The 57039-nt window shown below is 29.1% G+C and carries 62 protein-coding genes, 2 tRNA genes, 1 rRNA gene and 1 other RNA gene (1 of these 66 only partly in view); 45 read left to right on the forward strand and 21 right to left on the reverse strand.

The genetic code is table 11. The features are described 5' to 3' along the window. Window positions 1-16: 16 nt before the first annotated feature. Complete coding sequence (locus tag ACTT9Y_RS00005) at window positions 17-1216, forward strand: glycosyltransferase (protein WP_440932463.1); 1200 nt, start codon at window positions 17-19, stop codon at window positions 1214-1216. Between the two features lie 4 nt (window positions 1217-1220). On the opposite strand, the gene ACTT9Y_RS00010 is transcribed toward ACTT9Y_RS00005, so the two are convergent. Beyond that, window positions 1221-2012, reverse strand: coding sequence for a class I SAM-dependent methyltransferase (locus tag ACTT9Y_RS00010; protein ID WP_440932464.1), 792 nt, complete (start codon window positions 2010-2012; stop codon window positions 1221-1223). A gap of 69 nt (window positions 2013-2081) precedes the next feature. Here ACTT9Y_RS00010 and ACTT9Y_RS00015 point away from each other — a divergent pair, with 69 nt between their 5' ends. The 9 genes from ACTT9Y_RS00015 (at window position 2082) to ACTT9Y_RS00055 (ending at window position 7905) form a co-directional block, all read left to right on the forward strand. Next, complete coding sequence (locus tag ACTT9Y_RS00015; RefSeq protein ID WP_440932465.1) at window positions 2082-3077, forward strand: NAD-dependent epimerase/dehydratase family protein; 996 nt, start codon at window positions 2082-2084, stop codon at window positions 3075-3077. A gap of 54 nt (window positions 3078-3131) precedes the next feature. After that, a 5S ribosomal RNA gene (gene rrf / locus ACTT9Y_RS00020) occupies window positions 3132-3246 on the forward strand. 9 nt (window positions 3247-3255) lie between these two features. Continuing rightward, a complete protein-coding gene (locus ACTT9Y_RS00025) occupies window positions 3256-4137 on the forward strand; it encodes an NAD-dependent epimerase/dehydratase family protein (protein ID WP_440932466.1) in 882 nt (293 codons plus the stop codon). A gap of 2 nt (window positions 4138-4139) precedes the next feature. Further along, a complete protein-coding gene (gene ykgO / locus ACTT9Y_RS00030; protein WP_008545413.1) occupies window positions 4140-4265 on the forward strand; it encodes a type B 50S ribosomal protein L36 in 126 nt (41 codons plus the stop codon). A gap of 4 nt (window positions 4266-4269) precedes the next feature. Further along, window positions 4270-4380: an aa3-type cytochrome c oxidase subunit IV gene (locus ACTT9Y_RS00035; protein ID WP_075484395.1), complete on the forward strand. Its 111-nt coding sequence runs from the start codon at window positions 4270-4272 to the stop codon at window positions 4378-4380. A gap of 19 nt (window positions 4381-4399) precedes the next feature. Continuing rightward, complete coding sequence (locus ACTT9Y_RS00040) at window positions 4400-5488, forward strand: NAD(P) transhydrogenase subunit alpha (protein WP_440932467.1); 1089 nt, start codon at window positions 4400-4402, stop codon at window positions 5486-5488. 6 nt (window positions 5489-5494) lie between these two features. After that, entirely contained in the window at window positions 5495-5803 is a 309-nt protein-coding gene (locus ACTT9Y_RS00045) for a proton-translocating transhydrogenase family protein (RefSeq protein WP_440932468.1), read from the forward strand. Window positions 5804-5806: 3 nt separating this feature from the next. After that, on the forward strand, window positions 5807-7201 hold the full coding sequence (locus ACTT9Y_RS00050) for an NAD(P)(+) transhydrogenase (Re/Si-specific) subunit beta (RefSeq protein ID WP_440932469.1): 1395 nt from the start codon (window positions 5807-5809) through the stop codon (window positions 7199-7201). Window positions 7202-7206: 5 nt separating this feature from the next. Beyond that, complete coding sequence (locus tag ACTT9Y_RS00055) at window positions 7207-7905, forward strand: transaldolase family protein (RefSeq protein ID WP_440932470.1); 699 nt, start codon at window positions 7207-7209, stop codon at window positions 7903-7905. A gap of 6 nt (window positions 7906-7911) precedes the next feature. Here the strand turns inward: ACTT9Y_RS00055 and ACTT9Y_RS00060 are convergent. From ACTT9Y_RS00060 to tkt, 11 genes are all read right to left on the reverse strand, one after another. Then, window positions 7912-7988, reverse strand: a tRNA-Met gene (locus ACTT9Y_RS00060). Between the two features lie 6 nt (window positions 7989-7994). Further along, on the reverse strand, window positions 7995-8189 hold the full coding sequence (gene rpsU, locus ACTT9Y_RS00065; RefSeq protein ID WP_075484443.1) for a 30S ribosomal protein S21: 195 nt from the start codon (window positions 8187-8189) through the stop codon (window positions 7995-7997). Between the two features lie 63 nt (window positions 8190-8252). After that, complete coding sequence (locus ACTT9Y_RS00070; RefSeq protein WP_440932471.1) at window positions 8253-8834, reverse strand: cell cycle transcriptional regulator TrcR; 582 nt, start codon at window positions 8832-8834, stop codon at window positions 8253-8255. Beyond that, window positions 8835-9065, reverse strand: coding sequence for a 50S ribosomal protein L31 (gene rpmE, locus ACTT9Y_RS00075; RefSeq protein ID WP_145596160.1), 231 nt, complete (start codon window positions 9063-9065; stop codon window positions 8835-8837). A gap of 35 nt (window positions 9066-9100) precedes the next feature. Beyond that, window positions 9101-9841, reverse strand: a complete 741-nt coding sequence (locus ACTT9Y_RS00080) for an inositol monophosphatase family protein (RefSeq protein WP_440932472.1) — start codon at window positions 9839-9841, stop codon at window positions 9101-9103. A 1-nt stretch (window position 9842) separates the two neighbouring features. Beyond that, window positions 9843-10403, reverse strand: coding sequence for an elongation factor P (gene efp / locus ACTT9Y_RS00085; RefSeq protein ID WP_440932473.1), 561 nt, complete (start codon window positions 10401-10403; stop codon window positions 9843-9845). Beyond that, window positions 10400-11014 (reverse strand): thiamine phosphate synthase, encoded by a 615-nt coding sequence (gene thiE / locus ACTT9Y_RS00090; RefSeq protein ID WP_440932474.1) that lies wholly within the window; start codon window positions 11012-11014, stop codon window positions 10400-10402. The genes efp and thiE overlap by 4 nt, the downstream gene beginning before the upstream one ends. Beyond that, a complete protein-coding gene (locus tag ACTT9Y_RS00095; RefSeq protein WP_440932475.1) occupies window positions 11001-12011 on the reverse strand; it encodes a class I fructose-bisphosphate aldolase in 1011 nt (336 codons plus the stop codon). Before ACTT9Y_RS00095 ends, thiE begins: the two co-directional genes overlap by 14 nt. Before the next feature lies 1 nt (window position 12012). Then, window positions 12013-13191 carry a phosphoglycerate kinase gene (locus tag ACTT9Y_RS00100; protein WP_440932476.1) on the reverse strand — a complete coding sequence of 393 codons (1179 nt, stop codon included), beginning with the start codon at window positions 13189-13191 and terminating at the stop codon, window positions 12013-12015. After that, window positions 13191-14198, reverse strand: a complete 1008-nt coding sequence (gene gap, locus ACTT9Y_RS00105; RefSeq protein WP_440932477.1) for a type I glyceraldehyde-3-phosphate dehydrogenase — start codon at window positions 14196-14198, stop codon at window positions 13191-13193. Before gap ends, ACTT9Y_RS00100 begins: the two co-directional genes overlap by 1 nt. Window position 14199: 1 nt before the next feature. Next, on the reverse strand, window positions 14200-16158 hold the full coding sequence (gene tkt, locus ACTT9Y_RS00110; protein WP_440932478.1) for a transketolase: 1959 nt from the start codon (window positions 16156-16158) through the stop codon (window positions 14200-14202). A gap of 53 nt (window positions 16159-16211) precedes the next feature. On the opposite strand from tkt, the gene ACTT9Y_RS00115 reads away from it, so the two are divergent. The 18 genes from ACTT9Y_RS00115 to ACTT9Y_RS00200 all read left to right on the forward strand — a co-directional run bounded on the left by ACTT9Y_RS00115 (window position 16212) and on the right by ACTT9Y_RS00200 (window position 32046). Beyond that, window positions 16212-16535, forward strand: coding sequence for a 5-formyltetrahydrofolate cyclo-ligase (locus ACTT9Y_RS00115; RefSeq protein WP_440932479.1), 324 nt, complete (start codon window positions 16212-16214; stop codon window positions 16533-16535). Next, the gene (gene zapA / locus ACTT9Y_RS00120) at window positions 16523-16969 is read left to right on the forward strand and encodes a cell division protein ZapA (protein WP_440932480.1); all 447 of its coding nucleotides are present in this window, start codon (window positions 16523-16525) and stop codon (window positions 16967-16969) included. The genes ACTT9Y_RS00115 and zapA overlap by 13 nt, the downstream gene beginning before the upstream one ends. Window positions 16970-16973: 4 nt before the next feature. Further along, window positions 16974-17519 (forward strand): 5-formyltetrahydrofolate cyclo-ligase, encoded by a 546-nt coding sequence (locus ACTT9Y_RS00125; protein ID WP_440932481.1) that lies wholly within the window; start codon window positions 16974-16976, stop codon window positions 17517-17519. Then, on the forward strand, window positions 17516-18319 hold the full coding sequence (locus ACTT9Y_RS00130; RefSeq protein ID WP_440932482.1) for a TIGR00282 family metallophosphoesterase: 804 nt from the start codon (window positions 17516-17518) through the stop codon (window positions 18317-18319). The genes ACTT9Y_RS00125 and ACTT9Y_RS00130 overlap by 4 nt, the downstream gene beginning before the upstream one ends. Before the next feature lie 5 nt (window positions 18320-18324). Next, window positions 18325-19050, forward strand: coding sequence for a YebC/PmpR family DNA-binding transcriptional regulator (locus tag ACTT9Y_RS00135; RefSeq protein WP_440932483.1), 726 nt, complete (start codon window positions 18325-18327; stop codon window positions 19048-19050). Next, complete coding sequence (locus ACTT9Y_RS00140) at window positions 19050-19544, forward strand: crossover junction endodeoxyribonuclease (protein ID WP_440932484.1); 495 nt, start codon at window positions 19050-19052, stop codon at window positions 19542-19544. Before ACTT9Y_RS00135 ends, ACTT9Y_RS00140 begins: the two co-directional genes overlap by 1 nt. A gap of 53 nt (window positions 19545-19597) precedes the next feature. Next, a complete protein-coding gene (tolQ, locus tag ACTT9Y_RS00145; protein ID WP_440932485.1) occupies window positions 19598-20272 on the forward strand; it encodes a protein TolQ in 675 nt (224 codons plus the stop codon). A gap of 3 nt (window positions 20273-20275) precedes the next feature. After that, window positions 20276-20692 carry a protein TolR gene (tolR, locus tag ACTT9Y_RS00150; protein ID WP_023854310.1) on the forward strand — a complete coding sequence of 139 codons (417 nt, stop codon included), beginning with the start codon at window positions 20276-20278 and terminating at the stop codon, window positions 20690-20692. 5 nt (window positions 20693-20697) lie between these two features. Further along, window positions 20698-21561, forward strand: coding sequence for a cell envelope biogenesis protein TolA (locus ACTT9Y_RS00155; RefSeq protein WP_440932486.1), 864 nt, complete (start codon window positions 20698-20700; stop codon window positions 21559-21561). 9 nt (window positions 21562-21570) lie between these two features. After that, window positions 21571-22911 carry a Tol-Pal system beta propeller repeat protein TolB gene (gene tolB, locus ACTT9Y_RS00160; protein WP_440932487.1) on the forward strand — a complete coding sequence of 447 codons (1341 nt, stop codon included), beginning with the start codon at window positions 21571-21573 and terminating at the stop codon, window positions 22909-22911. Between the two features lie 97 nt (window positions 22912-23008). Continuing rightward, complete coding sequence (gene pal / locus ACTT9Y_RS00165) at window positions 23009-23500, forward strand: peptidoglycan-associated lipoprotein Pal (RefSeq protein WP_440932488.1); 492 nt, start codon at window positions 23009-23011, stop codon at window positions 23498-23500. Between the two features lie 86 nt (window positions 23501-23586). Further along, window positions 23587-24591 (forward strand): tol-pal system protein YbgF, encoded by a 1005-nt coding sequence (ybgF, locus tag ACTT9Y_RS00170; protein WP_440932489.1) that lies wholly within the window; start codon window positions 23587-23589, stop codon window positions 24589-24591. Further along, window positions 24551-25579 carry a tRNA lysidine(34) synthetase TilS gene (tilS, locus tag ACTT9Y_RS00175; protein WP_440932490.1) on the forward strand — a complete coding sequence of 343 codons (1029 nt, stop codon included), beginning with the start codon at window positions 24551-24553 and terminating at the stop codon, window positions 25577-25579. Before ybgF ends, tilS begins: the two co-directional genes overlap by 41 nt. Window positions 25580-25642: 63 nt before the next feature. Then, window positions 25643-27550 (forward strand): ATP-dependent zinc metalloprotease FtsH, encoded by a 1908-nt coding sequence (ftsH, locus tag ACTT9Y_RS00180; protein WP_440932491.1) that lies wholly within the window; start codon window positions 25643-25645, stop codon window positions 27548-27550. A 6-nt stretch (window positions 27551-27556) separates the two neighbouring features. Continuing rightward, a complete protein-coding gene (folP, locus tag ACTT9Y_RS00185; RefSeq protein ID WP_440932492.1) occupies window positions 27557-28609 on the forward strand; it encodes a dihydropteroate synthase in 1053 nt (350 codons plus the stop codon). Beyond that, the gene (gene glmM, locus ACTT9Y_RS00190) at window positions 28609-29940 is read left to right on the forward strand and encodes a phosphoglucosamine mutase (RefSeq protein ID WP_440932493.1); all 1332 of its coding nucleotides are present in this window, start codon (window positions 28609-28611) and stop codon (window positions 29938-29940) included. Before folP ends, glmM begins: the two co-directional genes overlap by 1 nt. A 1-nt stretch (window position 29941) precedes the next feature. Next, window positions 29942-30754 (forward strand): bifunctional hydroxymethylpyrimidine kinase/phosphomethylpyrimidine kinase, encoded by an 813-nt coding sequence (thiD, locus tag ACTT9Y_RS00195; protein ID WP_440932494.1) that lies wholly within the window; start codon window positions 29942-29944, stop codon window positions 30752-30754. Continuing rightward, window positions 30754-32046: an adenylosuccinate synthase gene (locus ACTT9Y_RS00200; RefSeq protein WP_440932495.1), complete on the forward strand. Its 1293-nt coding sequence runs from the start codon at window positions 30754-30756 to the stop codon at window positions 32044-32046. Before thiD ends, ACTT9Y_RS00200 begins: the two co-directional genes overlap by 1 nt. Here ACTT9Y_RS00200 and rpoH read toward each other — a convergent pair. Continuing rightward, window positions 32043-32936, reverse strand: a complete 894-nt coding sequence (rpoH, locus tag ACTT9Y_RS00205) for an RNA polymerase sigma factor RpoH (protein WP_440932496.1) — start codon at window positions 32934-32936, stop codon at window positions 32043-32045. The two genes, ACTT9Y_RS00200 and rpoH, sit on opposite strands and share 4 nt — an antisense overlap. A gap of 41 nt (window positions 32937-32977) precedes the next feature. Next, complete coding sequence (locus ACTT9Y_RS00210) at window positions 32978-33958, reverse strand: RluA family pseudouridine synthase (RefSeq protein WP_440932497.1); 981 nt, start codon at window positions 33956-33958, stop codon at window positions 32978-32980. A 23-nt stretch (window positions 33959-33981) separates the two neighbouring features. Between ACTT9Y_RS00210 and ACTT9Y_RS00215 the strand changes: the two genes are divergently transcribed. Then, window positions 33982-34058: transfer RNA gene (locus tag ACTT9Y_RS00215), tRNA-Arg, on the forward strand. 2 nt (window positions 34059-34060) lie between these two features. Here ACTT9Y_RS00215 and ACTT9Y_RS00220 read toward each other — a convergent pair. Genes ACTT9Y_RS00220 through ACTT9Y_RS00230 form a run of 3 tightly spaced genes read right to left on the reverse strand, consistent with a single transcriptional unit; the run spans window position 34061 to window position 36509 of the window. Further along, on the reverse strand, window positions 34061-34852 hold the full coding sequence (locus ACTT9Y_RS00220) for an ABC transporter permease (RefSeq protein ID WP_440932498.1): 792 nt from the start codon (window positions 34850-34852) through the stop codon (window positions 34061-34063). A gap of 2 nt (window positions 34853-34854) precedes the next feature. Next, complete coding sequence (locus tag ACTT9Y_RS00225; RefSeq protein ID WP_440932499.1) at window positions 34855-35577, reverse strand: ABC transporter ATP-binding protein; 723 nt, start codon at window positions 35575-35577, stop codon at window positions 34855-34857. Beyond that, window positions 35577-36509: an L-threonylcarbamoyladenylate synthase gene (locus ACTT9Y_RS00230; protein ID WP_440932500.1), complete on the reverse strand. Its 933-nt coding sequence runs from the start codon at window positions 36507-36509 to the stop codon at window positions 35577-35579. Before ACTT9Y_RS00230 ends, ACTT9Y_RS00225 begins: the two co-directional genes overlap by 1 nt. A 20-nt stretch (window positions 36510-36529) precedes the next feature. Here ACTT9Y_RS00230 and ACTT9Y_RS00235 point away from each other — a divergent pair, with 20 nt between their 5' ends. From ACTT9Y_RS00235 to dxs, 3 genes are read left to right on the forward strand one after another with little or no spacing between them, the layout of a single operon-like run. Next, complete coding sequence (locus tag ACTT9Y_RS00235) at window positions 36530-36778, forward strand: exonuclease VII small subunit (protein WP_440932501.1); 249 nt, start codon at window positions 36530-36532, stop codon at window positions 36776-36778. After that, window positions 36762-37634 (forward strand): polyprenyl synthetase family protein, encoded by an 873-nt coding sequence (locus ACTT9Y_RS00240; protein WP_440932502.1) that lies wholly within the window; start codon window positions 36762-36764, stop codon window positions 37632-37634. Before ACTT9Y_RS00235 ends, ACTT9Y_RS00240 begins: the two co-directional genes overlap by 17 nt. Continuing rightward, window positions 37631-39547 carry a 1-deoxy-D-xylulose-5-phosphate synthase gene (gene dxs, locus ACTT9Y_RS00245; protein ID WP_440932503.1) on the forward strand — a complete coding sequence of 639 codons (1917 nt, stop codon included), beginning with the start codon at window positions 37631-37633 and terminating at the stop codon, window positions 39545-39547. Before ACTT9Y_RS00240 ends, dxs begins: the two co-directional genes overlap by 4 nt. 6 nt (window positions 39548-39553) lie before the next feature. Here dxs and aroC read toward each other — a convergent pair whose 3' ends face one another. Then, window positions 39554-40636 (reverse strand): chorismate synthase, encoded by a 1083-nt coding sequence (aroC, locus tag ACTT9Y_RS00250; protein WP_440932504.1) that lies wholly within the window; start codon window positions 40634-40636, stop codon window positions 39554-39556. A gap of 33 nt (window positions 40637-40669) precedes the next feature. Between aroC and pdxH the strand changes: the two genes are divergently transcribed. Further along, entirely contained in the window at window positions 40670-41296 is a 627-nt protein-coding gene (gene pdxH / locus ACTT9Y_RS00255; RefSeq protein ID WP_440932505.1) for a pyridoxamine 5'-phosphate oxidase, read from the forward strand. On the opposite strand, the gene ACTT9Y_RS00260 is transcribed toward pdxH, so the two are convergent. After that, on the reverse strand, window positions 41293-42306 hold the full coding sequence (locus tag ACTT9Y_RS00260) for a polyprenyl synthetase family protein (protein WP_440932506.1): 1014 nt from the start codon (window positions 42304-42306) through the stop codon (window positions 41293-41295). The two genes, pdxH and ACTT9Y_RS00260, sit on opposite strands and share 4 nt — an antisense overlap. 114 nt (window positions 42307-42420) lie before the next feature. Here ACTT9Y_RS00260 and ACTT9Y_RS00265 point away from each other — a divergent pair, with 114 nt between their 5' ends. The 4 genes from ACTT9Y_RS00265 to ppdK are packed head-to-tail and all read left to right on the forward strand — an operon-like array spanning window position 42421 to window position 48824. Further along, window positions 42421-43227, forward strand: coding sequence for a S49 family peptidase (locus ACTT9Y_RS00265; protein WP_440932507.1), 807 nt, complete (start codon window positions 42421-42423; stop codon window positions 43225-43227). Further along, complete coding sequence (locus tag ACTT9Y_RS00270; protein WP_440932826.1) at window positions 43217-44098, forward strand: glycine--tRNA ligase subunit alpha; 882 nt, start codon at window positions 43217-43219, stop codon at window positions 44096-44098. Before ACTT9Y_RS00265 ends, ACTT9Y_RS00270 begins: the two co-directional genes overlap by 11 nt. Continuing rightward, entirely contained in the window at window positions 44098-46164 is a 2067-nt protein-coding gene (glyS, locus tag ACTT9Y_RS00275) for a glycine--tRNA ligase subunit beta (protein ID WP_440932508.1), read from the forward strand. Before ACTT9Y_RS00270 ends, glyS begins: the two co-directional genes overlap by 1 nt. Beyond that, on the forward strand, window positions 46164-48824 hold the full coding sequence (gene ppdK, locus ACTT9Y_RS00280) for a pyruvate, phosphate dikinase (RefSeq protein WP_440932509.1): 2661 nt from the start codon (window positions 46164-46166) through the stop codon (window positions 48822-48824). The genes glyS and ppdK overlap by 1 nt, the downstream gene beginning before the upstream one ends. Before the next feature lie 5 nt (window positions 48825-48829). Here the strand turns inward: ppdK and ssrA are convergent. Beyond that, window positions 48830-49126, reverse strand: a transfer-messenger RNA (tmRNA) gene (ssrA, locus tag ACTT9Y_RS00285). Window positions 49127-49232: 106 nt separating this feature from the next. On the opposite strand from ssrA, the gene ACTT9Y_RS00290 reads away from it, so the two are divergent. The 4 genes from ACTT9Y_RS00290 to thyX all read left to right on the forward strand — a co-directional run bounded on the left by ACTT9Y_RS00290 (window position 49233) and on the right by thyX (window position 53514). Then, window positions 49233-50423, forward strand: coding sequence for a hypothetical protein (locus ACTT9Y_RS00290; protein WP_440932510.1), 1191 nt, complete (start codon window positions 49233-49235; stop codon window positions 50421-50423). A gap of 6 nt (window positions 50424-50429) precedes the next feature. Continuing rightward, window positions 50430-51710 carry an FAD-binding oxidoreductase gene (locus ACTT9Y_RS00295; RefSeq protein WP_440932511.1) on the forward strand — a complete coding sequence of 427 codons (1281 nt, stop codon included), beginning with the start codon at window positions 50430-50432 and terminating at the stop codon, window positions 51708-51710. A gap of 2 nt (window positions 51711-51712) precedes the next feature. After that, on the forward strand, window positions 51713-52441 hold the full coding sequence (locus ACTT9Y_RS00300; RefSeq protein WP_440932512.1) for an SDR family NAD(P)-dependent oxidoreductase: 729 nt from the start codon (window positions 51713-51715) through the stop codon (window positions 52439-52441). A gap of 125 nt (window positions 52442-52566) precedes the next feature. Then, complete coding sequence (gene thyX, locus ACTT9Y_RS00305; protein WP_440932513.1) at window positions 52567-53514, forward strand: FAD-dependent thymidylate synthase; 948 nt, start codon at window positions 52567-52569, stop codon at window positions 53512-53514. Here the strand turns inward: thyX and ACTT9Y_RS00310 are convergent. Beyond that, window positions 53495-54370 carry an Mrp/NBP35 family ATP-binding protein gene (locus tag ACTT9Y_RS00310; protein WP_440932514.1) on the reverse strand — a complete coding sequence of 292 codons (876 nt, stop codon included), beginning with the start codon at window positions 54368-54370 and terminating at the stop codon, window positions 53495-53497. The genes thyX and ACTT9Y_RS00310 overlap by 20 nt on opposite strands. Between ACTT9Y_RS00310 and hflK the strand changes: the two genes are divergently transcribed. The 4 genes in view from hflK to ACTT9Y_RS00330 are tightly spaced (at most 7 nt apart) and all read left to right on the forward strand, a layout consistent with a single transcriptional unit that may run on beyond the window. Beyond that, entirely contained in the window at window positions 54371-55471 is a 1101-nt protein-coding gene (gene hflK / locus ACTT9Y_RS00315; protein WP_075535910.1) for an FtsH protease activity modulator HflK, read from the forward strand. 1 nt (window position 55472) lies between these two features. Then, window positions 55473-56345: a protease modulator HflC gene (hflC, locus tag ACTT9Y_RS00320; protein ID WP_440643411.1), complete on the forward strand. Its 873-nt coding sequence runs from the start codon at window positions 55473-55475 to the stop codon at window positions 56343-56345. A 7-nt stretch (window positions 56346-56352) separates the two neighbouring features. Next, window positions 56353-56538, forward strand: a complete 186-nt coding sequence (locus tag ACTT9Y_RS00325; protein WP_075484568.1) for a DUF2065 domain-containing protein — start codon at window positions 56353-56355, stop codon at window positions 56536-56538. A gap of 1 nt (window position 56539) precedes the next feature. Then, on the forward strand, window positions 56540-57039 hold the beginning of the coding sequence (locus tag ACTT9Y_RS00330) for a Do family serine endopeptidase (protein WP_440932515.1). 916 nt of this gene lie beyond the right edge of the window; 500 of the gene's 1416 nt are visible here — the first part of the coding sequence; the start codon lies at window positions 56540-56542; its stop codon lies off the right edge, out of view.

Genomic DNA, 57039 nt, shown 5'->3' on the forward strand with positions numbered 1-57039 from the left:
CGCTAATACTTAATCTATGAAAAAACTATTAATAATTGAAACCTACTATGAGGGTCATTATTTAACTGGATACATAAAATATATTTTAAGGTCTTTAAAAAATAAAGATTTTGAAATTACTTTGCTTACTTCAAAAAAGACTATCAAGTATGGAAAAGGAGCAATTCAAATACTAAATGAGGAAAAAGTAAAATTTAAAATTATCTCAGAAGATTTTGATAATTATCCTTTTTTTCTCAAAGGAAATTTATATTTTCAACAAGTAATTAATTACAATAGATTAATAAATTTTTACAAAAAAAATTTATATGATAATTTTGATTTAATTTGTTTCACTTCTCTACAGAGATTTTTAATTCCTCTATGCTTATTTGGTAATCCTTTTAATAATATTCCAATTATTGGCATTTTTCTTGGTGCTAAATTTCATTTAAAATATTTTAAGATTTTCCAGCAAGGTAGTTTTGATTTAATTTACAAAATTTTATTTAAAATTCTTTTAAAAAAACCTTTTATAAAAAGTGTTATATTAAATGATCATTTACTTGAAAAATTTATAAAAAAATATTACGAAAATTTAAGTAAAAAAATTTTATTCTTACATGATCCAAAAGAAACTCGATTTAAATTAAATAAAGTAAAAGTTAGAAAATCTTTAAATTTATCAAAGAAATCGAAATATATTCTTTTATATGGTGCTTTGATTGATTCAAAAGGTTTAGAAGAACTTTTTCAAATTATTAAATCAAACTATATAGGTAAAAATATAAGGCTAATAATCGCTGGAAAGCAGTTTTCATCTACTAAAACTTTTTTAAAATCTACTGAGGTCAAAAAATTAATTTATGAAAAAAAGATAATAATATTTAGTGGCTGGCAGAATGAACAAATGGAGGCAAAATTATTCACTGCAACAGATGTTATTTGGATAGCGTATAAAAATTATTCTTATCCAAGTGGCGTTTTATATCAAGCAGCTAGCTTCGGTTTACCAGTAATTCTATCAAACGATGGTTTGATAAATCAATTAAATAAAAAATATAAATTTGGGATATCAATAAATATTTTTAATATCAATGAGTCAGCTAAAAAAATTAATAAAATAATGAATATCAAAAACTACAGTAATTTCTCTAAAAATATAAAAATATTTTATAATCTTACAAAACCAAATAACTGGGTAAATGGTTTTTTAAAATTAATAAGAAATATTTAAGTTTTTAAATTTTTTTTAATTCAAGCATAAGGTGTTCGCCAATATTCTTCTTTAGCTCATTAAAAATTTTTGTTGGCATAAATTGAAAATGTTTAATTTTAATATATTTATTTCTTTTATAAGGTGAGATTTGATATTTAAATATAAAATCTTGGTATTGATTTAAGATTTTAAATTTTTTTTTAATTAATTCTTGAATTTCTTCTGAGCCAACCCGATAGACAACAGGACAACCCTTTTGTCTTTCATATCTGTAATTTGTTATATTTAATAAATAATTTTTGTAAGAATTTTTAGCGTAAAGCATAATTTTAATATCAGTATTTTTGTTGGATATTTTATGTATGCTCTCAAAAGCTTTTTTCATATTTTTTGTATGATGAATAACTCCAAATGAGTAAATTAGGTCTAACTTTATATTATTTTTTTTTAAGTATTTGATAATATTATTCAAATTTTCACAATTATCTTTTATAAACTTTGGATTTTTTTTGTTTAACTTGTATGCATTAACTCTTGCATTACAGATATTTATTGATTTCTGTGACAAGTCTATGCCAATATAATTAGCGCCATTACTTATGAATTCAATTGCATCAGTTCCAATTCCACATCCGATTTCAAGAACGTTCTTACCTTTATATTTTTTAAAGTTTGCAAATTTTGGAATATGATTTTCTACAAAATATTTTTTTTTTCTAACTTCATTAAAATATTCTAAACTTAGGAACTTTTTTGATGAATGATTTATGTTACAAGGTTTTTTATTCCAATATTTCTCAATTTTCTTTAACATTATATCTTTAGTATTTTACTTAAAATAAAAATCAATTGAAATGTTTTTAAAAACTGTTAATTAGAACGGATGTCAAAATACTTAGTTTGTGGAGCTGGTGGTTTTATTGGGGGTTATTTAGTAAAATCATTAATAGATGAGGGCCATCATGTTGTTTGTGCGGATATTAAACCGATTGAATATTGGTTCCAAAGTTTTGAAGTTTGTAAAAATTTTTCTTTAGATTTAAAAGAAATTGAAAACTGTGAAAAAATAATTGAAGGTGTGGATTATGTTTACAACATGGCTTGTAACATGGGTGGAATGGGTTTTATTGAAAACAATAAAGCTGAATGTATGCTTTCTGTATTAATAAATACTAACATGCTAAGAGCTTGTAGAAAATTCAATGTGAAAAAATATTTTTTTTCTTCAAGCGCTTGTGTATATAACGGTCAAAAGCAAATCGAAACGTTTGTTCCAGGTTTAAAAGAAAGTGATGCCTATCCTGCAGAACCTGAAGATGGATATGGATGGGAAAAATTATTTAGTGAAAGAATGTGTAGACATTTTACTGAAGATTTTGGTTTGGAGACAAGATGTATTAGGTATCATAATGTTTATGGACCATTGGGAACCTTCGATGGTGGTAGAGAAAAAGCTCCTGCAGCAATATGTAGAAAAGTGGCTAGTGCTAAAATAAATAACGAAAAATCAATTGAAGTTTGGGGAGATGGAGAGCAAACTAGAAGCTTTATGTTTATTGATGATTGTATTTATGGAACAAAAAAAATTTTTAATTCTGATTTTAGAGACGTTTACAATCTTGGAAGCAGTGAACAGGTATCTATTAATCAAATGATTGATATGGTTGAAAAAATTGCTGAGTACAAAGTAGAGAGAGAATATCTATTAGATAAACCTAAAGGTGTTAGAGGAAGATCAAGTGATAACACAAAAATTATAAATGATTTCAAATGGGAGCCAAATATAAAATTGTACAGTGGTTTAGAAAAAACATTTTCTTGGATATATCAGAGTTTAAAAAGCCCCGAAAATACTCAAAAATTTACATCATCATATTAAAAATAATTTTCACAAAGTCTTTACTTTTAGAGTTTTAAAATGTACAACGGCTCGCCTGGTGATTATTGCGAAAGTGTAATACCCGATCCCATTTCGAACTCGGAAGTCAAGCCTTTCAGCGCCGATGGTACTTTGTCTTAAGACATGGAAGAGTAGGACGTTGCCAGGCTATCTAAAAATGAAAAATTTCATAGTTGTAACAGGTGGAGCAGGATTTGTTGGTTCAAACTTAATCGAATTTTTAATAAAAAAAACAAAATATGAAATTATTAGTTTAGATAATTACTCATCAGGTTCAAAAAAAAATCATATAAAAAATAAAAGAGTAAAATATATTAAAGGAGATACATCAAATATTAGAAAAATTTTAAATAAACAAAAAAACAAGATAAATTCCATTTTTCATTTTGGTGAGTTTGCAAGAATTTTTCAAAGTTTTAAAAAATTTGATGAATGTTATTACTCTAATTCAATAGGCTCTAAAGCAGTTTTTAAATTTTGTTTAGATAATAATATTAAAATAATTTATTCAGCAACCTCAGCAAGCCTAGGAAATAAAGGAAATGATAAAAATTTATCTCCATACGCATTTACTAAATCTAAAAATTTAGAATTATTAGAAAATTTAAAAAAATGGTTTGATTTTAAATTCGAAGTTGTCTTTTTTTATAATGTTTATGGTCCCCGTCAAATTAAAACTGGAGAAATGGCAACAGTTATAGGAATATTTGAGCACCAGTTTTTAAATCAAAAGCCATTAACTGTAGTTAAACCAGGGAGCCAAACAAGAAGATTTACCCATATTTATGACACTGTTAAAACTTGTTATGATGCTTTTAAAGCAGATAAATGTAAATATTACAGCATAAGCAATAAAAAATCACACTCTATTCTAAACGTAGCCAGAATGTTTAAAAAAAAGATTGTATTTTTAAAATCAAGACCAGGGGAGCGATATGCCTCAGCATTGACTAAAATTTCACATAATAATGAAATAATTCAAAAATATGGAAAATTACAATTGAAAGATTATATAAGTTCCTTTATTAAGTCCCACTAATTATGAAAATTAAAAGTTCATTAAAATCTATTAAAAAAAGAGACTTAAACTCTAAATTAGTTAGAAGAAGAGGTAGAGTTTATGTTATTAACAAAACGAACCCAAAATTTAAAGCAAGACAGAAATAATTTTATGGATAATGAAAACCATAAAAATACTTGGAATAATTTTACAAAATTTGTTTTGTGGGGAACTGTTGCTGTGATCTCAGTTTTAGTTTTAATGGCAATATTTCTTTTATAATAACTTAATTTGTTTTTTTATGAATTTAGCCTCAATTTCAGAAAATAGAGATATTGAAAAGCGAATAGCAATTACCCCAGAAATTGCAAAAAAATATATCAGTTTAGGATTTAATTTAACATTACCAAATAATTATGGAACTAATTTAGGTTTTAATGACGAAGATTACAAAAATCTAGGAGTTAATTTTTTAGATAATGAAGATGAAATAATTAAAAATTCTCAAGTTGTTGTTCAATTAGGATTACCTGTAGAGGAAAAATTATCATTGTTTAAAGAAAATCAAACTTTAATTGGTTCATTAAACTTTTTTGTAAACAAAGAAAAATTAGAGAATTTAAAGTCAAAGAAAATAAATTGTTTTTCTTTAGAGTTACTGCCTAGAATTACAAGAGCACAATCTATGGATATCTTATCATCTCAAGCTAACCTTGCTGGATACAAAGCTGTTGTAGAAGCTTTCCAGGTTTATGAAAGAGCAATTCCGATGATGATGACTGCAGCTGGAACAGTTCCTGCAGCAAAAGTATTAGTAGTTGGAGCTGGAGTTGCTGGGTTACAAGCTATTGCAACTGCTAAAAGAATGGGAGCAGTAGTATTTGCAACAGATGTAAGAATGGCCTCAAAAGAGCAAGTTGAGAGTTTGGGTGGTAAATTTCTTACAGTAGAAGGATCTGAAAATTTAGAAACCGAAGGCGGTTATGCAAAAGAAGCATCAGATGAATTTAAAAAAAAGCAAGAAGAATTACTTTCAGAAACATTGAAAAAAATTGATATAATAATTTGTACTGCTTTAATTCCAGGCAGAGAAGCTCCAAAGATAATTAAAGAGGAGATGTTTAAAAATTTACAATCAGGTTCAGTAATTTATGATTTAGCAGCAGTTCAAGGAGGAAATACTGTTTTTACGGAAGTTGATAAAATTGTGGAAAAAAATAATGTTAAAATTTTGGGTGAAGCAAATATATTAAATAAATTACCCGTATCAGCTTCTAATTTATATGCCAAAAATGTATTTAATTTTATCTCTAATTTATATGATAAAGAAAATAAGAAATTGAATATTAATTTAGAAGATGAAATAATTGAAAAAACACTTATTAAGTAATATTTTATGGAAATAGATCCTTTTATATTCAGATTAAGTATATTTATATTGTCAATATTTGTTGGCTACTACGTTGTATGGAGTGTAACACCCTCTTTACACACTCCTTTAATGTCAGTTACGAATGCAATTTCTTCAGTAATCATTGTAGGTGCGATAATTGCAGCTTTATCTGGAAGTGATGGAGTAGTTTTTTCATCCTCTAGCATATATGGATTTTTAGCAATTACTTTAGCAGCTGTTAATATTTTTGGTGGATTTTTAGTCACCCAAAGAATGTTAGCAATGTATAAAAAAAAGAAAAAGGATAAATAATTAATGTCTGCAAATTTATCTGCAATTTTATATTTAATATCTGGCGTATTATTTATTTTAGCTTTAAGAGGTTTGTCATCTCCTGAAACTTCTAGGCAGGGAAATTTATTTGGAATCATTGGAATGGTTATTGCTGTATCGGTCACATTTCTGTCTGTTGGTAATTTTAGCTCTGGATTTGTTTATGTTTTGATATTTTTAGCTATAGGCGGTGGCATTGGAGCATTTATAGCATATCGTATTCCAATGACTGCAATGCCAGAATTGGTTGCAGGCTTTCACAGTTTGGTTGGTCTAGCAGCAGTATTTGTTGCTATCTCAGCATTTATAAATCCTGCAGCTTTTAATCTTGGAACACCTGGAAATATAAAGCTTGCAAGTTTAATTGAAATGGCGATAGGAGCAGCAGTTGGTGCGATTACTTTCTCTGGCTCTGTTATAGCTTTTTTAAAATTACAAGGAATAATGTCAGGTGCACCCATAACCTTTAAAGGTCAGCACTTATTAAACGCTTTATTACTAATATTAATTGTAATATTAACAATTTACCTTTGTTCAACTCAATCATCTAATTTATTTTGGATTTTAATAGCAGTTTCTTTTTTAATTGGTTTTCTGATAATTATTCCAATTGGTGGTGCAGATATGCCAGTTGTAATTTCAATGTTAAATTCTTATTCAGGCTGGGCCGCTGCTGGAATTGGATTTACTTTAGAAAACACAGCTCTAATTATTACAGGAGCATTGGTTGGATCATCTGGTGCAATACTTTCATATATAATGTGTAAAGGAATGAATAGATCATTTTTTAATGTTATTTTAGGTGGTTTTGGAGCTACAGAACAAACTTCTGGAAGTCAAAACAAAGAACAAAGACCAGTAAAAAGTGGTAATGCAGACGACGCAGCTTTTTTAATGAAAAATGCGTCTTCAGTTATAATTGTTCCAGGTTATGGAATGGCAGTGGCACAAGCACAGCACGCTTTAAGAGAAATGGTGGATACATTAAAAAAGAACGATATAAAAGTATCATATGCTATTCATCCAGTCGCTGGACGTATGCCAGGTCATATGAATGTTTTGTTAGCTGAAGCAAATGTTCCATATGATGAAGTATTTGAATTGGAAGAAATAAATAATGATTTTGCAAATGCAGATGTTGCATTTGTGATTGGTGCAAATGATGTTACTAATCCCGTAGCAAAAACAGATCCTCAAAGTCCGATTTATGGAATGCCAGTCCTAGACGTGGAAAAATGTAAGTCTGTATTATTTGTAAAAAGAAGTTTATCTCCCGGATATGCAGGAATAGACAATGATTTATTCTATAAAGAAAATACTTTAATGCTTTTTGCAGATGCAAAAAAAATGACAGAGGATATTACAAAAAATTTGTAGATCTTATGAATATAAAGATTTTTTGTGATATCGCAGATGTCTCTTTAATTAAAAAATTTAATAAAAAAAAAATTGTTAAAGGGTTTACAACTAATCCAAGCCTTATGAGAAAAGCTGGTGCAAAAGACTATAAGTCATATTCTAAACAAATACTTAAGTTTTGCAAAAACAAACCAATTTCTTTTGAAGTGTTTGCTGATGATCAAAAATCTATGATTGATCAAGGAAAAAAAATAAATACCTGGGGTAAAAATATATATGTTAAAGTTCCAGTGGTTAACTCAAAAAATAAGTTTACAGGAAATGTAATTAAAAAGCTTAATAATAAAAATATTAAGTTGAATATAACGGCAGTATACACAGCTAAACAAACTGCAAAAATACTTAAAGTAATAAATAAAAAAACAAAAGTGATAATATCAATTTTTGCTGGAAGAGCAGGAGATGCTGGAAAAGATCCAATCCCTGAATTTGTCAAAAGTATAAAATTAGCAAAAAATTATAAAAATGTAGAAATCTTATGGGCTAGTGTGAGAGAACCGTATAATTATTTGCAAGCTAAACAATTGGGCTGCCATATAATTACTATTCCTCCAGCTGTAATTGAGAAAATAGAAAAATTTGGAAAATCATTCAATCAGTTAACTATAGAAACAGTTAAGGCTTTCCTTGTTGATAGCAAGAAGTCTAATTTTAAAATATAATTAAATTGGTTGCGGGGGACGGATTTGAACCGCCGACCTTCAGGTTATGAGCCTGACGAGCTACCAGACTGCTCCACCCCGCGGTATTTTTAAATTCTATTTTTGAGTTTATTTAATTTCTTAACTCTTTTTATATTTTCTTGAAGTATTCTCTTTTTCTTTTCTGATGGTTTTTCATAAGTATTCTTTAATTTAATAACTTTAAAGAAACCATCTCTTTGAAGTTTTCGTTTTAAAACCCTCAAAGCTTGTTCAACATTATTATCTTTAACTTCTATTTTAATAACAACCTCCAAAAAAGCGCTTAGATAACACTTTTATAAATTTATGTCTATTAATTTTATTCATTATACAGATGCCTGGTTTGATTTGTTTTGTTTTTCTTTTTCTTTTTTTTCTCTTTTTATTCTTCTTTCAGCTTTTTCAATAGCCTCAACCAAATCTTTTTGAGTGAATAGATTTAAAGCAACAGGATCTTTTGGGTTTAAATTATTATAATTCCAATAACTTTTATTTCTAATTGATGTTACAGAATTTTTAGTGATGCCAACTAACTTGGCTATTTGGGAGTCTTTTAATATATTGTGTTGTTTAATTAACCATAAAGCAGAGTCGGGTTTATCTTGCCTTTTTGATAAAGGAATATATTTCTTTATTTTTTTTTCATTATTTGAAATTTCAATATCATTACTTTTAATATTTAATGGTCTATTTTCGTCTTTTGAAGATAGTTCAATTTCCTCTCTTGAAAGTTGACCAGATATAATGGGATTATATGCTTTAATACCCTTTGCCACTTCACCATCTGCTATACCTTGTATTTCAACTACGTGTAATTTACAAAAATCTGCGATTTGCTTAAAAGTTAATGTAGTATTTTCTACTAACCATACAGCAGTTGCCATTGGCATTAAGGGTGCGTTTGACATTTAGCTATTTTTTTCTGATTTAAAGTTTTGGAATTTTTTATTAAATTTACTTATTCTACCTTTATCCATTAATTTTTGTTTTCCACCAGTCCAGGCTGCATGAGATTTAGGGTCTATTTCTAATTTTAATATATCCCCCTCAGCACCCCAAGTTGATTTAGTTTCAAATTGAGTGCCATCAGTCATTTCAACTTTTATAGTGTGGTAGTTTGGATGTATGTCTTTTTTCATATCGAGACTTATAGCAAAAGAAACTTAGAACACAATTAAAAGTTCTTTAAATTTTCAAGCATTTTATCATTAATTGCACCACTTGATGCTCTAATATCTATATTATTATGATCGAATTTATCTAAATCATTAACTATCCCACCTGCCTCCTTTACTAACAAGGCTCCTGCTGCTACGTCCCAAATATTAATTTTATTATGAAAAAAGCCATCTAATCTACCTGAAGCTACATAAGCTAAATCTAATGCTGCACAACCACTATATCTCATATTCAAATTGCTAAATTTGACTCCTTCATGATTACTAGAAAACAAACATTCATTTATTAAGTTTTTATTTGATACTCGTAATCTTTGATTATTTAGATAAGCTCCTTTATTTTTTTCTGCATAAAACATTTCATCTTTAATAGGATCATAAATTAAACCACTAATTATCTCTTTTTTTGATTCATGAGCTAAAGAAATTGCAAAATGAGGAATGCCATGTAAAAAATTTGTTGTACCATCTATTGGGTCAATAATCCAAATATTATCTTTATCGTCATTTTCAATTGAACCAACCTCTTCTGATAAAAAAGAATAATTTTTTTTGATTTTAGAAAGTTCTTCAATTAGAATTTTTTCTACTTGTCTGTCAGTTTTTGTAACAAAATCTCGAGGTCCTTTTTTAGATACTTGTAGTTTTTCAACTTCTCCAAAATCTCTTATCACAGACTTCGAGGCTTTCTCAGCTGCTTTGATCATAATATTTAAATTTGAAGATATAGAGATCATTTTAGATTTTTTTTAAGTATTCTAAATTTCTAGTATCAACTACGATTTCATCACCTGCTTCAATGAATGGAGGAACTTGTATGTTTAAACCATTATCAAGAGTTGCTGGTTTATAAGATGATGACACAGTTTGTCCTTTGAGCGCTGCATCAGTAGTTTTAATTTTACAATTTACTTGGTTAGGTAATTCAATTGATAAAGGGTTTTCATTATAAAAACTTACAGAAACTTTTAAGTTTTCAGTTAAAAGTTTACCCTTATCACCTATAGTTTCTTTTTTTATTTCTATTTGTTCAAATGTTTTTGGATTAATAAAAAAATAATTAGTTTCATCGCTATAAAGATAATTGAAAGTAGTTTCCTCCAACGATGCTTTTTCTACTGTTTCACTTGATCTAAATCTTTCATTTAACTTTGTATTTTTGTTTAAACTTTTCATTTCAACTTGAGCAAACGCTCCACCTTTTCCTGGTTTTACATGTTGGGTTTTTAAAACTTGCCATAAGTCATTTTTATATTCTAAGAGCATTCCAACTCTTATTTCTCCAGCATTAATTTTCATTTTAATCTTTCTATAGCTTGTAACGGTTTATATTTTTTATTTTTCCAAATGTAGCCTGAGATAGCTAAAAAATTCGCATTATTCAATAATAGATTTTTATAATTAACAGCATTAATTCCGCCAATAGCTACTGTTGGTATTTTTGTAAATTTTTTAACTTTATTTAAAATCTTTACAGATGCTACATGCGTAGTTTTTTTAGTTTTAGATTGATTAAAAGCACCAAAGGCAAGGTAATCAGCTTTAGCTTTAATTGCTTTTTTTGCTAAATTCATAGAATTATGACAAGTAATTCCTATAATTTTTTTACCAAGTATTTTTTTTGCTACATTAATACTCATATCTTTTTGACCTAGATGGCAACCATCTGCGTCTAATTTTAAAGCAAGTGAAGGATCATCGTTAATTATAAATTTTACATTATTTCTTTTGCAAATATTTTTAATTTTTTTTCCAATTATAATTTTCTTTTTAATAGAATAATTTTTAAGTCTAAGTTGAAAAAAACTTACTTTTTTTGTTTTTAGAACTAATTCAAGATTGTTATAGAAAGAATTGACTATTTTGTTGGGAGAAATGAGATAAATAAATTTTTTTTTATTTATTTTCAAGTTCGCTAGACCATTTTCCTTGAGCAGCTAAAGTGCACATTTTAACTCTGTGGTTGAAAGTAGTTTGAGTTGCATCTACATCTTTAATATCACTAGACCAAACTTTTAAAGCACTTTGTTGAAGAGCTCTTCCATATGAATAGGTCATTATAAAATTTGTATTATTATTTTTATTTATTAAATTTAAATTTTCTGTAGCTTCAATTTCAGATTGCCCTCCAGATAAAAAAGCTATCCCAGGAACTTCGTTGGGTACAGAATTTTTAATGCATTCTAACGTTTTGAGAGAAACTTCTTCATTAGAGATTTTATTTTTTGATAGGCTGCCAGACAAAATCATATTTGGTTTTAATATTATTCCTGAGAGATCAACTTTGTGTAAAATTAGTTCCTCAAAACACTTTTTAATTACTTCTGATGTTTTATTTAAACAAACTTCAGCAGAATGATTTCCATCCATCAATACTTCAGGTTCTACAATTGGAACCATTCCACTTTCTTGAACTAGCGCAGAGTACCTAGCAAGCGCATGAGCATTACTATTAATTGCGATTTTGCTTGGAAATTTTTCACTAATAGAATAAACGCCTCTCCATTTTGTAAATCTTGCTCCAAGATCATAATATTTTTTCAATCTATCTCGAAGGCCATCTAATCCTTCTGTAATTTTTTCTTTAGGTGAATTTGCTAAATCTTTTGCACCAGTATCAACTTTAATTCCAGGAATTGCACCTGAACTAGATATTAAATCTGGTATTGATTTTCCTGTGCTAGAAATTTGATTAATTGTTTCATCGTAAAGAATAACACCACCTATGTAATCCTTTATTCCGTCTGATGAAAAAAGAATTTCTCTGAAGGAAAGCCTATTTTCTGGAGTTGATTTGACATTTACTGTTTCAAGTCTTTTTGTCATAGTTCCATTGCTTTCATCAGCAGCAAGTATACCTTTGCCATTGGAAATTATTTTAAGTGCAATTTTATTTAATTCAGACATTTTAATTTAGTGCGGTTATACCAGGAAGGTTTTTACCTTCAAGATATTCTAAAAAAGCTCCACCTGCAGTTGAAACAAAATTAAACTCATTAACAGCGTTTAAATTATTTAACAAGGAAACTGTGTCTCCACCACCAACAACTGAATAAATCTTGTTTGCTTTATTATTTTCAATTATTTTTTTTGCAATTTGAATACTTCCATAAGCAAAATTTGGATTTTCAAAATATCCTGCCGGTCCATTCCAAAGTATAGTTTTACTATTATCAATAATTTTTGTTATTTTTTCTATAGTTTTTGGACCAATATCTAATATCATTTCATCAGTTAATATTTCGCTCAATTCTTTCTTTTGTGGAGATCCACTTAAATCTTTAGATACTACTACATCTTCTGGATAGATTATTTTACATTTTTCTTTTTTTGAAAGAGAGATGATTTCTTCAACTATTTTATCGCAATTTTTCTCTTTAATAGATTTCCCAACACTATTTCCAAAATATTCTATGAAATTATTAGCCATACCCCCAACAATTATAAGATTATCAAATTTAGGAATTAAATTTTTAATAACATTAATCTTAGTTGAAATTTTAGACCCTCCAATAACACAAGTAATTGGCCTAGTAATTTCAGAAGTTATTTTATTGAGTGCATTCACTTCTAAGTTTAGCTGTAACCCAGAAAACGAGGGTAAGAATTTTGGAATTTCGTAAATTGAGGCATGAGCTCTATGCGAACAAGAGAAAGCATCATTGACATATATATCTCCAAGATTTGATATTAATTCAGCAAACTTATTGTCATTTTGTTCTTCTTCAGAATAAAATCTAATATTTTCTAAAACAAAAATATCTTCATTATAGTTATTGAAAAATTTTTTATTTATTATTTCTTTGATATTTTCACTAATTAGTTTTACTTTTTTTTTTAATTTTTTTTGCAATTCTTCACAAATTGGTTTTAGGGAGAGCTCTTTAACAATTTTACCTCTTGGTCTTCCAACATGAGATAAAATTATAATTTTAGCTTTTTGTCTAATCAAAAAATCTAATGTAGGAAGAATTTTATCAATCCTTGTTGTGTCTATTATTTTTCCTTTGTCTAAAGGAACATTTAAATCCAGTCTTAATAATATTTTTTTATTGTTTAGATTTTTTTCGTTAATAATACTTCTCATTAAGAGATTTCATGCAAAGTTTGAGCGATATCACACATTCTATTAGAAAAGCCCCATTCATTATCATACCAGGCTGATATTTTGCCCATATTGCCTCCAACTACATTTGTTAAAGAAGCATCTACTATTGCAGAAGCAGGATGGTGATTAAAATCTATAGATACTAATTTTTCATGAGTAACTTCTAAGACATTTTTTAATCTATTTTTTGACGCTTTTTCAAAGGCATCATTAATTTTTTTTATATTAATATCTTTCTTTGTACAAAAAACTAGTTCAACAAGAGAGACATTAGGAGTGGGCACCCTCATCGCAATACCTTCTAGTTTTCCTTTCAGGTTTGGTATTATTTCTCCTATTGCTTTTGAAGCTCCTGTTGAAGTAGGAACTATTGATTGACTCGCTGATCTTGCTCTTCTTGGATCTTTGTGTGAATTATCTAAAATTCTCTGATCGCTAGTAAATGCATGAATTGTAGTCATAAAACCTTTTTCAATTTCAAAATTTTCATTGAGAACATGGGTCACCGGTGCCAGACAATTAGTTGTGCATGAAGCTGCAGATATTATTTTATCCTCTTTAGTAATTATATTTTCATTAACACCAAATACTATTGTTTTATCAGCATTTTTACATGGAGCAGAAACGATCACCTTTTTTGCACCATTTTCTATGTGAGCAAGAAGTTTTTCTTTTGAATTAAATTTTCCAGTACATTCGAAAACATAATCAACATCATGTTTTTTCCAATTTATCTCTTCAATTTTTGTTTCTTGAGAAAATGAAATTTTATCTTTATTAATTATTAGATGATTTGTATCGTAATCTAATTCAGCATTTAATTTTCCATGTATAGAGTCATATTTGATTAACTTAGATGTAGTTTCTGAATTTGACTTATTGTTTATATGATTAATTTTTAAATTTTTATTTTTACTTTCGACAATTGATCTAACAACCATACGACCAATCCGTCCCATTCCATTAATTCCAATTTTAATTGTCATTTTATTTATTTAATAATTTTTTAGTGATATTTTTAATGTTCGTACTCTCTAGTCCAAAATATTTATAAATATCTTTATAGGGTGCACTTTTTCCGAATTCATCAATTCCAAAAGCAATACCGTTGTGACCTACATATTTTTTCCAACAATCGCTTGATCCAGCTTCAATGGATATTTTAAATTTTGTTTCTTGTAAAATTTTATTTTTATAAGATTTTAACTGTAATTCAAAAAGTTCCATACAAGGCATTGATATCACTTTGGAATATATTTTATCTTTGGCTAATTTATGGCTAACCTCTAACGCCAGATTAACTTCAGATCCACTTGCTAATATTGTTAGACTAATTTTTTTATTTGTTCTTAAAACCTCATAAGCACCTAATGAGCATAAGTTTTTATTTGAGTATGTTTTTCTTACTGGATTTAAATTTTGTCTTGTTAAAGATAGTACGCTAGGTGTTTCTGAGCTTTTTAAGGCGTGCTCCCAACATTCAATAGTTTCAATTCTATCTGCAGGCCTAAATACATTTAAGTTAGGTATAGCACGTAAGCCCGAAAGCTGTTCTATAGGTTGATGGGTAGGGCCATCTTCCCCGAGCCCAATAGAGTCATGAGTCATTACATAAATGACTCTTTTTTTCATTAATGCAGACAATCTGATCGAAGGTTTGCAATAATCAGAAAATATTAAAAAAGTACCTCCATAAGGAATTAGATTACTGTGAAGTGCGATACCATTCATAACCCCACTCATTGCGTGTTCTCTCACCCCGTAGTGAATGTAGTCACCAGTAAAATCTCCAGGTTTAATTATTTTATGGTTTTTAGTTTTTGTATTATTTGATCCCGCTAAATCAGCAGAGCCACCAATTAAATTATTTTTTTGTTTTGTTAATGCATTCAATGTCATTTCTGAATATTTTCTGGTAGCTAAACTTTTTGGCTCGTTTATTGCATTTTCTTTTTCTTTCTTAAGCACCGTAGTAAAGTTATTTTTTAAAGCTTGATTAAATTTTATTTTTTTTCTTTTTAATGCTTTGTTCCATTTTTTTTCTAAAATCTCACCTCTTTGACCAATTTTTCTCCATTCGTTTAAAATTTTATTTGGGATATCAAAAGGCTTAGTTTTCCAATTTAAGGCTTTTCTTACAAGTTTGATTTCATCTACTCCCAAAGGACTTCCATGGGACGATGCTTTTCCTGATTTATTTGGTGAACCATATCCAATCTTTGTTTTACAAGAAATCACAGAAGGTTTTTGAGCTTTTTGAACTTTTTTTAGTGCTTTAAAAATTTCTTTTTCATTATGACCGTTGATAGAAATATAATCCCAACCATATCCTTCAAATCTTTTTTTAAAATTGTCTGAAACCGCGAGATTTGTTGGACCATCAATTGAAATTGAATTGTTATCAAATAGCATAACTAAATTTTTAAGTTTTAAATGTCCTGCTAAACTCATCGCTTCATGACTTATTCCTTCCATTAAACATCCGTCTCCAGCTAAAACATAAGTTTTGTGATTAATTAAATCTTTACCTAATTTATTTTTTAAAATTTCTTCAGCTATTGCAAAACCAACTGCATTAGATATACCTTGTCCAAGAGGACCTGTTGTAGTTTCAATACCAGTTTTCGGATGATATTCAGGATGTCCAGCACAAATAGAATTAAGCTGTCTAAATTTTTTAATATTATTAATTGATATGCTTTTATATCCAGTTAGGTAAAGCAAAGAATATAAAAGCATAGAACCATGACCAGCAGATAAGACAAATCTATCTCTATTTAACCAATCCGGATTTTTTGGATTAAATCTTAAAAAATTTTTGAATAATACTGTTGCAACATCTGCCATACCCATTGGCATTCCTGGGTGACCTGAATTTGCTTTTTGAACAGCATCAATTGATAAAAATCTGATGCAATTAGCTAAATCATTGTGTAGTTTGCTCAAAATTATCCTGACTAGACTAAGAAGAATCTATTTAATAATATAAACATATATATATGAATTCTATAAACGAAAAAGAAAAAAAATTAAATATTGCATTAGAGGAGTTAAAAAATTTAGATCTAACAAATCCTGAATTACAAAAAAATATCGAAAATTTAAGCACAAAACAAAATCAATTAGAAATTGAAAAAATACAGATCGAAGAAAAATATAAAACTTTACTCGAGGAACATGAAAGTTTATCAAAAAAACTTGAGGATTTAAAAAATAAAGAAAAGCTGGAAGAAAGAAAACAAATTGAATTTTCTGAAAAAATTGACGAACTTAATCAAGAAACCGACACACTATTGGATGAAATAGATAAATGGCAAATGTAGGCATAAAATTTAACAATAAAGAGTTTTTGCTAGCTTGTGAAGATGGACAAGAGGAGCACTTAGAAGAATTGTTAATCCAGATTAATAAAAAGTTTAATAATTTAAAAAATGATTTGGGAAATCTAGGTGAAAATAAATTATTATTAATTACAGCTGTAAAAATAATGGATGAATATTACGAAACTAAGAAAAAAGTAGATCAAAAAAAAGAAGAATTAAATGATCTATCAAAAAAATTTAAAGAACTTAAATCTCTAATTTACGATTATAGGGACACAAAAGAAACTGAAATTGAAAAACTAAATCTTGATCATGAAAATTTAAAACAAGAAATTGACGATAATCAAAAAAAATACGAAAATTTAATTGATGAAGCTGCTGATCAAATATCAAATTTTGTAAAAAAAGCAAAATTAGAAAACATTTCAAAGTAGGTCTGTGAGTAAATCTAAGCTAAGAAGTAAAATTTTAAATATTAGAAAAAAAAATTCGAATAAAAAACTTAGTCTCAATCCTGAAAGAATTTATCGATTTTTAAAAAAAAATAAAATTAATTTCAAAAATGTAGGAGGGTATTACCCTTATAATCATGAGATTGATGACTTGGATATGCTTTATTTTTTAAGAACCAAAAAGGCAAATATTTCCTTACCAATAATTAGAGAAAATAACCAAATGGATTTTTTTGAATGGACAAATAAAGATCCTTTAAAAATAAATAAGTATGGAATTGCTGAGCCAACTTTAGGAAAAAAAATTTACCCAGATATAATATTTGTTCCTTTGGTAGCTTATGATCATGATTTGAATAGATTAGGCTATGGTGGAGGATTTTATGATCGTTATTTAGAAAAGGTATCTAAAATTAAAAAAATATTTAAAATTGGATTTGGATTTTCATACCAGGAGATAAAAAAAATACCTATCAACAGGCATGATAAGAAACTTGATTTAATAATAACCGAGAAAAAAATTATACAATGAGAATTTTGTTTTTAGGAGATGTTGTTGGAATTTCAGGATGTTCTAAATTAACAAGTAATTTATTAAATGAAATTGATAAAAACAAAATCGATTTTGTTATAGTAAACGGTGAAAATGCAGCAGATCAAGGTGTGGGGCTAACTAAAGAGATATGTAAGGATTTTTTTAATTGTGGAGTTGATGTTATCACAACCGGCAATCATGTTTGGGATCAAAAAGAAATTATGGAATTTATTGATAAAGAAGAAAGATTATTAAGACCTAAAAATTTATTTGAACCTTCACCAGGAAAAGGTTTTCAGATTTATAAAACAAAGAATGATATAAAAATTGGAGTTCTTAATTTGATGGGTAACGTTTTTATGAAAAAGTGTGATGATGTTTTTGAAGCTTCTCAAAAATTTTTAAAAGAAAATGAAATGAAAAAGGATTTTGATTTTCTTGTAGTTGATTTCCATGGTGAAATTACTAGCGAAAAAAATGCTATAGGACATCTATTTGATGGAAAGGCAACTCTCGTGGTTGGAACCCATACCCATATTCCGACAAATGATGCCAGAATACTTAATAATGGCACTGGATATCAAACCGATGCAGGTATGTGTGGGGATTATGACTCAGTGATTGGAATGAATAAAGAAAATTCTTTGAATAGATTTTTAAAAAAGAATTCAGCGAAACACTTTCCCGCTACTGGAGATGCTACTTTGTGTGGTGTTATAGTAGATTGTGATATAAAAACAGGTTTAGCAATAGATATCAAAAGCTATGTATACGGAGATCAACTGAAAAATATTTAAAGATCATGGCAGGACATTCACATTGGGCGGGAATAAAACATAAAAAAGGTAAGGCTGATAAGCAAAGATCAAAGATATTTTCAAAATTATCTAAAGAGATTACTGTTGCGGCAAAACTTGGTGACAAAGACCCTACAATGAACCCTAGACTAAGATCTGCAGTACAGGCTGCTAGATCTGCAAATATGCCTAAAGATAATATTGAAAGAGCAATAGATAAATCTTCTGCGGCTACAGGAGTAAATTTTGAAAATTTAAGATACGAAGGGTTTGGACCAGAAAAGATTGCTGTTATAGTTGAAACTTTAACAGACAACAAAAACAGGACCGCATCAAATATTAGAACTATTTTTCAAAAAAGTGGTGGGAGTTTAGGAACTCAAGGTTCAGCATCTCACAATTTTCAACAATTGGGTATAATCAAAATTGATAAAAAAGAGATATCTGATGAAAAAATTTTAGATTTAGCGATAGAGTCAGGAGCTAATGAGTGTTTATCTTATGAGGAATATCATGAGGTTCAGTGTCAAATGAGTGAAATATATAATGTAAAAAAAAAACTTGAGAAAATTATTGTGAATTTTATTTCTACAGAAATTGAATGGGTCCCTTTAAATAGTGTTGAAGTGAATCAAGATAATAAAGATAGTGTATTAGATTTTCTAGAAACTCTCGAGGAAGATGATGATGTTCAGAACGTTTATTCAAACGTTAATTTAGGTGGTATTTAATGATGATTATTGGAATTGATCCAGGCATCTCAGGTTCAATCTGTTTTTTTCAAGATGGTATAATAAAAGATGTAATTGAAATGCCGACCATGACAGATGGTAAGAAGAATAAAAGACAAGTAAATGGTGCTCAAATATTTAATGAAATAAGTGAAAGAATAAACAAATTTAATAAAAAAAACATAAAAGTTGTAATTGAACAAGTTTCTGCAATGCCTGGACAAGGCGTTACTAGTATGTTTAATTTTGGTCAATCTTTTGGTATTTTAAAGGGAATATGTAGTGCAATGCATTTACCTGTTTATTATGTAAGACCTGCTAAGTGGAAAAAATATTTTAATCTTATTAATTCAGAAAAAGATGCGAGCAGAACAAGGGCTATTGAAATTTTTCCATATTTTTCATCTCAATTGTCAAAAAAGAAAGATAATAACAAGGCAGATGCTATTCTTATAGCTAGTTTTTTCTACGAAACTTATCAAAAAGAAGAATAATCAATTTAAATTTAAAGACAAAATCATGACACATTTACGTGTGATGAGTAAGCATGGAAGCAGATATAGCAGCAAAAGCAGTTGAATTAGGAACAAACACAGATTTTTCATTATTCAGTTTATTTTTTAGAGCAGACATAATTGTTAAGTCTGTAATGATCATATTAATATTGTGCTCAATATATTCATGGGCTGTAATTATTGAAAAGTTTCGTTTATTCAAAAAAATAACTAAATCTTCAGAAGAATTTGAGGAAAAATTTTGGAATTCTAAATCTGCTGAAACTTTTTACAATAGTTTACCTAGTAAACTAGAGGATCCAATGTCAATTGTGTTTCAAGATGCAATGGAAGGATTGCTTAAAAAAAAATCAAGAACCAATATTAGTGAAAGAATGAGTGCATCTTTAGAAGCTGGAATTGAAAAACAAATGACAAAAATTGAAAAAGGTTTTACTTTTTTGGCAACAGTAGGTTCAACAGCACCATTTATTGGATTGTTTGGAACTGTTTGGGGAATTATGAATTCTTTTCAGTCTATAGCTATTTCAAGAAACACAAGTCTTGCGATAGTTGCGCCTGGAATAGCCGAAGCTTTATTTGCAACTGCACTTGGTCTTTTGGCTGCTATACCAGCAGTAGTTGCCTACAACAAATTCAATAATGACGCAAAAAAATATTCTGAAAAATTAGAAAACTTCTCTAAAAGATTTTTAACAATCATTTAACAAATGGCTTTCAAATTTAATCGCTCATCAAAAGAACCTATGAGTGAAATAAATGTTACTCCATTCGTAGATGTTATGTTGGTATTATTAATTATATTTATGGTAACAGCACCATTGTTAACGGTTGGCGTTCAAGTTGATTTACCAGAAAGTTCGGCAGACTCTTTACCTGAAGAAACAGAACCTTTAACACTGTCAATTAACGCAAAAGGTGAAATTTTTATTCAAGAGGCAAAAGTTGAATACGATAATATTATTGCAAAAGTTTTAGCAGTTTCAAAAAATAGAACTGATACCAGAATTTATGTTAGAGGTGATAAAACTATAAATTATGGAAGAGTTTTAGAAATTATGGGATTACTATCAGGATCTGGTTTTACTAAAGTAGCATTGATTTCAGAACCGTATAAGCAAAGGTAATTAAAGTGAATAGAAGTTTAATTATTTCTTCTGTTTTGCATGTTTTGTTAATTTTCATTACAGCCATGAGCTTACCTTTTTTGGCAAAGAAACCACTTGATATTCCACCAATAGTATCAGTTGAGTTAATTCAAATAGCAGAAAAAACTAATATTCCTTTTGCACCTAAGGCTAAAAAAATAATTGAGAAAGTAAAAGAGAAAGAAAAAAAACTTGTTTCTGAACAAGCTCCACCAAAAAAGGTAGAAAAAACGAAAACAAAAACTGTTCTGGCTCCTGATCAAAATAATAAAAAAATAGAGAATGAAAAACCTGAAGCAGTTCCACTTCCAGATAAAACTTTAAAAAAGGTTGAAACAAAAGAGGAAAAAAAACAAAATCCTGAAAAAGTAGATGATGAAGTTAAACAAGTATCAGAATTTGAAAAAAAAGATTTGTTTGATCCAAATAATATTGCTGCTTTAATTGATAAATCAAAAGAAGAGAGTGCTGAAGTTTTAAAAACAAATGACGATATTACTCAAGATCAAGAAAGAAATGTAGAAAACACAGGTCTTACTCTAAGCGAAGAGGATGCTCTTAAGGCACAAATATTTGGTTGTTGGAGTATTCCATTAGGATTACCATACAATGAAAATTTATTAGTAAGAATAAAATTAAAATTAAAACCTGATGGAACAGTATCAAAAACAGAAATTTTGGACCATGCAAGAATGAATAAACCAGGCCAAGGTTTTTACAAGGTTTTAGCAGAAAGCGCTTTGAGAGCTGTCAAGTTATGCCAACCATTAAGAGTTCCAACAACTGGATATGAAAGATGGAAAGAATTGCAGTTAAATTTTGATGCAAGAGAGATGTTAGAGGGGTAGTATATTTAAATGACAAAAAAAATTTTGATTTTATTTTTTATATTGATACCAATCAATGCAAATGCTTTAATAGAAGTTGATATAACTAGGGGAAATTTAAATCCACTTCCATTAGCAGTTTCCCCCCTGTCAATTGATGAAGAGTCTAGAAAAGGTTTTGAAAAAATACTTAAAAAAGAAAATATTGGTTCTGAAATATCCAATATTGTTGAGAACAATTTGAGGACCTCAGGATTATTTAACCCTCTTGATAAAAAGGCTTTTTTACAAGCTCCCGATATTGCAAATTTAAAACCAAGATTTGAAGATTGGAATTTAATTAAAGCTCAAGCACTAATTACTGGCAAAGTGAATTTTGTTGATGATAAATTAAGAGTTGAGTTTCGATTATGGGATGTTTTAGCCGCTAAAGAAATGATGGCTTTAGCTTTTACCACAGTACCTAACAATTGGAGAAGAGTAGGGCACATTATTTCTGATAAAGTTTACGAAAGGCTGACAGGAGAAAAAGGTTATTTTGATACAAGAATAATTTATGTCTCTGAAGAAGGACCAAAAACACAAAGAATAAAAAAATTAGCAATCATGGATCAAGACGGAGCTAATAATAAATTTTTGACATTAGGGAACGAGTTAGTTTTAACACCACGATTTAACCCTGCAAGTCAAATGGTAACATATTTGTCTTACTTTAAAAATATGCCAAGGGTTTATTTATTAGATATAGAAACCGGTACACAAGAGGTAGTTGGAGATTTTCCTGGAATGACATTTGCACCACGTTTTTCACCTGACGGAAAAAAAATAATTATGAGTTTTGCTAAAGACGGAAAGTCAGATATTTACACTATGGATTTAGAAAATAGAATTGTTGAAAAAATTACCAATCATCCATCAATTGATACCTCCCCATCTTATTCTCCTGATGGAAAATATATTACATTTAATTCTGACAGAAGTGGTTATCAGCAAATTTATGTGATGAAGAATGATGGAAGTGATGTAAAAAGAATTTCTTTTGGTAACGGTTTATATGGAACACCTGTATGGTCTCCTAGAGGAGATTTAATTGCATTTACAAAATTACATAAAGGTAAATTTTATATAGGTGTCATGAGGACTGATGGTAGTGGTGAAAGATTGTTGACTGAAAATTATTATCAAGAGGCGCCATCTTGGTCTCCAAATGGAAGGGTACTAATATTTTATAGAGAGACAAAAACTAACTCCAAAGGAGAAGGTTTTTCAGCAAAATTGTGGTCTATAGATTTAACGGGTTATAATGAGCGGCAAATAAAGACACCTACAGATGCTTCGGACCCATCATGGTCATCTTTATTAAGTAATTGAAGATTAATTTTTGTTAATTTCTTGATTTTTAGACTTGAAACCTCTATTTAGTTGTGAAAAAGTTAAGAAATTGAAATTAGCAGCAAGGAGCAATTTAATGAGATTAAACAAAATTTTGAAAAACACACTTTTAGTATTAACAGCTTGCCTAGTGCTATCTGCATGTGCAACTAAAAAAGAAGTGGCTACAGACATTCAAGGTCAAATGCAAGGTGATGTTTACACAGGAACAGACACAGTTGAATATTTAGCTGAAGGAGTTCCAGACAGAGTTTTCTTTGCAACAAATGAGTCGATATTAACAACTGCATCAAGAGAAACTTTAAGAGCTCAAGCAGCTTGGTTAAGAAAGAATCCAACTATAAATGTAGTTCTTGAAGGTCATGCTGACGAAAGAGGAACAAGAGAATATAACTTGGCTCTTGGTGAAAGAAGAGCAAATGCAGCTAAAGATTATTTAATGACTTATGGAATATCTTCTGACAGAATTACAGTATTAAGTTATGGTAAAGAGAGACCAGTTGACTCTGGTTCAAACCCATTAGCTTGGTCAAAAAACAGAAGATCAGTAACTGTTAAAGCAAATTAATTATTTAAAATTTAAGACCCTAAAACCTTTATTGGATTTAGGGTCTTTTTTTTGCCATTTTTATAATCATAAATCTAATTTAAATGATGCTCATATTTAAATTAGTAATTTTAAAATTATTTCTAATCTTAAATTTGGTTTTTATTAATATTTCTTTTGCAGATAACCATAATATTTATGAAACATTAGAGATAATAAAAAATGATCTTAAAACTCTTGAAAGAGCAGTTTATTCTGGATCTATAGAAGTGAAAGCTAACACCAATGATAGTTCAGTTTCAGATTTGGACCAAAATTCAGAAGATGTTTTAACTAGACATCTATTAAAATTATCTGAGGTTGAGGATCAGTTTAGAGAGCTCACTAATAAATTTGAAGAAATAAATTTTAAGTTGGATAAATTATCTACCCGTGTTTCAAAAATACAAGCAGATAACCAAATAAGATTCCAAGATATTGAGACCAACATTAGCTCTGGAAATATAAGTAGCGTAGAAAATCAATTAAGCTCAAAACCAAAAACAGATGAGCAAAAAGTTTTACCTGGAAGTTCGCAACCTCAAGATTTAGGAACAATTTCATATAAGGATACAGAAACAAATGAAACTTCACAACAAATTCAATCTGTTGATACTACAGCTTCAATTGTGACTGAAAATTTTCAGTCTGAAGAAAAAATACTTCCTCAAGACTTAAATGCAGAGGAGCAATATGAATTTGCAACCAGTTTTTTAAAAGTTGGTGACTACAGCACGGCGGAAAGAGCTTTTAGAGAATTTGTTCTATCTAACTCTGATCATGAGTTAGCTGGTAGCGCACAATATTGGTACGCAGAAACATTCAGAATTAGACAATTATATACTGATGCAGCATCTGCTTATTTAGAGGGTTACCAAAAATATCCTAAAGGAAAAAAAGCTCCAATTAATCTATTAAAACTTGGAGTATCAATGGTTCAAATTGGTGAAAAGGACCAAGGATGTAAAATGATAAATGGTGTAGAATTGCAATATCCCAATGCAAATCAGTCTGTAATACAAAAAGCAAAATATGAGTCCAAAAAATTTGAATGCGTCAAACAAGACTCATAAGTTTTTATTAAATCAATTAAAAGATAAACAAACTTCTAAAATTTATAAAAAATTTGAAAAAAATCTTGATTTAAAAGAGGATTTCATAGTTGCAGTTTCTGGTGGACCAGACAGTCTAGCTTTATGTTTTTTATCAAAAATTTATTCGATTAAAAAACATATAAAAGTAAAATATTTTCATGTCGATCATAAACTTAGAAATAATTCAACAAAAGAAGCAAAATTTGTAAAATTAATTCTAAAAAAATTGTCTACTAATCTTGAGATTTTAACCTGGATTGGAAAAAAACCAAAAAGTAACATTCAATCAATCGCAAGAAACAAAAGATATGCACTCATGATTGACAAAGCAAAAAAATTAAAAATAAAAAATATTTTATTAGGTCATCATAAAGATGATTTAATAGAGAATTTTTTTATTAGAATTTTGAGAGGTAGCGGTTTAAATGGCATGGTGTCATTTGATCAAAAAACTAATCTACAAAATATTAATTTGATTAGACCTTTGTTAAAATTTTCTAAACAAAATTTAGAATATATTACAAAAAAGGTTTTTAAAAAAAATGTTGAAGATCCCTCGAATAAAAATGATAAATTTAAAAGAGTAAAAATTAGAAATTTTATAAAGTACTTGGAACTAGAGGGATTGGATAACGATAAATTTAATTTAACAATTAAAAATTTAAGATTTGCTAATGAGTCAATTAAATACTTTGTAGAAAAAAATTTAAAAGATAATTCAACAATTTCAAATATTAATAAGTTTGTTATTTTAAATAAAAATTTTTTTCTTCAGCCGGAAGAAGTGGTTTTTAGGTCTCTCACAGAAGTGCTAAAAGGTGTTGGTAAAAAATATTACCCAGCAAGAGGAAAAAAAATTGATAAATTAATTTATCAAATTAAAAATGATAGCTCTTTTAAGGTCACTTTAGGAAACTGTATAATAAAGAAGGTAAATAACTCAGTTATATTATCAAAAGAGCGTTAAAGTTGATGAAATAACTGATATTTTGTCACTTGTTAATTTAATAATAATTCTTATTTTAAAGCTATGAATTTAAAAAATCTTGCAATGTGGGGAATAATAGTTTTCTTAACTATAGGTCTTTATAACATGTTTAAAAATCCACAGTCTAATGTTAGAAGTGGAAATCAAATAATATTTTCAGATTTTTTAAATTCAGTTGAGGACGGTGAAGTTCTAAAAGTTGAGATTCAGGGAAATAACATCAAAGGTACTTATTCGAATGGAAATTCTTTTTCAACTTATGCTCCTAATGATCCAAATCTTATAGAAAAACTATCAGAGAAAGGTGTGAGTATTTCAGCAGCACCTTTAGATGAAAAAATGCCTTCATTGTTTGGTGTGCTCTTATCATGGTTTCCCATGTTATTACTGATTGCAGTATGGATTTTCTTCATGAGACAAATGCAGGGTGGCAAAGGTGGAGCGATGGGATTTGGAAAATCAAAAGCTAAAATGATGAATGAATTAAAAGGTAAGGTTACTTTTAATGATGTTGCTGGTGTAGAGGAAGCTAAAGAAGAAGTAGAAGAAATGGTAGAATTCTTAAAAGATCCAAAAAAATTTAGTAGGTTGGGTGGTAAAATTCCAAGAGGAGCTTTACTTGTTGGTCCTCCAGGAACTGGTAAAACTTTATTAGCTAGAGCTATTGCAGGTGAAGCAGGTGTTCCGTTTTTCACTATTTCAGGTTCTGATTTTGTTGAGATGTTCGTTGGAGTAGGTGCATCTAGAGTAAGAGACATGTTTGAACAAGGTAAAAAAAATTCTCCATGTATTATTTTTATAGATGAGATAGATGCTGTTGGAAGAAGTAGAGGGGCAGGTCTAGGAGGTGGAAATGATGAGAGAGAACAAACCTTAAACCAGTTATTAGTTGAAATGGATGGTTTTGATACAAATGAAGGTGTCATAATTATAGCTGCAACAAACAGACCAGATGTGCTCGATCCAGCTTTATTAAGACCAGGAAGGTTTGATAGACAGGTAGTGGTTTCAAACCCAGATATTATTGGAAGAGAAAAAATTTTAAAAGTTCATGTAAAAAAAATAAAAATGTCGCCAGACGTTAATTTAAGAACAATTGCAAGAGGCACGCCAGGATTTTCAGGAGCTGATCTTGCAAATATAGTTAACGAAGCAGCTTTGTTAGCTGCGAGAAAAAATAAGAGAATAGTCACATTACTAGAATTTGAGGAAGCAAAAGATAAAGTTATGATGGGTGCTGAAAGACGTTCAATGGTCATGACAGAAGATGAGAAAAAACTTACTGCATACCATGAAGGTGGACATGCTCTAGTGTCGTTTAATATGCCAAGTTATGATCCTATTCATAAAGCTACTATTATACCAAGAGGCAGAGCTCTTGGAATGGTAATGAACTTACCTGAAAGAGACAAACACGGTTACTCAATAAAATATCTAAAAGCGAGATTAGCTGTTTGTTTTGGAGGAAGAGTGGCTGAAGAATTAATTTTTGGAAAAGATAATATATCTACAGGAGCAGGTGGAGGAAATGGTTCTGACATTAACCAGGCTACACAGTTAGCAAGAGCAATGGTAACAAAATATGGTATGAGTGAAGAAATGGGTCCAGTTGAATATGGGGAAAACCAAGAAGAAGTGTTTTTGGGAAGATCAGTTACTCAAACTCAATCGGTATCAGAGGAAGTTGCTCAGAAAATTGATAAAGAAATAAGGAAGCTTGTAGATGAAGGATATAATAAAGCTAAAGAAATCTTAACAGAAAAAATAGACGATCTACATAAAATTGCAAAAGCTCTAATAACTTATGAGACTTTAACTGGTGAAGAAATAGAGAATATAATTAATAAAAATTTATACCCTAAAGATAAAATTTTAGATAATCCAGAATCAAAAGATGATCAAGACTCAGCTTTGGGCGCGATGGGTTTGAAACCAAAAATTGTTCATTAATAAATAATGCAAAGATATTACACAAGAGCGTGTAATTTCTACTTCGGCAAACAATCAAAAATTTTAGTAAATAAAAAACAATCTATCCCTTTACATCAGATTAAAGAAATATCTTTTGACCATGTTGAGATAATTACAAGAACAAAAGTTAAAAAAATTTCAATAAATAAAATTAGAAATTTACCAAAAAAAATAAGAACAAAAATCAATTCAGATTTAAAAAAAATTAGGTCAAAAAAATTAAATTTTTCAAATTTAAATTTTAAAAAAATTCCAAATATATTGGGTGTTTTAAATTTAACTCCTGATAGTTTTTCCGATGGAGGAAAATTTAACAAAAAAAATAAAGGTGTTAGTCATGCTATTAATTTATATAAAACTGGTGCTTCGTTAGTAGATGTTGGTGGAGAGTCTACAAGACCAGGATCAAAGGAAGTAAATGAAAATCGAGAATGGTACAGAATTAATAAGACATTAAAATTAATTGTAAAAAAAATACCAATATCTCTAGACACAAGAAAATCTGCAATTATGGAAAATGGTATTAGAATGGGGGTTAAACTTATTAATGATGTTTCGGGATTAAGCCATGATCCAAAAACAATAAATGTTTTAAAAAAGTATAAAATTCCATTTGTAATACAGCACTCAGTTGGGACACCAGAAAACATGCAAAAGAATCCAATATATAAAAATGAATTATTAGATATATATGATTATTTTGAAGATAAGATTAAGTTATTAAGGTCCAAAGGTATTAAACACAATAATATAATTTTAGATCCTGGAATTGGATTTGGAAAAAATTTGAAACATAATATGAATCTTATAAGAGGTGTTTCTATTTTTCATTCATTAGGTTTTCCTATACTAGTAGGGAATTCAAGAAAAAGATTTATTAAAGATATATCAAAAAAAAATGATAGCGAAACAAGGATCGGTGGAACTATGGCTTCTTCCATTTATTTAATGATGCAAGGAATTCAGATTTTAAGAATTCATGATGTTAATGAAGTTATGCAAGGTATTAAAGTTTTTAATCAGATAATCAAAAATTAATGGCAAAAAAATATTTTGGAACAGATGGAATAAGAGGAGCAGTTAATAGCAAATATATAAATGGAGATATGTTCTTTAAATTTGGACTTGCTAGTGGAACATACTTTAAATCTCAAAAAAAAAGAAAACAAACAGCAATAATTGCAAAAGATACAAGATTGTCTGGATATACACTTGAACCAGCTCTTGTTTCAGGTTTGGCTTCAGCTGGTATGCATGTTTATACCCTAGGACCGTTACCAACTAATGGGTTGGCTATGCTAACAAAAGAGATGAAAGCTAATATGGGTATAATGATCACTGCTTCTCACAATCCACATTTTGACAACGGTTTAAAATTGTTTGGTCCTGATGGAATGAAATTATCAGATAAAATAGAAAAAAAAATTGAGGGACTTATAGACAAGAAAATCTCAAAAAACCTTTCGCATTCTGAAAAATTAGGAAGAGTTAAAAGATTAGAAACAGGTACTAAAAAATATATTAAAATATTAAAAAAAAATTTCACTAAAGAGTTCAATTTAAGAGGACTAAGAATAGTTATTGATTGTGCAAATGGTGCTGGTTATAAGGCAGGTCCTGAATTATTGAAATCATTAGGAGCTAAAGTCATAGCAATAGGAATTAAACCAAATGGTTTAAACATTAATAAAAAATGTGGATCAACTTTTCCAAGAAACATTAGATCTGCTGTAAAAAAATATAAAGCACATATTGGAATATCTTTAGATGGGGATGCTGATAGAATTATAATGTGTGATGAAAAAAGCAATATAATTGATGGAGATCAAATTATAGCTGCTTTAGCTACAAGATGGAAAAATAAAAAAATGTTAAAAGGAGGAGTTGTTGGAACATTAATGTCAAATTATGGTTTAGAAAAATATTTTAAATCTAAAGGAATAAAATTTTTGAGGGCAAATGTTGGAGATAGATATGTTAAAGAAAAAATGCAAAAATATAAATTTAATTTAGGTGGTGAACAATCGGGACATATTATTTTAGGTAAATTTGCAACTACAGGAGATGGTTTGTTAGTAGCTTTAGAAGCTCTTTTTGCTTTAAGAAAAGGAAAAAAGGCAAGTGAATTTTTTGAACAATTTAAGAAAACACCTCAACTTTTAGAAAATATCGAGGTAAAAGATAAAAATATTATTAACAAACCAGAAATAAAAAAAATTATAAAAAATGTAGATAAATTAATTAAAGGTAATGGAAGAATTTTAGTAAGAAAATCAGGTACAGAGTCCAAAATAAGAGTAATGGGAGAAAGTGAAAACAAAGCTCTTCTATATAAATGTGTAAACATGATTACGAAAAAAATTAAATAAATTGAAACCTAATTCTAAAATTTTAATTATTGCAGGATCTGACTCATCTGGTGGAGCAGGTATTCAAGCTGATATAAAAACTATCACTGCTCTTGGTTCTTATGCAATGACAGCAGTAACTGCAATTACATCACAAAATACTACAGGTGTAAAATCAATTGTTGGGATAAATCCAAAAGAAATTTTTAATCAAATTATTTATAGTTGTAAAGATATAAGACCTGATGCAATAAAAATTGGTATGCTGCATTCTTCAGAGGTTATTAGAATGGTACTAAAAGCTTTGGATGTAATTAAAGTTAAAAAAATAATATTAGACCCAGTAATGGTTGCTAAAGGAGGGGCTAAACTGATAGATAGTAAAGCTATTCAATTTTTAAAATTAAAACTAATCAAAAAAGTAACACTTATAACTCCAAATATTCCTGAGGCAGAAATTTTAACTAAGACAAAAATTATAACAAAAGAGGATATGATTTTTGCCGCTAATAAACTTATAGGTTTAGGAGCTAAAAATGTACTTATTAAAGGTGGTCATTTAAAACATAAAAATGTATTAGATATTTTAATAAACACAAAAGATCTAAAGATCTTCAAAAGCGAGCGTCACAAAACTAAGAATACTCATGGTACAGGTTGTACTTTATCTAGCTCTATTACAACTTTTTTATCATGTGGAAAAACAGTAAAGAAATCTTGTGAGCTTGGAATTAAGTATGTAAATTCTGCAATAAAATCAAACCCCAAATATGGAAAAGGTAATGGCCCAATTAACCATCTCACTTCCTTAAAAGTAAACAGAAAATTTAAATAATGAAAAATATAGTCGTTGTTGGATCTCAATGGGGTGACGAAGGTAAGGGAAAAATTGTTGATTGGTTATCTGAACAGGCTGATGTAGTAATAAGATTCCAAGGAGGTCACAATGCTGGCCATACGTTAGTAATTGATGGTGTTACATATAAATTGAGACTACTGCCATCTGGAATAGTTAGAAAAGGTAAAATATCAATTATTGGTAATGGAGTTGTAGTAGATCCATGGGCTTTATTAGAGGAAATAGAAGAAATAAAATCTAAAGGCGTAGAAGTAAATGTAAATAATTTTATTATTTCTGAGTCTGCAAATTTAATTTTGCCTTTTCATAGAGAAATGGATGAGATTAGAGAGGATGCAGCAGGAAAAAGCAAAATAGGAACTACAAGACGTGGAATTGGACCTGCATACGAAGATAAAGTTGGAAGAAGATCTATAAGAATTATGGATCTAAGATCTGAAAAAAATTTAGATCAAAGACTCGACTCCGTGTTAGTTCATCATAATGCAATTAGAAAAGGTCTAGGAAAAAAAATTTTTGAAAAAGATCAACTTAAATCTGATTTGCTTAAAATAGCACCAAAAATATTAGAATTTTCTCAGCCAGTTTGGCTAAAGATTGATCAATTTAAAAAACAAAAAAAGAGAATTTTATTCGAAGGAGCCCAAGGTATTTTACTTGATGTAGATCATGGAACTTATCCTTTTGTAACTTCATCTAATACTGTTGCCTCAAGCGCAGCTACAGGAAGTGGTTGTGGCCCTAATTCGATTAATTATGTCCTTGGAATTACAAAAGCTTATACAACAAGAGTTGGAGAAGGTCCTTTTCCTACAGAATTAAAAGATGATGTTGGTGAACTTTTAGGAACACGCGGTAAAGAATTCGGAACTGTTACAAGCAGAAAAAGAAGATGTGGATGGTTTGATGGTGTTTTAGTTAGGCAAGCCATTAAAGTTTCAGGAATTGATGGTATCGCTTTAACCAAATTAGATGTACTCGATGAATTAGATGAAATTAAAATGTGTGTTGCTTATGAGCTTGATGGTAAAAGATTAGATTATTTACCTGCTGCTGTAGAAGATCAAATAAAAATAAAACCAATTTATGAAACTTTTCTAGGTTGGAAAGCTTCTACAAGTGGAATTAAAAATCTAGACTCATTACCCGAAAATGCAAAAAAATATATTTTTGCGGTAGAAGATTTTATTGGTGCAAAAGTATCAAGTATCTCAACTAGTCCAGAGAGAGATGATACTATTTTAATTGAAAACCCTTTTGAAGTTTAGTTTGCGGGTAAAAGATTTTTTGATTTAGCTAATAGAAGCATGTGCTTTTGGAGTTTTTCAAATGCTTTATTTTCAATTTGTCTAACTCTTTCTCTGCTAATTTTATATTTTTTACTTAAATCCTCTAGTGTAGTTGGGTCATCATTTAGTCTTCTAGAGTATAAAATTTCTCTTTCTCTATCGTTAAGAACTTTAATAGAGTCTTTTAATAAATCTTTTCTTTGCTCCATTTCCTCGTGGTGAGCATATTTTAAATCATGATCAAGTTCTTTATCAACCAACCAGTCTTGCCATTCATCGCCATCTTCTCCAACTTGAGCATTTAGCGAGAACTCCTTTCCAGAAAGTCTTCTATTCATTGAAACGACTTCTTCTTTACTTACATCGAGCTTATTAGCTATATGATCAACGTGTTCATCTCTTAAGTCACCCTCAGTTTCTGGAGAAATTTGATTTTTAATTTTCTTTAAATTAAAGAATAATTTTTTTTGAGCAGTAGTAGTTCCAATTTTGACAAGACTCCAAGATCTTAAAATGTATTCTTGAATAGAAGCCTTAATCCACCACATTGCATAAGTTGCCAATCTAAAACCTTTTTCTGGTTCAAATTTCTTAACAGCTTGCATAAGACCTACATTTCCCTCTGAAATCATTTCATTAATAGGCAAACCATATCCTTTGTAGCCCATAGCAATCTTTGCAACCAATCTTAAGTGACTAGTAACTAGTTTTTCTGCAGCTTTAATATTACCAGTTGTTTTCCAGTTTTTTGCTAGCATATATTCTTCCTCTGCAGCTAACATCGGAAATTTTTTAATCTGCTCTAAATATGCAGATAGTCCACCTTCATTAGAAAGGGTTGGCAGATTGTTACTTATTGTTGTGCTCATAGAAGTGTTTATTTAATTAATTATACCTAATTTTCAATAACTTATTCTTCAGTGTTTCTAAGCATTTTTAGAATATTATTTAGATCTTGTGGCAAAAGTGAGGAAAAAATCATCTCTTTCTTGGTTCGTGGATGTATAAATCCTAAAGTTTTTGCATGCAGAAATTGTCTATTTAATTTAGTAATTAAATTTTGGATATCTAAATCAATATTTTTTAATTTTTTATATTTTTTTTTATATTTATCATCTCCAACTAGGCTATTACCTTTATAATTCATATGAACTCTTATCTGATGTGTTCTTCCTGTTTCTAATTTACATTCAACTAAACTTAAGGTTGGCGTTTTCTGATTTTCAAAAATTTCAAGTGTTTTATAATTTGTTATAGCTTTCTTACCTTTAGAACTACTAACTTCCATAAGTTGTCTATTTTTTGAACTACGAGTTATAAATGTCTCAATTCTTCCTGAGGAGGGTCTTAATTTTCCCCATATTAAAAGTTGGTACTCTCTTATAATTGTGTGATCACTAAATTGTTTTGATAAATTTTCATGAGTTTCATTGTTTTTTGCAATTACAACCAAACCAGATGTGTTTTTATCAATTCTATGAACAATACCAGGTCTTAACTCGTCACCTATATTTGATAAAGAATCCTTGTCATAATGCATCAATGCATTAACAATTGTCTTATCATAATTTCCAGCTCCTGGATGCATGATTATTCCAGCAGGTTTATTAATTACTAATAGATCATCATCTTCGTATATTATTTCTAATTTAAATTCGTAAGGTTTAAGGGATGCTATTTCAGGCTCTGGAATCTTAAGATTTATAGTATCACCAATTGAGACTTTTTTTGATGGACTTTTAATTATTTCATTATTTAGTGTTAACTTTTCTTTTAAAATTAAATTTTTAATCCTAGTTCTACTAATTAATTCCTCTCTTTTGTTAATTAAAACATCAACCCTTAAATTCTTCTCATTCTCTTTGACTATAAAATTAATGTTTTTTTCCATAAAATATAATATTAATACTATATGCGCTTGTAGCTCAACTGGATAGAGCGCCTGACTTCGGATCAGGAGGTTCTGGGTTCGACTCCTAGCAGGCGCACCAATTTATTCTCCCATGTTTATCAAAGTTCCTTTTTCTCTTGCTTTATCGAAAGAGTAATAAAATACGGATATTGATAAAATTAAATAAAACCCATTAAGATAGACTGCATTTATTATATTTTCATAATTGACTGTCCCATTAACTAAAATATTTCTAGTCTCCTCAAAAATATATACTAATGGCAATGCGAATGCGATTGATTGGAAGATTCCTGGCAGTGTTTCAACTGGGTAGTATATACAGCCAAAAGGTGCTAACAAAAACATGGTAGACCATGCAATATTTTCAAAAGATGGACCAAATCTTAATAATCCTGCTGACACAAGTAGACCAAGCGTAATTCCAAATAAATATAAACTTAAGAAAAGAAAAGCCAAAGGAAGACCAAGTTTTAACAATGAAATTCCAAATAATGGAGAGGTTAACAATATTGCTGGTATTAAACCAATTAAAGCTCTAATTAAAGCTGTTAAAACTAAAGAGATAATTATTTCACTAATTTTCATAGGAGCAATAAATAGGTTTGTAAAGTTTCTGCTCCAAATTTCCTCCAAAAATAACATATTAAAGCCAATACTGGTTCTAAATAAAAAATCATAAAGAATTGCACATGAAAGAATAACTCCTACCGCACCACTGTAGTAAGTGCTATGAGCTGCAAAAAAATTAGAAATAAATCCCCAGAGAGTAATTTGAATTGAAGGCCAATAAATTAAGTCTAATATTCTTGGAAATGATCTAGTTATTAAATAAAAGTGTCTTAAAAAAAGACCATAAATTCTCATTAAATTCATTTTTATTTTCTCGCAATTTCTAAAAATACTTCTTCTAAATTTCTTCTTCCATACTTTGTTATTAACTCTTCAGGAGTTCCTCTATCCACTATTAAACCATCTTTCATCATTAAAACAGAACTACATAATCTTTTTACTTCTTCCATATTATGAGAGGCAAGCAAAACTGATATTTTTTTTTCCTTTTTGTATTCTTCTAAAAACGATCTTACAAAATCACCAGTTTCAGGATCTAACGAAGCAGTGGGTTCATCTAACAAAAGTACCGTTGGATCATTTATTAAAGCTTTAGCAAGACTTACCCTGTTTTTTTGTCCAGAGGAAAGTTCTCCTGTAATTTTGTTTAAAAGGTCTTTTAATCTAAGTTTATCTGCAAGGTGATCTATTCGGTCATTTAAATTTTGAATATTATATAATTTTCCATAAACAATTAAATTTTGTTTAACTTTAAGTTTTTTAGGTAATTCAATATATGGTGAAATAAAATTCATTTTGTGAAGAAGTGAGATTTTGTTTTTTTCAATATTTTCTCCGTTGATTAAAACCTCACCACTACTTGGTTTTAATAATCCTAAAATCATTCCAATAGTCGTAGTTTTTCCACATCCATTAGGTCCCAATAAACCAACCATTTCATTTTCGTTAATTTTAAAATTTATATTAGTTACAGCTACTTTATCTTTATATTTTTTTGATAGATTTATTACTTCAATAGAATTTATCATCAATATTTAGAGGCTCTCTTTAATCTATCATTAATTGTTTTGCCAAGACCTTTGTTTGGTATCTTTTCGACTGCAATCTTTTTAAAACCATCGTTTTTAATTTTTCTTAAAGTTGAATATAAATTCTTTGCAGCTTCATCTATATTTTTCATTTTAGATAAATAATAATAGTTTTTTAATTTTGATTTTCTTTTTTTAATTAATAAATAAGCCTCATCTTTTTTTGGTTTTGCAACATTGACTCTTAAAGGTATCCCAGGTGAGTAATGTAACGGAAATAAACCAGGTGATAATTTTTTTTTTGAATTTGTCTTAATTAATAATTTTTTTTTTAAAACATTTTCGATTTTTTTAGTATCTAGGCCTCCATATCTTAAAAGTGAGGGCTTTTCTAAAAGATTAAGTATTGTGGACTCAACTCCAATTTTACTTTTTCCTCCATTTAAAATATATTTTATTTTTGAACCAAATTCTTCTTTTACATCAGATGTTTTAACTGAACTTAATCGTGAGGATATATTTGCACTAGGTGCCGCTACTGGATAATCTAAATTTTTTAATAAATTTCTTAACAATTTATGTTTAGGGAAACGTACGGCAATACTTTTTTTATTATTAGTGACAAATTTTGATATTTTTGAGTTTTTTTTTAATTTGAGAACATAAGTTATCGGACCTGGAGAAAATTTTTTGTAAAGTTTTACTAAATTATCATTTATATCACAGTCTTCTTTAAGTCTTTGAATGTCGTAATAATGGACAATTAGAGGATTGTTTAATGGTCTTTTTTTAAGAGCAAATATTTTCTTAACCGCACTATTCGAATAAGCATTTGCAGCCAATCCATAAACAGTTTCTGTTGGTACCGCAACACAATGATTATTATCTAAATATTTTTTTGCTTTTTTGATATTTGATTGAATAGATTTCATGTATTAATAATTATTATTATATGAAAGATAAAATATTACCACTTGATTATGATCACTATTCAGTTGAGGAGCTTACAGAAAAAGCAAATAAGATTATAGAGTCTTTAGAGAAGGAAAATGATTTAAACAATTCAGTTGACAGTTATCAAGAACTTCTAAAATTAAATAATATTATTGAAAAGAAATTTCATAAACATTTTAAATCTATTGGGGAAGATACAAATAAAAAGATTAAAGAGATAACTAAAAAAAATGAAAAAACAGCTTAATAAAATAGCTAAGGATACAAATATATTTCTTAAAAAATATATTAATTCACAGAAATATTCTCAGCTAATGTCACCCATGAAGTATGGTTTGTTTCCAGGCGGAAAAAAAATAAGATCTAAAATCTTAATCGACTTAGGGTCATTATTTTCAATAGATTATAAAACATTGATAATAGTTGGGTCAGCCGTTGAATGTATTCATGCTTATTCTCTTATTCATGATGATCTACCCTGCATGGATGATGATGATATAAGAAGAGGAAAACCTTCAGCTCACATTAAATTTGGTGAGTCAACAGCAGTTCTAGCAGGAAATTCATTACTGACTTTAGCTTTTGAAATTTTATCAAGTCCTAAATTGAAATTAAATGAAAAGATAAAGATAAACCTAATCAAAAAATTATCAGAATGTTCAGGACATTTAGGAATAGCTGGTGGGCAATATTTAGATTTAAGTTATGAGAGAAAGAAAATATCAAGGAATAAAATATTAGAAATGGAAATAAAAAAAACTGGAATGTTATTTAGTTTTTGTTGTGCAGCTCCAGCAATAATTAAGAAAAAAACAATCCAAGAAATTAAATTTTTTGAAAATATTGGATCGAAAATTGGTTTATTATTCCAAATAGCTGATGATTTAATTGATCTGAAAAGTAATTCTAAGGAAGCTGGGAAAAAAACAGGAAAAGATCAAAAAAAAGGCAAGGCAACACTTATAAATTTAATAGGCTATGATGACTCACTTAAGTATTGTGATAAGATAACAAAAGATATTAATAAAAATTTAAGAAAATATGGTTCAAGATCTGAAAAAATAAATGAAACATTAGGCTATATATTGAATAGAAAAAAATGAAAAAAAATTATCAATTTTTAAATAATATCAACTTTCCATCTGATTTAAGAAAAGTTTCTGAAAATAATTTACAAAAAGTAGCAGATGAGGTGAGGGAGGAAATGATAAGTGCTGTTTCAGAAACTGGAGGTCACCTTGGTGCTGGTTTGGGAGTGGTTGAATTGACAGTCGCACTTCATTATGTTTTTGATACACCAAATGATAAATTAATATGGGACGTTGGTCATCAATCTTACCCACATAAAATTTTAACTGGAAGAAAAGATAAGATTAGAACTTTACGACAGGGTGATGGTTTATCAGGTTTTACAAAAAGATCTGAAAGTGAGTATGATCCATTTGGAGCAGCTCATAGTTCAACATCTATTTCATCAGCATTAGGAATTGCTGAGGCAAATAAATTAGAAAATAAGTCTTCCAATGTAATAGCTGTCATAGGTGATGGAGCAATTAGTGCAGGTATGGCTTACGAAGCTATGAATAATGCTGGAGCATCTAAGACAAAAATGATTGTTATTTTAAATGATAACGACATGTCAATTGCAAAACCAGTTGGAGCAATGAGAACTTACTTAGCAAAATTATTTACGGGTAAAATATATTTTAGTCTTAGAGAAACTTTAAAATTAATTACATCTGCATTTTCAAAAAGATTTAGTGCAAAAGCAGGAAAAGCAGAGGATTTTTTCCGTTCAGCAGTTACTGGAGGTACATTATTTAGTTCACTTGGTTTTTATTATGCAGGTCCTATAGATGGTCATGATTTATCAAGCCTGGTGCCAATTTTAAAAAATGCAAAAGAATTAAGACATGAGGGTCCTATAATGATTCATATCAAAACTCAAAAAGGAAAAGGTTATTCTTATGCAGAAAAAGCAAATGATCATTATCATGGAGTGTCAAAATTTAATGTTGAGACTGGCGAGCAAGTAAAGAGCAAATCAAACCTTCCAGCTTATACAAAAGTATTTGCAAACACGTTAGTTAAGCATGCTAAAAAAGATAGCAAAATAGTAGGAATAACAGCAGCGATGCCTGGAGGGACTGGCATGGATATTTTTGGCAAGGAGTTTCCAAATAGAATGTTTGATGTTGGAATAGCGGAACAACATGCTGTAACTTTTGCAGCCGGTCTAGCAACCGAGGGATACAAACCTTATGCTGCAATTTATTCTACATTTTTACAGAGAGCATATGATCAAGTTGTCCACGATGTTGCCATCCAAAGTTTACCAGTTAGATTTGCAATAGATAGAGCAGGATTAGTTGGTGCTGATGGATCAACACATGCTGGTTCATTTGATATAACTTACTTATCAACTTTACCAAACTTTGTAGTAATGGCAGCAAGTGATGAAGCTGAACTAGTTAAAATGATTAATACTTCAGTAGATATAAATGACAGACCTTCTGCAATTAGATATCCAAGAGGAACTGGAGTAGGTGTTGATCTCCCATCAATAGACGAAAAAATTGAAATTGGTAAAGGAAGAGTCGTTCAACAAGGGACACAAGTTTGTATTTTAAACCTCGGTACTCGACTTGAAGAGTGCAAGTTAGCTGTAGAGGAATTAAAAGCAAAAGGGGTTTCAACAACTTTAATAGACGCCAGATTTGCTAAGCCATTAGACGAAGAACTTATACTAAAATCTGCTAAGGAACATGAGCTTATGATAACTATTGAAGAGGGATCAATAGGTGGTTTTGGTTCTCATGTTAAAAATTTATTAGCTGAAAGAGGAGTATTTGATAAAGGTTTAAAATTTAGATCAATGACTTTACCAGATGAATTTATTGAACAAAATGACCCTAAAAAAATGTACGATAAAGCTGGATTAAACAGTTCTCAAATTTTTAAGAAAATTGCTGATATTTTGTTTCAAAAGGAAACAATAAGAGTTGTTAAAAACTAATTTAAGCTAACTACATTGGGCTTTATTCATTAAGTAGTGATCAAGCAAAACACAGTTCATCATAGCTTCACCAATTGGTACAGCTCTAATTCCAACACAAGGATCATGTCTACCTTTAACAGATATTGAAGTATTTTTACCAAATTTATTTATAGTTTTTCTACTAGTTAAAATTGACGATGTCGGTTTGACAGCAAAAGATGCAACAATTTCTTGGCCCGTAGAAATTCCACCAAGAATTCCACCCGCTTTATTTGAATTGAATTTTAATTTATTTCCTTTTGAGGAAATTTCATCTGAATTTTGTTCCCCACTTAATTGTGCTGAGTTCATTCCTGCACCAATATTTACACCTTTAACTGCATTAATACTCATTAGACCCGAAGCTATGTCAGTATCCAATTTTGAATAAATTGGAGCACCTAAACCAACTGGGATACCTCTCGCTCTTATTTCAATCACAGCTCCACATGAGGATCCTGATTTTCTTACACCAAGCAAATATTTTTCCCATAATTTAATCATTGATTTATCTGGACAAAAAAATGGATTTTTTGAAATTACTTTATCATTCCATTGATTTGTATCACATCCAAGAATTCCTAGCTGAGTTACTGCACCAATTACTTTAAATTTTTTACCTAATTTTTTTTGAAGTACAACTTTTGCTATTGCACCGGCCGCAACTCTTGCTGCAGTTTCTCTTGCGGAAGATCTGCCACCACCTCGATAGTCTCTAATTCCATATTTTTTAAAATAAGTAAAATCTGCATGACCTGGTCTGAACTTATCTTTAATATTACTATAATCTTTGGATCTCATATCCTTGTTGTAGATTATGAGAGAAATAGGTGTTCCTGTAGTTTTACCCTCAAATACTCCTGACAATATTTGAACTTTGTCATCCTCTTTTCTCTGAGTTGTAAATTTAGATTGTCCTGGTTTTCTTTTGTCTAATTCTATTTGAATATCTTGCTCTTTAAGATTTATATTTGGAGGACAACCATCAACAATACAGCCAATTGCAGGTCCATGAGACTCTCCCCAAGTTGTGAAACGAAATAGCTTTCCAAAAGTATTAAATGACATTATTTATATTATATAGATTATTTTGTTTAAATTATGAATCAAAAAAACTCTTTAGGTCTTAATAGTTGCTTTCTTGATATAGACGATCCAATTCATTTATTTCATGAATGGATGGAGGAAGCAAAGAGAACTGAGCCAAATGATCCAAACGCCGTTGCTTTGGCCACATCAGATAAAAACAACATTCCGTCAGTTAGAATGGTTTTACTTAAAGATTTCAACAAAGATGGATTTGTATTTTATACAAATTTAAATAGTCAAAAGGGAAATGAGTTAAAAGAAAATCCGTATGCTGCGATGTGTTTCCATTGGAAAAGTCTCCTAAGACAAATAAGAATTAATGGAAAGGTTTCATTAGTTTCTGATCAGGTTGCAGATGAATACTATTCATCTAGAGCGTATGAGAGTCGGATAGGAGCATGGGCTTCTAAGCAAAGTGAAGAATTAAATTCGCGAGAACAATTGTTAAAATCTATACAAAATTACAAAAAAAAATATAGTAACAAATTAGATGTACCAAGACCAAGTTACTGGTCTGGATGGGTTTTATCTCCAAATAGCATTGAATTTTGGTTAGATGGTGAGAACAGAATTCACGAGAGATTAAAATATAATAAAGATAAGTCCGGGAAGTGGATAAAGTCTTTATTAAGTCCTTAAAAATTTCTAGATAAACTAAATGATGTTAATCTTTTAAGAATATTTTTTTCTTCAGAGTCTTTAAATACACTTAAAGAATTCGAGGCTAAATTTATATAGTGCTGTGCTTTTTGATAGCATTCCTGAATTATTTTATACTTATTTATAAGAGCAATAATTTCATTAAAGTCATTTTTTGTTCTTAACTCTTTTTTAAATATATTTGATAAAATTTTCTTTTCATCATTTCCTAATTTTTGAAAAAGTAAAATTATTGGTAAGGTAATTTTTCCTTCAAAAAAATCTTGACCAATTTTTTTACCAAATAGTTTGAGCTCAGCATTATAGTCTAGTGTGTCGTCTGCTATTTGAAAAGTTAATCCCAAGTTTCTTCCATAAAATTCTAAAGCATCTTTTTCTTTATTTTCTGCATTAGATAAAATTGCACCAACTTTAGTTGCAGCTGCAAATAACTCAGCAGTTTTAGCTGAGATTATTTTTAAATATGTTTCTTCTAGCATATCAACTTCACCTCTGTGTTGAAGTTGCAGAACTTCTCCTTGAGCGATTTTAGATGAAGTGGACGATAATAATTTTAAAACTTCTAGGTTTCCGTCTTCTACCATCATTTCAAAACATCTACTCAATAGATAATCTCCAATTAAAACTGACGAATGATTATTCCAGACTTTGTTTAAAGTTTCTTTTCCTCTTCTAACAGTGCCTTCATCAATTACATCATCATGCATCAATGTTGCACTGTGAATTAATTCAACACACGCAGCTAAATTTATATCTCTAGAGCCTTTAGAGTAACCACATAATTTTGCACTACCCAATGTTAGTAAAGCCCTTAGTCTTTTTCCTCCAGTTTCTATATGATAATCTGTCATTTTTTGAACCAGCTGTACGTCACTAGATAATTTTGACTTTATTTTTTCTTCGGTTAAAACCAGCTTTTCTTCAACTGAGTCTTTAAGCTGAAAATATGAATCATTTATTTGATTTTTAAGCTGTACAACTGTTCCCATAAGATTTTTAAATTAGTATAATTTGTTTATATATATTACTTATCAATTGACGCACCAGTTTCTTCAATTATAAGTAGTCTTTATATTCAATAAATAATTCTATAAGACTTACCTATGTTCTCTTTTTTTAAAAAGAAAAAAATTGTTGCTCACTTAAAATTAAGTGGGGTTATTGGTAATGCAGGAAAGTTTAAACAAGGTATTGATTTTGCAGGTCAAGAAGAACTAATTAAAAAGGCTTTTTCTTTGAAAAAAGCGGCATGTGTTGCTCTATCAATCAATTCTCCAGGAGGATCACCAGTTCAATCACATTTAATCTACAGCTTTATTAGACAACAAGCAAAAAAACACAAAAAAGAAGTTATTGTATTTGCTGAAGACGTAGCGGCTTCTGGAGGCTATTTGATTTCATGTGCTGGGGACGAAATTTATGCAAATTCAAGTTCAATAATTGGATCCATAGGAGTGATATATTCTTCTTTTGGATTTACAGAGTTGATAAAAAAAATTGGGGTTGAAAGAAGAGTTCATACTGCTGGCAAAAATAAAAGTACACTTGATCCATTTTTAGAAGAAAAAAACGAGGATATTGAAAGATTAAAAAATATTCAATTGGATCTTCATAAAGACTTTATAGATGTTGTTGAAAAAAGTAGAGGATCAAAATTAAATAAATCTGATGTAGAACTTTTTTCAGGTGAGTTTTGGTCAGGCAGTAAAGCAAAAAATTTAGGATTGATTGATGGAATAGGTAATGCACATGAAATATTAAAAGATAAATTTGGTGAGGATGTAATTATTAAAAAATTTGAAAAATCAAAAGGATGGTTAAGTCAAAAACTTTCCTCATCTAGCAATCAAGTAGATCAAATAGCAAGTATTTTAGATGAAAGATCAATTTGGCAAAGATATGGTTTCTAAAGCAAAAAAAGAAAAAAAAAAAATTCAAACATTCCAAGATACAATTTTAAATCTTCAGAAATTTTGGAGTAAAAAGGGATGCGTTATTCTTCAGCCTTACGATATGGAGGTTGGTGCAGGAACTTTTCATCCAGCTACTACTCTAAGATCACTAGGAACTAAACCATGGAAAGCAGCTTACGTACAACCATCAAGAAGACCCACAGATGGAAGATATGGAGATAATCCAAACAGGTTACAACACTATTATCAATTTCAAGTTTTAATCAAACCTTCTCCTGAAAATATAAAAAAACTTTATTTAAATAGTTTGTCTACTATAGGAATAGATCATAATGATCATGATATAAGGTTTGTTGAAGATGATTGGGAAAGTCCAACGTTAGGTGCTGCAGGATTGGGATGGGAAGTATGGTGTGATGGAATGGAAATTACTCAATTCACCTATTTTCAACAAATGGCTGGATTTGATTGTAAACCTGTTTCAGTTGAAATCACTTATGGGTTAGAAAGAATTTGTATGTTTACCCAAAAAGAAAAAAATGTTTATGATTTATTGTGGAATGATGAAGGCGTAAAATATCACGAAGTTTTTCATCAGGCCGAAAAAGAATTTTCAGCATACAATTTTGAACATGCGAATGTAGAAAAACTTTTGAAAATGTTTGAAATGCACGAGTCTGAGGCAAAAGATTTGGTAGAAAAAAAAATTTCATTACCAGCATATGATCAATGTCTAAAAGCCAGTCATGTGTTTAATATTCTAGATGCAAGAGGTGCAATCAGTGTCGCTCAAAGAGCTGGTTATATTGCCAGAATAAGAGACATCACAAAATCTGCAGCTGGCGTTTGGTTAGACAGTCAAAAATAATGTCAGAGTTTTTTTTAGAATTATTTAGTGAAGAAATACCTTCAAATCTTCAACAAAATTTGAGGGAAGACTTACTTAAAAGTTTTAATGATTTATTTTTAGAAAAATCAATTTTATTTAAAAAAAGCTCTTCATATTCAACACCAAACAGACTAGTGGTATTATTTGAAGGTGTTCAAAAAAATGTTGTATTAAAATCTGAGGAGATTAAAGGTCCAAACATTAAGTCACCAGAGACAGCACTCGAGGGGTTTGTTAGGTCAAATAAAATCTTAAAAAAGGATCTCTACCAAAAGAAAACAGACAAAGGAGAATTTTATTTTTTCAAGACAAAATCAAAAAAATTACACACAGATGAATTATTAGAAGAATTTATCCCAATATTATTAAATAAAATTCAATGGAAAAAATCAATGTGTTGGGGAACTTTTGACCTAAATTGGGGCAGACCTTTAAAGTCAATTCTAGCTGTATTTGGTAAAAAAAAGTTAAATTTTAATTTTCATCACCTAACATCTTCTAACTCAACTTTTGTTGATAAAGAATTTGAGGAAAATAAAAAGTCTTTCTTAGAATTTAAAAATTATAAAAGTTTTTTTAAAAAAATTGACATTATCGTTGATCACAAAGAAAGAAAAAAATTAATAGAAAAAAAATTTAACAATATATTAAAAAATAAAAATATTAAGATCCAACATAATCCTAGATTACTTAATGAGGTTGTAGATTTAACAGATCAACCAAATATCCTACTTTGTGAATTTGATAAAAAATTCTTAAATATTCCAAAAGAAATATTAATTATTACCATGCAATCCCACCAAAAATATTTTCCTATATTTGATAATAAAGAAAATATTACTAATGAGTTTTTAGTGGTTGCAAACAAAAAAGACAAAAAAGGATTGATTAAATTAGGAAATGAAAGAGTAGTTGAAGCAAGATTAAGTGACGCAGAATTTTTTTGGAAAAAAGATAAATCTCAAAATATGGTCAAAAAAGTTACTGAATTAAAATCAATGAATTATTTTAAAGGATTAGGAAGTTATTTCGATAAAGCCCAAAGAATGAGAAAATTAGGTGGAATGATATCTGATGAACTTTTAATCAGTAAAGAAAAAGTTGAATTGTCAGCATCAATTTGTAAAGTTGATTTATTATCAGAACTAGTAGGTGAATTTCCAGAACTCCAAGGTGTAATGGGTGGTTATTTCGCTAACGCACAAGGTTTTGATAAAGATTTAGCTTTGGCAATAAGTGAACAATATTTACCTACAGGTTCAGGTTCAAGAGTTCCAAAAAAACCATTTAGCATAGCCCTTTCTTTGGCTGATAAGTTAGATACTTTAGTTGGTTTTTTTGGTTTAAATCAAAAGCCAACAAGTTCGAAAGATCCGTATGCTCTAAGAAGATTAGCATTGGGGGTAATAAGAATAATAGTTGAAAATAAAAAAGATTTTAAAATAAAAGATCTAATTAATTATTCTTTAAGCCTGTATTTAGATCAAGGTTTTGAAATTGATAACCTATCTCTACAAAATGAATTATCAGATTTTTTAATGGATAGATTAAAATATCACATGAAGGAGGAAAATATTAGAAGTGACATAATTCAAGCATCAACTAGTTCTTTTAACTTAGATCAATCTGTTATTATTTATAATAAAGCTAAACATTTAAATAAAATTATCAACAAACCAAATGGTTTAGATATTATTGCAAGCTATAAAAGAGCCTCAAACATTTTAGACGATGAATTAAAAAAAGATAAAATAGAATTATCAAATACAACTGACCCTGGAATTTTTAAAACTGAATTAGAAAAAAACCTATTTAAAAAAATTAGTGAATTAAGGAATTATTTTTCAGGTATTAATAAAGATGAAAATTATGTTCAAACATTGGACAATTTAGCCAGCGTCAAAAGAGAGGTTTTTGACTTTTTTGATAATGTGATTGTGAACGAAGATGATCTGGTCATAAAGAAGAATAGGCTGGAACTAATCCAAATGATTTGTAAAACGTTCAACAATTATGTAAATTTTGCTCTAATCGACTCCCGTTAATGAAAAAACTTATTTTAAACTTTAATTCTAAGGATAGTAAAAAAATTAAAAATCCTAAAAACTTTTTAGGAGGAAAAGGTGCTAATCTTTCTGAAATGGGAAGAATGGGTCTTCCAGTGCCTCCTGGTTTTACAATATCTACAAAAGTTTGTGAAATTTTTTATAAGGATAAAAAAAAATTAAATAAAAATTTAATTTCTCAAATTAAAAAAGAATTAAAACTAATTGAAAAAGATGTTTCTAAAAAATTTGGAGACTTAAAAAATCCACTTTTGTTATCTGTACGTTCTGGCGCAAGAGTATCAATGCCAGGTATGATGGATACTATTCTAAATCTGGGTCTGAATGATAAAACAGTTAAAGCTTTAGCAATCAAAACTTCAAATGGAAGGTTTGCTAAAGACAGTTATAGAAGATTCATTCAAATGTACGGCAATGTTGTAATGGGTGTAGAAGGTTATCATTTTGAGGAATTAATTGAAAATTATAAACTTACTAAAGGTGTATTGTTAGATACAGATTTAGATGAAAGTGATTGGGATGGATTAATTGAAGATTTTAAAAGAACAGTAAGAGAAAAGGCAAATAAAGATTTTCCTCAAGATGTTCATAAACAATTGCTAGGAGCAATAAGTGCAGTATTTTTATCGTGGGAAAGTAATAGAGCAAAAGTTTATAGAAAATTAAATCAAATACCATCCGAGTGGGGAACTGCCGTAAATGTTCAATCGATGGTTTTTGGAAATATGGGTAATGATTGTGCAACAGGAGTTGTGTTTACAAGAAATCCATCAGATGGATCAAATGATGTATATGGTGAATATTTAATTAATGCACAAGGCGAAGATGTTGTAGCGGGCACAAGGACCCCTCAATACATAACTAAAAAAGCTAGGAGAGAAGCTAAAGTAAAAGAATTATCAATGGAAGAGTCTATGCCTAAAGTCTTTAAAGAACTTCAAAAAATTTTGAAAAAATTAGAGATGCATTATAAAGATATGCAAGACGTAGAGTTTACAGTTGAAAGTAATAAACTCTGGATGCTTCAAACAAGATCAGGAAAAAGAACAGCAAAATCTGCAGTCAAAATTGCAGTTGATATGGTTAAAGAAAAATTAATTTCTAAAAAAGAAGCTGTATTAAGAATTGACCCAAACTCTTTAGATACACTTTTGCACCCCACTTTGAATGAAAAAAGTTCAATTAATGTTATAGCAAATGGATTGCCAGCATCACCAGGTGCAGCCAGTGGTAAAGTTGTATTTACATCAGAAGAGGCTGAAAGATTAACCGCAATGATGCAAGATACAATTTTGGTTAGAGTAGAGACTTCACCAGAAGATATACAAGGAATGCATGCTGCTAAAGGAATTTTGACTGCCAGAGGAGGTATGACAAGTCATGCGGCTGTTGTTGCAAGAGGTATGGGTAGACCATGTGTATCAGGATCAAGTGAAATTGATATAAACTATGAAAATAAATCTTTTAAAACTTCTTCAATGGAAATAAAAGAAGGAGAAGTAATCACAATTGATGGCTCAACTGGAAGAATTATTGCTGGAAGTGTTTCAACTGTGAAACCAGAAATATCTGGTGATTTTTCGAAGTTAATGTCTTGGGCAGATAGCTATAGAAAATTAAAAGTAAGAACAAATTCTGAAACTCCAAAAGATACTAAAACAGCAAAAGACTTTGGTGCAGAAGGTATTGGGCTATGTAGAACTGAACATATGTTTTTTGATGAAGAAAGAATTTTGTCTGTAAGAGAAATGATATTATCAAAAACAAAAGAAGACAGAGCAATAGCATTAGAAAAACTTTTACCGCATCAAAGAAAAGATTTTATAGATATTTTTAAAATTATGAGTGGACTACCAGTCACAGTAAGATTGTTGGACCCACCATTACATGAATTTTTACCACGTACAGAAAAGGAAATTAATGAGGTTGCTAATATAGTTAATCTAACCGTTAAAGAAGTCGAGTCAAGAATTGAAGAGCTTCATGAGCAAAATCCTATGTTAGGTCACAGAGGCTGTCGCCTAGGAATATCTTTTCCAGAAATTTATGAAATGCAATGTAAAGCAATATTTGAAGCTTTAGCATACCTTAAAAAAAGCAAAATTAAATCTGCATTTCCTGAAATAATGATACCTTTAGTATCAACAGAGGCTGAGATAAAAATAATGAAAGAGCTAGTAATTAGAACTGCAAGTCAAGTTCAACTAGAACATAAATTGAAAATAGAATTTTTAGTAGGTACAATGATTGAATTACCTAGGGCAGCGATAAAAGCAAAGGAAATTGCTAAGCATGCAGAATTTTTTAGTTTCGGAACAAATGACTTAACACAAACTACTTTTGGAATTAGTAGAGATGATAGTGGTAAATTTTTAAATGATTATTTAGAAAATAAAATATTTTCTATTGATCCTTTTGTTTCAATAGATGAGGGAGTTTCAGATTTAGTACAAATAGCAGTAGAAAGAGGACTAAAACAAAACAAAAACCTTAAATTGGGTATATGTGGAGAGCATGGTGGTGATCCACATAGTATATCATTTTGTTCTAAAGCAGGATTAAATTATGTTTCATGCTCACCTTACAGAGTACCTGTTGCAAGATTGGCCGCTGCTCAAGCCGAACTTAAAAAAAATTAAATTAAACAGGGGCGTTCTGTTGCCAGGTGCCCCGAACCCCGTTTGCTTAATTAACAAAGTTAATTAGGCAGCAAGTGCGTAACTTTCGTTAGCAATTATAAATTAGCCCGTTACGGTGGAACAATCCCGAACGAAAGAATAGCCTTTAGTCACCCGTCGAATCTAGTTCACCCCCATAATTGCAATGGTGGAGGTGGTGGGTACTGCCCCCACGTCCGAAATGGTTATTACGAAATTCGTTTATCGTTGTAGCCATAAAATGGCAATTTTAATATACAGTCTTAATTCTTCATTTCAACATTATTATATTTTGAAATAAAATATAGGATAATTAATTAAATCTTTTAGTATTATTAAAAAATTTTAAGATACTTATGGATTAACAAATTTTTTAAATTTCAATATTTTATGGAACAAACAAAAAATCAATTTAATAAAATTTTTTTTATATATGTAATTTTTTTAATCTTTTCTTCTATTTATTTACTTTCAAAGACTTACCTTTCACCTACAAATAATTCTATGGCTGAATGGGCAATAAATTATTCAGGTGGTTTTGGTAGAAGAGGTTTTTTTGGAGAAATTTTCACTCACATAAGTATTTTTTTTGATGTTAGTTATAGAAAAGTAATATTAGTATTTTTGTTTCTTGTTTTTATTTTATACTATTTTTTAGTCTATTTCTTTGTCATAAGCGTTAATTTAAATAAGTGGATAATAATTTCAATTTTATCTCCATTATTTTTAATTTTCCCTATTGCTGAATTAGAGGCTTTAGGAAGAAAAGATATATTAATTCCTTTATCTTTTATTCTATATATTTACTTGATTAAAAAATTAAATTTTACAGTTAGTGTTTTATATTTAGTTTTCATATATTCCATTTTATTACTGACTCACGAAGTGTCTATGTTTTATATTCCTTTTTTTTATTTAGTTCTAATTTCAAAATATGAAAAACTTGAATTAAAAAAAGTAATTACGATCATATTAATTTCTTTCTTATTTTTATTAATTTTTTATCTCCTTTCTAAGTCTATTCATTCAGAACAACAGTTTAAGTTACTGTGTGAAAATTTAAAAGAAAAGTTAAATGAAAACTGTGGTTTAGGAGCGTTTATGTTGAAAAGAACTTTAAGTGCAAATTTTGCTGAAATGAAAAGTTTTAATTTTCAACACATTCCTCATAATTTAATAATTTTTTTATTAGGATACATATTTTTAATATTTCTTTATATTAACTCAAAGTTTAAAAATAATAATATTTTATCTAAGTTTATGAGTTTTAAACTTTGGGGTTTGTTATTATTCTTACTTACATTAATTCCATTTATAATCGCTGTAGATTGGGGAAGATGGTATAATCTCAGTTATTCAATGTTATTATTATATTTTCTATACAATTTTAAAAATAAAATAATTTTATTTGAAGAAAGTAATTTATTAAAAAAATTAAATTTGATTTTTTTCTCAAGTAGAAAAAAATATCTTATTTTTATATTTGTTTTTTGTTTAACATGGAATCCTAAAGCTGTTTATCACGAAGATATTGGATCAATTCCAATTTACAGGACTATACTCAAAATATATAAATATTAGTAAAAAGTGAGAAACAACATATACAATTTTTCTTTTACCAAATCTTATTCAAATAGAACTAATAAGCCAAAAAATTTAAATGAACTTAAAACACTATTAAAAAAAAAATTTGTAATTGTTGGAAATCAAAGATCTTATAATGATTGCTTTATAGGATATAAACAAAAAATATCATTAACCAATTTTAACAAAATCATAAATTTTGATAAAAAAAAAAAATTGATAGAAGTAGAGACTGGAATTTCTTTAAAAAAATTAAATAATTTTTTATTAAAAAATGGTTTCATGTTGGAGTGTATGCCAGGTTGTAAATATGTAACTATTGGTGGCATGATAGCCAATAATATTAGTGGAAAATTAAATATTAAAAATAATTTCTCTAATTATATACAGTCTTTAAAGATTATTGATAAGAACTTAAATTTGTTAAATTGCTCTAATAGGCGAAATAAGAAACTTTTCAAACTTACTATAAACGGAAAAGGATCTACGGGACCAATAATTTCTGCAAAAATTAAAATTATTAAAATTCAGAGTGAAAAAATTAATGAAACAATTTTAAATTTTAGGTCTTATAATCATTTTTATGATCATCTTAAAAAAATAAGTAAATTTAAGTATGGAGTTTGTTGGGTTGATTTTACTAAAAAAAATTTTGATGGATTAATTTTTCTAGGTAATCATGATACCCATAAAAAAAATTTTCAAAATAAAATTAACGATATATCTCTTCCGATATTATTTGCTAAAATTGTTGGCATATTTATAAATAACAAATTTTTCATTTCTTTATTTAATAGATTATTTAAATTTAAGAACATAATTTTTAGTAAAAAAATCTCAAATTTTAATGACTTTTTTTTCCCACAAAATAAAATAAAAAATTGGAATTATTTTTTTAGTAACGGATTTGTTCAATTTCAAATTTACTTAAAAATAAAAGATCTAAAAAAAATTATTAGGGATTTAAAATCGTTGATTGAGGATAATCAATTAGTCTCAAGTTTTGTTATAATTAAATTTCATAAAAAAACATTAAAAGAAAAAAATTTTAAAATATCATTATCTTTAGACTTTCCTATAAAAAAAAATTTTATTCGTATTCAAAAAGCATTAAGTAATTTTGTAATCAAAAATAATATTGAAGTTGAGCTTTCTAAAGACATTATTTTAGATAAATTAAACAAAAAAACTCTTGATATTAATCCTGTATTTAAAAAAAAAAATCTAAAGTATTTTCATAAAAATTATGAATCAAGTATGTTTAAAAGAATAGAAAGAATTTAGTAATGAGAAAAAAGTTGTTTATACATGGTGGATCTTCTCTTCTGTCAAAATATCTGATTAAAAAATTTTCAAGTGAATATGATGATTTTTATATTTTTTGTAGAAATATAGAAAAAGCTAAACAAATCATTGACTTTGAATCTTATACAAAAGAAAAAAATTTTTACTTTTTTTCCAATGACCTAAATAATTTAGATGAAACACTTAAAGATATTGAAAAATTACCATCAGACCTTGGAGGTATAATTTGGGTGACTGGATCAACAGGAAGCCCTGATCAAGAGTTTTTAGATTACAAAGAAGCTCAGAAAAATATTAATGTTAATTTTACTCATGCTGTTTTATGTTTAACTAATTTAACAAAAAAAATTCTTCTCGAAAAAAATTCATTTATTTGTGTTATTACTTCTGTAGCTGGATTAAGAGGCAGATCTAAGAGACTTTATTATAGTGCTGCAAAAGGTGGGTTAATAAACTTTATATCAGGCCTTAGACAGTATTATAAGGATAAATTAAAGATAATAACTGTTATACCTGGTTATATTTCTACTAATAGCTTTACAGAAAAATCTCCTGAATTCTTAATAACAACTCCAGAAAAAGCTGCTGATACAATTTTTAATAGTATAAAAAGAAATAAAGAAATTGTTTATATAAATTTTTTATGGAGATACATAATGATAATTATTAACTTAATTCCTGAAAAAATTTTTAAAAAATTGAACTTTTAACTTTTAATCTGGTGATGAAAAAATTTAAAAATCTTCAATAAATACTTAAATTAAATATGTACAAAAGTTATCAACATATCAATTTTAATATATAATTTTACATAAATTAGTATTAATACAATCTAATGAGTCTTACTAAAGAGCAAATAAGTGAAATCAAAGACCAACAATCTCAGAAGAATGAGACGAAACGTGTTGTTGCTCCTGAGTTAGAAAAAATACTTTACGAGGCTTTGCCAATTTTAGATCATGGTTTTGTGAGAGTTGTTGATTATATGGGAGATGATAACTCAATTGTGCAGGCAGCAAGGGTATCTTACGGTAAAGGAACTAAGAAAGTTTCTACCGATTCAGGTCTTATTAAATATTTAATGAGACATTGGCACAGTACTCCATTTGAAATGTGCGAAATTAAATATCATATTAAGCTACCAATATTTATTGCCAGACAATGGATTAGGCACAGAACTGCAAACGTTAATGAATATTCTGCAAGGTATTCAATTCTAGACAAAGAATTTTATTTGCCAACACAAGAAAATTTAGCCGCTCAATCAACTAGTAACAGACAGGGTAGAGGAGACGTCTTGGAAGGAAAACAGGCAGAGGAAGTTTTGGAACTTTTAAAAAGTGATGCAGAGAGAACTTATGATAACTATGAGACCATGCTTAATGAAAGATTTGATGGATCAACTATTGATGAAAATAAAAAAGGTTTAGCAAGAGAACTTGCAAGAATGAATTTAACATTAAATACCTATACTCAATGGTATTGGAAAACTGATTTATTAAACTTAATGAATTTTCTAAGATTAAGAGCTGATAGTCATGCTCAATATGAAATTAGAGTTTATGCAGACATAATGTTGGATACTGTAAAAAAATGGGTTCCCATTACTTATGATGCTTTTATGGATTATAGAGTTGGTGGAACCGAGGTTTCTGCAAAAGGAAAATTAATTATCCAAAAACTTATTAAAGGTGAAAATGTAGATGTTGAAAGTTCTGGACTGTCTAAAAGAGAGTGGAATGAACTAATGATTGCTTTTGATCTTAAAGATAAGTTGATTTAATTTTTTCAGCAAAATTTAAATATATTTTAGAAATTTCATGATCGGGATTAGTTTCCACAATTGGCTTTCCTTCATCTCCAGTTTTCCCAACTTCTGGATTAATTGGAATCTCACCCAAAAATTCTTTTTGAAATTCCTTTGCAGTTTTTTTAACTCCACCTTCTCCAAAAATTTTATATTTTTTTCCATCATCTCCAATAAAAAAACTCATGTTATCGACTAAACCTAAAATTTTTACTCCAAGTTTATCAAACATTTTAATTCCTCTTTTGACATCCAGTAGTGCTACTTCCTGGGGTGTAGATACAATTATTGCACCATCCATTTTTATTTCTTGTGAAAAAGTTAGCTGTGTATCACCAGTTCCTGGAGGCATATCAACTATTATAAAATCTAAATCTTTCCAATTTACTTTTTGAGTAAATGTTTTGATGGCACTTGTTACCATTGGACCTCGCCAAATCATGGGAGTTTGTTGATCAGCTAAAAAACCAATAGACATACATTGAATATTGTATTTGATAATAGGATCTAATTTTTGACCATCGCTTTTTGGTTTTTCATTAATATCAAACATTTTAGGAATTGATGGACCATAAATATCCGCATCTAAAAGACCAACTTTACATCCAACTTTTTTCAAAGCTAAAGCAAGATTCGTTGCAAATGTAGATTTTCCAACGCCTCCTTTTGCACTGGAGATAGCTATTGTAAACTTAGTTCCAAGAATAGGATTTTTAGTGAATTTTTTAGGTTCTAGCTTACTTTTCATTGCGGCACTAAGTTCAGGTTTTTTATCAGTCATAAAAGTATCATTACTTGTTTTTTGCAATAAAGACACTATATACTTTTGCATATGTCAGACGATTTTAAAGGTCAAAGTCCTTGGGGCGCACCTCCTGGTGGAGGAGGTAGTGGCAATGGATCAGGTAGAGGTCCAACACCACCAAACGTCGACGAATTAATTAGAGATCTTCAAGATAAAATTAAAAGATTCTTGCCTGGCGGAAAAACTTCGGGTGGAAAATCAATAAGTCTAATTTTATTAGTTTTAGTTTTTGTATGGTTAGCTAGCGGGCTTTACAGAGTATTGCCCGATGAACAGGGCGTTGTACTAAGATTTGGTAAGTTTGTAAAAACTACACAGCCTGGTTTGAACTATCATATACCTTTTCCCGTTGAAACTGTTCAAACACCTAAAGTCACTAAGGTTAATAGAATGGATATAGGATTTAGATCTGAGAGAGATAGTGGTTTCTCTACAGGTGGTGGCGTTGCTGATGTTCCACAAGAAAGCTTAATGTTAACTGGAGATGAAAACATAGTTAATATAGATTTTTCAGTATTTTGGGTAATAAAAGATGCAGGGAATTTCTTATTTAAAATTCAAGACCCAGAAGGCACAGTTAAAGCAGCAGCAGAAACTGCAATGAGAGAAGTGATAGCAAAAAGTGATATTCAGCCAATTTTAACGGAGGGAAGATCTAAAATTGAGCTTGAAACCCAAGAAATTATTCAAACTATTTTAGATGATTATGAAAGTGGAATTCAAATTACACAAGTTCAAACTCAAAAAGCTGACCCACCAGACCAAGTAATTGATGCATTTAGAGATGTACAAGCTGCAAGAGCAGACATGGAAAGATCTAAAAACGAAGCTGAAGCTTATGCAAATGATGTTATTCCAAGAGCACGAGGGGAAGCGCAAAAAATTTTACAAGCAGCAGAAGCTTACAAAAAAGAAGTTGTTGCAAAAGCTGAGGGTGAAGCGAGTAGATTTATAGCTATATACAATGAATATAAAAATGCAAAAGCAGTTACTCAAGAAAGAATGTATCTAGAGACTATGGAAAAAGTTTTAGCTGATATCGACAAAGTAATTATAGAAAAAAATGCAGGTTCAGGTGTAGTTCCATACTTACCTTTGCCAGAGTTAAAGAAGAAAGCGACAAATTAAAATGAAAGCTGGAAAAATATTAGCAGGAGTATTAGTTGCAATCGGAGTTGTAGCTTTTTTATCAGTAATTATAGTTAAAGAGGTTAACCAAGCAATAATTCTTCAATTTGGTGATCCAAAAAGAATCATAATGAAGCCTGGATTAAACTTTAAAATTCCATTTATTCAAAATGTTGTTTATTTAGATAAAAGAATTTTAAATTTAGACGCTCCGCCAGAAGAGGTTATTGCATCAGATCAAAAACGATTAATTGTTGATGCATTCGCAAGGTTTCAAATTATTGATCCATTAAAGTTTTATATTTCAGTGGGAAACGAAAGAGTTGCTAGATCAAGATTATCTACAATTATAAATTCAAGAATTAGAAATGTGTTAGGTCAAGAGGAATTACAAACATTGTTATCTAAAGATAGATCTAAGCAGATGGCTTTAATTAAAGAAGGTGTAAACAACGAAGCACAAAACTTTGGTATAAATATAGTAGACGTAAGAATTAAAAGAGCGGATCTTCCTCAAGCAAACAGTGATGCAATATATAGAAGAATGCAGACTGAAAGGGAAAGAGAAGCAAAAGAATTTAGAGCAAAAGGTGCAGAAATGGCTGTCACTATTACATCAACTGCTGACAAAGAAGTTACAGTGATTCTAGCAGACGCTCAAAAACAATCTGAGATTATGAAAGGGGAAGGTGATGGAGAAAGAAATAAAATATTTGCCGACGCCTTTGGCCAAGATCCAGAATTTTTTGCTTTCTATAGAGCAATGCAGGCATATGAAAAAGCTCTTATAGGCGGTGAAACTTCTTTAATTTTATCACCTGATAGTGAATTTTTTAAATTTTTTGGAAATATAAAACCTGAAATCCAACAATAATTCTTAAATGCGCGAGCTAGTTATAGCTTTTGGTCTTTTCTTATTTATCGAGGGAATTTTATACGCCTTATTTCCAGCAAAAATGAAAAGTATGTTGAAAAAATTAGAACTTGTTAAAGATAGTCAGCTTAGATCAGGTGGACTTATTTTTGCAGTAATTGGTTTTATAATTATTTATTACATTAAGAGCTAATATGAATAAAATTAAACTTATATTCTTAACCCTTGTTATATCATTTAGCTTTTCGTTAAATGTAAACCCCAAACCAGTTCCTGCTTCCTTTGCAGATCTTGCAGAAAAATTAATGCCATCTGTGGTAAATATTTCTACTACAACTACTGTAGTAACAAACACCAATCCTTTTCCTTTTCAATTTCCTCCAGGCTCTCCTTTTGAGGACATGTTTAAAGAATTTGGAACACCTCAGGAAAGACAATCAGCTGCTTTAGGTTCTGGGTTTATAATAGACGAGAAAGGAATTGTAGTTACGAATAATCACGTTATCCAAGATGCTGACGACATTATTGTTAGAGTAAATGGTGATCAAGAATTTAAAGCTAAGGTTCTGGGCGCTGACCCTTTAATGGATATTGCTGTTTTACAATTAGAAACAGATGAAAAATTTATTCCGGTAGCGTTTGGTGACTCTGATACAGCAAGAATTGGAGATTGGGTTTTAGCAATTGGAAATCC

The organism is Candidatus Pelagibacter sp., from assembly GCF_052049995.1.
GTDB lineage: Bacteria > Pseudomonadota > Alphaproteobacteria > Pelagibacterales > Pelagibacteraceae > Pelagibacter.

Coding starts and splice junctions, on each gene's coding strand:
- ACTT9Y_RS00005 (WP_440932463.1), top strand. CDS start 17: ATGAAAAAACTATTAATAATTGAAACCTACTATGAGGGTCATTATTTA.
- ACTT9Y_RS00010 (WP_440932464.1), bottom strand. CDS start 2,012: ATGTTAAAGAAAATTGAGAAATATTGGAATAAAAAACCTTGTAACATA.
- ACTT9Y_RS00015 (WP_440932465.1), top strand. CDS start 2,082: ATGTCAAAATACTTAGTTTGTGGAGCTGGTGGTTTTATTGGGGGTTAT.
- ACTT9Y_RS00025 (WP_440932466.1), top strand. CDS start 3,256: ATGAAAAATTTCATAGTTGTAACAGGTGGAGCAGGATTTGTTGGTTCA.
- ykgO (WP_008545413.1), top strand. CDS start 4,140: ATGAAAATTAAAAGTTCATTAAAATCTATTAAAAAAAGAGACTTAAAC.
- ACTT9Y_RS00035 (WP_075484395.1), top strand. CDS start 4,270: ATGGATAATGAAAACCATAAAAATACTTGGAATAATTTTACAAAATTT.
- ACTT9Y_RS00040 (WP_440932467.1), top strand. CDS start 4,400: ATGAATTTAGCCTCAATTTCAGAAAATAGAGATATTGAAAAGCGAATA.
- ACTT9Y_RS00045 (WP_440932468.1), top strand. CDS start 5,495: ATGGAAATAGATCCTTTTATATTCAGATTAAGTATATTTATATTGTCA.
- ACTT9Y_RS00050 (WP_440932469.1), top strand. CDS start 5,807: ATGTCTGCAAATTTATCTGCAATTTTATATTTAATATCTGGCGTATTA.
- ACTT9Y_RS00055 (WP_440932470.1), top strand. CDS start 7,207: ATGAATATAAAGATTTTTTGTGATATCGCAGATGTCTCTTTAATTAAA.
- ACTT9Y_RS00070 (WP_440932471.1), bottom strand. CDS start 8,834: ATGTCAAACGCACCCTTAATGCCAATGGCAACTGCTGTATGGTTAGTA.
- rpmE (WP_145596160.1), bottom strand. CDS start 9,065: ATGAAAAAAGACATACATCCAAACTACCACACTATAAAAGTTGAAATG.
- ACTT9Y_RS00080 (WP_440932472.1), bottom strand. CDS start 9,841: ATGATCTCTATATCTTCAAATTTAAATATTATGATCAAAGCAGCTGAG.
- efp (WP_440932473.1), bottom strand. CDS start 10,403: ATGAAAATTAATGCTGGAGAAATAAGAGTTGGAATGCTCTTAGAATAT.
- ACTT9Y_RS00095 (WP_440932475.1), bottom strand. CDS start 12,011: ATGTCTGAATTAAATAAAATTGCACTTAAAATAATTTCCAATGGCAAA.
- ACTT9Y_RS00100 (WP_440932476.1), bottom strand. CDS start 13,191: ATGAGAAGTATTATTAACGAAAAAAATCTAAACAATAAAAAAATATTA.
- gap (WP_440932477.1), bottom strand. CDS start 14,198: ATGACAATTAAAATTGGAATTAATGGAATGGGACGGATTGGTCGTATG.
- ACTT9Y_RS00115 (WP_440932479.1), top strand. CDS start 16,212: ATGAATTCTATAAACGAAAAAGAAAAAAAATTAAATATTGCATTAGAG.
- zapA (WP_440932480.1), top strand. CDS start 16,523: ATGGCAAATGTAGGCATAAAATTTAACAATAAAGAGTTTTTGCTAGCT.
- ACTT9Y_RS00130 (WP_440932482.1), top strand. CDS start 17,516: ATGAGAATTTTGTTTTTAGGAGATGTTGTTGGAATTTCAGGATGTTCT.
- ACTT9Y_RS00135 (WP_440932483.1), top strand. CDS start 18,325: ATGGCAGGACATTCACATTGGGCGGGAATAAAACATAAAAAAGGTAAG.
- ACTT9Y_RS00140 (WP_440932484.1), top strand. CDS start 19,050: ATGATGATTATTGGAATTGATCCAGGCATCTCAGGTTCAATCTGTTTT.
- tolQ (WP_440932485.1), top strand. CDS start 19,598: ATGGAAGCAGATATAGCAGCAAAAGCAGTTGAATTAGGAACAAACACA.
- tolR (WP_023854310.1), top strand. CDS start 20,276: ATGGCTTTCAAATTTAATCGCTCATCAAAAGAACCTATGAGTGAAATA.
- tolB (WP_440932487.1), top strand. CDS start 21,571: ATGACAAAAAAAATTTTGATTTTATTTTTTATATTGATACCAATCAAT.
- pal (WP_440932488.1), top strand. CDS start 23,009: ATGAGATTAAACAAAATTTTGAAAAACACACTTTTAGTATTAACAGCT.
- ybgF (WP_440932489.1), top strand. CDS start 23,587: ATGCTCATATTTAAATTAGTAATTTTAAAATTATTTCTAATCTTAAAT.
- tilS (WP_440932490.1), top strand. CDS start 24,551: ATGAGTCCAAAAAATTTGAATGCGTCAAACAAGACTCATAAGTTTTTA.
- ftsH (WP_440932491.1), top strand. CDS start 25,643: ATGAATTTAAAAAATCTTGCAATGTGGGGAATAATAGTTTTCTTAACT.
- folP (WP_440932492.1), top strand. CDS start 27,557: ATGCAAAGATATTACACAAGAGCGTGTAATTTCTACTTCGGCAAACAA.
- glmM (WP_440932493.1), top strand. CDS start 28,609: ATGGCAAAAAAATATTTTGGAACAGATGGAATAAGAGGAGCAGTTAAT.
- ACTT9Y_RS00200 (WP_440932495.1), top strand. CDS start 30,754: ATGAAAAATATAGTCGTTGTTGGATCTCAATGGGGTGACGAAGGTAAG.
- rpoH (WP_440932496.1), bottom strand. CDS start 32,936: ATGAGCACAACAATAAGTAACAATCTGCCAACCCTTTCTAATGAAGGT.
- ACTT9Y_RS00210 (WP_440932497.1), bottom strand. CDS start 33,958: ATGGAAAAAAACATTAATTTTATAGTCAAAGAGAATGAGAAGAATTTA.
- ACTT9Y_RS00220 (WP_440932498.1), bottom strand. CDS start 34,852: ATGAATTTAATGAGAATTTATGGTCTTTTTTTAAGACACTTTTATTTA.
- ACTT9Y_RS00225 (WP_440932499.1), bottom strand. CDS start 35,577: ATGATAAATTCTATTGAAGTAATAAATCTATCAAAAAAATATAAAGAT.
- ACTT9Y_RS00230 (WP_440932500.1), bottom strand. CDS start 36,509: ATGAAATCTATTCAATCAAATATCAAAAAAGCAAAAAAATATTTAGAT.
- ACTT9Y_RS00235 (WP_440932501.1), top strand. CDS start 36,530: ATGAAAGATAAAATATTACCACTTGATTATGATCACTATTCAGTTGAG.
- ACTT9Y_RS00240 (WP_440932502.1), top strand. CDS start 36,762: ATGAAAAAACAGCTTAATAAAATAGCTAAGGATACAAATATATTTCTT.
- dxs (WP_440932503.1), top strand. CDS start 37,631: ATGAAAAAAAATTATCAATTTTTAAATAATATCAACTTTCCATCTGAT.
- aroC (WP_440932504.1), bottom strand. CDS start 40,636: ATGTCATTTAATACTTTTGGAAAGCTATTTCGTTTCACAACTTGGGGA.
- pdxH (WP_440932505.1), top strand. CDS start 40,670: ATGAATCAAAAAAACTCTTTAGGTCTTAATAGTTGCTTTCTTGATATA.
- ACTT9Y_RS00260 (WP_440932506.1), bottom strand. CDS start 42,306: ATGGGAACAGTTGTACAGCTTAAAAATCAAATAAATGATTCATATTTT.
- ACTT9Y_RS00265 (WP_440932507.1), top strand. CDS start 42,421: ATGTTCTCTTTTTTTAAAAAGAAAAAAATTGTTGCTCACTTAAAATTA.
- ACTT9Y_RS00270 (WP_440932826.1), top strand. CDS start 43,217: ATGGTTTCTAAAGCAAAAAAAGAAAAAAAAAAAATTCAAACATTCCAA.
- glyS (WP_440932508.1), top strand. CDS start 44,098: ATGTCAGAGTTTTTTTTAGAATTATTTAGTGAAGAAATACCTTCAAAT.
- ppdK (WP_440932509.1), top strand. CDS start 46,164: ATGAAAAAACTTATTTTAAACTTTAATTCTAAGGATAGTAAAAAAATT.
- ACTT9Y_RS00290 (WP_440932510.1), top strand. CDS start 49,233: ATGGAACAAACAAAAAATCAATTTAATAAAATTTTTTTTATATATGTA.
- ACTT9Y_RS00300 (WP_440932512.1), top strand. CDS start 51,713: ATGAGAAAAAAGTTGTTTATACATGGTGGATCTTCTCTTCTGTCAAAA.
- thyX (WP_440932513.1), top strand. CDS start 52,567: ATGAGTCTTACTAAAGAGCAAATAAGTGAAATCAAAGACCAACAATCT.
- ACTT9Y_RS00310 (WP_440932514.1), bottom strand. CDS start 54,370: ATGCAAAAGTATATAGTGTCTTTATTGCAAAAAACAAGTAATGATACT.
- hflK (WP_075535910.1), top strand. CDS start 54,371: ATGTCAGACGATTTTAAAGGTCAAAGTCCTTGGGGCGCACCTCCTGGT.
- hflC (WP_440643411.1), top strand. CDS start 55,473: ATGAAAGCTGGAAAAATATTAGCAGGAGTATTAGTTGCAATCGGAGTT.
- ACTT9Y_RS00325 (WP_075484568.1), top strand. CDS start 56,353: ATGCGCGAGCTAGTTATAGCTTTTGGTCTTTTCTTATTTATCGAGGGA.